The organism is Burkholderia anthina (assembly GCF_902498995.1).
Classification (GTDB): Bacteria; Pseudomonadota; Gammaproteobacteria; order Burkholderiales; family Burkholderiaceae; genus Burkholderia; species Burkholderia anthina.
In genome coordinates this window covers 55,651-111,914 of record NZ_CABVLY010000022.1, presented here as the reverse complement: position 1 = coordinate 111,914, position 56,264 = coordinate 55,651, and the positions used below count along the sequence as shown (strand labels likewise).

The 56,264-nt window shown below is 68.4% G+C and carries 50 protein-coding genes and 1 pseudogene (2 of these 51 only partly in view); 20 read left to right on the top strand and 31 right to left on the bottom strand.

What is annotated here, in order from left to right; translation table 11 throughout:
- The 9 genes from BME24068_RS25570 to BME24068_RS25530 form a co-directional block, all read right to left on the bottom strand.
- Positions 1 to 378, bottom strand: partial view of a GNAT family N-acetyltransferase gene (locus BME24068_RS25570; protein ID WP_174927783.1) — the 5' portion only. 180 nt of this gene lie to the left of the window's left edge; 378 of the gene's 558 nt are visible here — the first part of the coding sequence; it begins with the start codon at positions 376 to 378; its stop codon lies off the left edge, out of view.
- A 220-nt stretch (positions 379 to 598) separates the two neighbouring features.
- Positions 599 to 2,161 (bottom strand): MFS transporter, encoded by a 1,563-nt coding sequence (locus BME24068_RS25565; RefSeq protein WP_174927782.1) that lies wholly within the window; start codon positions 2,159 to 2,161, stop codon positions 599 to 601.
- A 4-nt stretch (positions 2,162 to 2,165) separates the two neighbouring features.
- On the bottom strand, positions 2,166 to 2,705 hold the full coding sequence (locus tag BME24068_RS25560; protein WP_174927781.1) for a GNAT family N-acetyltransferase: 540 nt from the start codon (positions 2,703 to 2,705) through the stop codon (positions 2,166 to 2,168).
- A gap of 67 nt (positions 2,706 to 2,772) precedes the next feature.
- Entirely contained in the window at positions 2,773 to 3,657 is an 885-nt protein-coding gene (locus BME24068_RS25555) for an alpha/beta fold hydrolase (protein WP_174927780.1), read from the bottom strand.
- The gene (locus BME24068_RS25550; RefSeq protein WP_174927779.1) at positions 3,654 to 5,342 is read right to left on the bottom strand and encodes a dipeptide ABC transporter ATP-binding protein; all 1,689 of its coding nucleotides are present in this window, start codon (positions 5,340 to 5,342) and stop codon (positions 3,654 to 3,656) included. Before BME24068_RS25550 ends, BME24068_RS25555 begins: the two co-directional genes overlap by 4 nt.
- Positions 5,339 to 6,172 (bottom strand): ABC transporter permease, encoded by an 834-nt coding sequence (locus BME24068_RS25545; protein ID WP_174927778.1) that lies wholly within the window; start codon positions 6,170 to 6,172, stop codon positions 5,339 to 5,341. Before BME24068_RS25545 ends, BME24068_RS25550 begins: the two co-directional genes overlap by 4 nt.
- Positions 6,169 to 7,170, bottom strand: coding sequence for an ABC transporter permease (locus BME24068_RS25540; RefSeq protein WP_174927777.1), 1,002 nt, complete (start codon positions 7,168 to 7,170; stop codon positions 6,169 to 6,171). The genes BME24068_RS25545 and BME24068_RS25540 overlap by 4 nt, the downstream gene beginning before the upstream one ends.
- A 4-nt stretch (positions 7,171 to 7,174) precedes the next feature.
- A complete protein-coding gene (locus BME24068_RS25535; RefSeq protein ID WP_239008018.1) occupies positions 7,175 to 8,803 on the bottom strand; it encodes an ABC transporter substrate-binding protein in 1,629 nt (542 codons plus the stop codon).
- On the bottom strand, positions 8,803 to 10,044 hold the full coding sequence (locus tag BME24068_RS25530) for an SfnB family sulfur acquisition oxidoreductase (protein ID WP_096506107.1): 1,242 nt from the start codon (positions 10,042 to 10,044) through the stop codon (positions 8,803 to 8,805). The genes BME24068_RS25535 and BME24068_RS25530 overlap by 1 nt, the downstream gene beginning before the upstream one ends.
- Between BME24068_RS25530 and BME24068_RS25525 the strand changes: the two genes are divergently transcribed.
- Genes BME24068_RS25525 through BME24068_RS25495 form a run of 7 tightly spaced genes read left to right on the top strand, consistent with a single transcriptional unit; the run spans position 10,043 to position 18,042 of the window.
- The gene (locus tag BME24068_RS25525) at positions 10,043 to 10,393 is read left to right on the top strand and encodes a hypothetical protein (RefSeq protein WP_143331689.1); all 351 of its coding nucleotides are present in this window, start codon (positions 10,043 to 10,045) and stop codon (positions 10,391 to 10,393) included. The genes BME24068_RS25530 and BME24068_RS25525 overlap by 2 nt on opposite strands.
- 26 nt (positions 10,394 to 10,419) lie before the next feature.
- Complete coding sequence (locus BME24068_RS25520; RefSeq protein ID WP_096505981.1) at positions 10,420 to 12,753, top strand: TonB-dependent receptor; 2,334 nt, start codon at positions 10,420 to 10,422, stop codon at positions 12,751 to 12,753.
- A 13-nt stretch (positions 12,754 to 12,766) separates the two neighbouring features.
- Entirely contained in the window at positions 12,767 to 14,140 is a 1,374-nt protein-coding gene (locus BME24068_RS25515; RefSeq protein ID WP_096505979.1) for an LLM class flavin-dependent oxidoreductase, read from the top strand.
- A complete protein-coding gene (locus BME24068_RS25510) occupies positions 14,137 to 15,159 on the top strand; it encodes an LLM class flavin-dependent oxidoreductase (protein ID WP_174927776.1) in 1,023 nt (340 codons plus the stop codon). Before BME24068_RS25515 ends, BME24068_RS25510 begins: the two co-directional genes overlap by 4 nt.
- Entirely contained in the window at positions 15,156 to 16,211 is a 1,056-nt protein-coding gene (locus BME24068_RS25505) for an LLM class flavin-dependent oxidoreductase (RefSeq protein WP_096505975.1), read from the top strand. The genes BME24068_RS25510 and BME24068_RS25505 overlap by 4 nt, the downstream gene beginning before the upstream one ends.
- Positions 16,208 to 16,936, top strand: a complete 729-nt coding sequence (locus tag BME24068_RS25500) for an LLM class flavin-dependent oxidoreductase (protein WP_096505973.1) — start codon at positions 16,208 to 16,210, stop codon at positions 16,934 to 16,936. The genes BME24068_RS25505 and BME24068_RS25500 overlap by 4 nt, the downstream gene beginning before the upstream one ends.
- Positions 16,933 to 18,042 carry an LLM class flavin-dependent oxidoreductase gene (locus BME24068_RS25495; RefSeq protein WP_096505971.1) on the top strand — a complete coding sequence of 370 codons (1,110 nt, stop codon included), beginning with the start codon at positions 16,933 to 16,935 and terminating at the stop codon, positions 18,040 to 18,042. The genes BME24068_RS25500 and BME24068_RS25495 overlap by 4 nt, the downstream gene beginning before the upstream one ends.
- A 45-nt stretch (positions 18,043 to 18,087) precedes the next feature.
- Here the strand turns inward: BME24068_RS25495 and BME24068_RS25490 are convergent, their stop codons facing one another.
- Positions 18,088 to 19,176 (bottom strand): sigma-54 interaction domain-containing protein, encoded by a 1,089-nt coding sequence (locus tag BME24068_RS25490; protein ID WP_096505969.1) that lies wholly within the window; start codon positions 19,174 to 19,176, stop codon positions 18,088 to 18,090.
- Between the two features lie 260 nt (positions 19,177 to 19,436).
- Positions 19,437 to 20,096 (bottom strand): glutathione S-transferase family protein, encoded by a 660-nt coding sequence (locus tag BME24068_RS25485; RefSeq protein WP_174927775.1) that lies wholly within the window; start codon positions 20,094 to 20,096, stop codon positions 19,437 to 19,439.
- A 332-nt stretch (positions 20,097 to 20,428) separates the two neighbouring features.
- On the opposite strand from BME24068_RS25485, the gene BME24068_RS25480 reads away from it, so the two are divergent.
- Together BME24068_RS25480 and BME24068_RS25475 are read left to right on the top strand one after the other, a co-directional pair.
- On the top strand, positions 20,429 to 21,766 hold the full coding sequence (locus tag BME24068_RS25480; protein ID WP_174927809.1) for a polyhydroxyalkanoate depolymerase: 1,338 nt from the start codon (positions 20,429 to 20,431) through the stop codon (positions 21,764 to 21,766).
- Between the two features lie 48 nt (positions 21,767 to 21,814).
- Positions 21,815 to 22,954: a cupin domain-containing protein gene (locus BME24068_RS25475; RefSeq protein WP_174927774.1), complete on the top strand. Its 1,140-nt coding sequence runs from the start codon at positions 21,815 to 21,817 to the stop codon at positions 22,952 to 22,954.
- A 135-nt stretch (positions 22,955 to 23,089) separates the two neighbouring features.
- Here the strand turns inward: BME24068_RS25475 and hpaI are convergent, their stop codons facing one another.
- The 7 genes from hpaI to BME24068_RS25440 are packed head-to-tail and all read right to left on the bottom strand — an operon-like array spanning position 23,090 to position 29,056.
- A complete protein-coding gene (hpaI, locus tag BME24068_RS25470; protein ID WP_096505959.1) occupies positions 23,090 to 23,896 on the bottom strand; it encodes a 4-hydroxy-2-oxoheptanedioate aldolase in 807 nt (268 codons plus the stop codon).
- 9 nt (positions 23,897 to 23,905) lie between these two features.
- Positions 23,906 to 24,709: a 2-oxo-hept-4-ene-1,7-dioate hydratase gene (hpaH, locus tag BME24068_RS25465; RefSeq protein ID WP_174927773.1), complete on the bottom strand. Its 804-nt coding sequence runs from the start codon at positions 24,707 to 24,709 to the stop codon at positions 23,906 to 23,908.
- Positions 24,710 to 24,729: 20 nt separating this feature from the next.
- On the bottom strand, positions 24,730 to 25,131 hold the full coding sequence (locus BME24068_RS25460) for a 5-carboxymethyl-2-hydroxymuconate Delta-isomerase (protein WP_174927772.1): 402 nt from the start codon (positions 25,129 to 25,131) through the stop codon (positions 24,730 to 24,732).
- A gap of 16 nt (positions 25,132 to 25,147) precedes the next feature.
- On the bottom strand, positions 25,148 to 26,011 hold the full coding sequence (hpaD, locus tag BME24068_RS25455; RefSeq protein ID WP_096505953.1) for a 3,4-dihydroxyphenylacetate 2,3-dioxygenase: 864 nt from the start codon (positions 26,009 to 26,011) through the stop codon (positions 25,148 to 25,150).
- A gap of 48 nt (positions 26,012 to 26,059) precedes the next feature.
- Positions 26,060 to 27,517: a 5-carboxymethyl-2-hydroxymuconate semialdehyde dehydrogenase gene (gene hpaE, locus BME24068_RS25450; protein ID WP_174927771.1), complete on the bottom strand. Its 1,458-nt coding sequence runs from the start codon at positions 27,515 to 27,517 to the stop codon at positions 26,060 to 26,062.
- 16 nt (positions 27,518 to 27,533) lie between these two features.
- Positions 27,534 to 28,292 (bottom strand): fumarylacetoacetate hydrolase family protein, encoded by a 759-nt coding sequence (locus BME24068_RS25445; RefSeq protein WP_174927770.1) that lies wholly within the window; start codon positions 28,290 to 28,292, stop codon positions 27,534 to 27,536.
- On the bottom strand, positions 28,289 to 29,056 hold the full coding sequence (locus tag BME24068_RS25440) for a fumarylacetoacetate hydrolase family protein (protein ID WP_174927769.1): 768 nt from the start codon (positions 29,054 to 29,056) through the stop codon (positions 28,289 to 28,291). Before BME24068_RS25440 ends, BME24068_RS25445 begins: the two co-directional genes overlap by 4 nt.
- A gap of 173 nt (positions 29,057 to 29,229) precedes the next feature.
- Here BME24068_RS25440 and hpaR point away from each other — a divergent pair, with 173 nt between their 5' ends.
- A complete protein-coding gene (hpaR, locus tag BME24068_RS25435) occupies positions 29,230 to 29,631 on the top strand; it encodes a homoprotocatechuate degradation operon regulator HpaR (RefSeq protein ID WP_174927808.1) in 402 nt (133 codons plus the stop codon).
- Between the two features lie 188 nt (positions 29,632 to 29,819).
- Here hpaR and pntB read toward each other — a convergent pair whose 3' ends face one another.
- The 4 genes from pntB to BME24068_RS25415 all read right to left on the bottom strand — a co-directional run bounded on the left by pntB (position 29,820) and on the right by BME24068_RS25415 (position 36,076).
- Positions 29,820 to 31,238 carry a Re/Si-specific NAD(P)(+) transhydrogenase subunit beta gene (pntB, locus tag BME24068_RS25430; RefSeq protein WP_174927768.1) on the bottom strand — a complete coding sequence of 473 codons (1,419 nt, stop codon included), beginning with the start codon at positions 31,236 to 31,238 and terminating at the stop codon, positions 29,820 to 29,822.
- 13 nt (positions 31,239 to 31,251) lie between these two features.
- Entirely contained in the window at positions 31,252 to 32,850 is a 1,599-nt protein-coding gene (locus BME24068_RS25425; RefSeq protein WP_174927767.1) for a Re/Si-specific NAD(P)(+) transhydrogenase subunit alpha, read from the bottom strand.
- A 311-nt stretch (positions 32,851 to 33,161) separates the two neighbouring features.
- A complete protein-coding gene (locus BME24068_RS25420; protein ID WP_174927766.1) occupies positions 33,162 to 33,368 on the bottom strand; it encodes a hypothetical protein in 207 nt (68 codons plus the stop codon).
- Complete coding sequence (locus BME24068_RS25415; protein ID WP_174927765.1) at positions 33,365 to 36,076, bottom strand: GMC family oxidoreductase; 2,712 nt, start codon at positions 36,074 to 36,076, stop codon at positions 33,365 to 33,367. Before BME24068_RS25415 ends, BME24068_RS25420 begins: the two co-directional genes overlap by 4 nt.
- Positions 36,077 to 36,330: 254 nt before the next feature.
- Between BME24068_RS25415 and BME24068_RS35425 the strand changes: the two are divergent.
- Positions 36,331 to 36,387 (top strand): annotated as a pseudogene (locus BME24068_RS35425) (lecithin retinol acyltransferase family protein); the annotation flags it as partial.
- Between the two features lie 169 nt (positions 36,388 to 36,556).
- Here the strand turns inward: BME24068_RS35425 and BME24068_RS25405 are convergent.
- Positions 36,557 to 37,492 carry a 1-phosphofructokinase family hexose kinase gene (locus BME24068_RS25405; RefSeq protein ID WP_174927764.1) on the bottom strand — a complete coding sequence of 312 codons (936 nt, stop codon included), beginning with the start codon at positions 37,490 to 37,492 and terminating at the stop codon, positions 36,557 to 36,559.
- Between the two features lie 233 nt (positions 37,493 to 37,725).
- Between BME24068_RS25405 and BME24068_RS25400 the strand changes: the two genes are divergently transcribed.
- Complete coding sequence (locus BME24068_RS25400; protein ID WP_174927763.1) at positions 37,726 to 39,519, top strand: adenosylcobalamin-dependent ribonucleoside-diphosphate reductase; 1,794 nt, start codon at positions 37,726 to 37,728, stop codon at positions 39,517 to 39,519.
- A gap of 53 nt (positions 39,520 to 39,572) precedes the next feature.
- Here BME24068_RS25400 and ftsH read toward each other — a convergent pair whose 3' ends face one another.
- Both ftsH and BME24068_RS25390 read right to left on the bottom strand, forming a co-directional pair.
- On the bottom strand, positions 39,573 to 41,480 hold the full coding sequence (ftsH, locus tag BME24068_RS25395) for an ATP-dependent zinc metalloprotease FtsH (RefSeq protein ID WP_174927762.1): 1,908 nt from the start codon (positions 41,478 to 41,480) through the stop codon (positions 39,573 to 39,575).
- Positions 41,481 to 41,614: 134 nt separating this feature from the next.
- A complete protein-coding gene (locus BME24068_RS25390) occupies positions 41,615 to 42,262 on the bottom strand; it encodes a BON domain-containing protein (protein WP_096505931.1) in 648 nt (215 codons plus the stop codon).
- A gap of 241 nt (positions 42,263 to 42,503) precedes the next feature.
- Here BME24068_RS25390 and BME24068_RS25385 point away from each other — a divergent pair, with 241 nt between their 5' ends.
- Genes BME24068_RS25385 through BME24068_RS25365 form a run of 5 tightly spaced genes read left to right on the top strand, consistent with a single transcriptional unit; the run spans position 42,504 to position 47,108 of the window.
- The gene (locus BME24068_RS25385; RefSeq protein ID WP_096505929.1) at positions 42,504 to 42,692 is read left to right on the top strand and encodes a DUF2964 family protein; all 189 of its coding nucleotides are present in this window, start codon (positions 42,504 to 42,506) and stop codon (positions 42,690 to 42,692) included.
- 28 nt (positions 42,693 to 42,720) lie between these two features.
- The gene (locus tag BME24068_RS25380) at positions 42,721 to 43,857 is read left to right on the top strand and encodes an ABC transporter permease (protein WP_096505927.1); all 1,137 of its coding nucleotides are present in this window, start codon (positions 42,721 to 42,723) and stop codon (positions 43,855 to 43,857) included.
- Positions 43,854 to 44,558 carry an ABC transporter ATP-binding protein gene (locus tag BME24068_RS25375; RefSeq protein WP_172441909.1) on the top strand — a complete coding sequence of 235 codons (705 nt, stop codon included), beginning with the start codon at positions 43,854 to 43,856 and terminating at the stop codon, positions 44,556 to 44,558. Before BME24068_RS25380 ends, BME24068_RS25375 begins: the two co-directional genes overlap by 4 nt.
- Positions 44,555 to 45,640 carry an HlyD family secretion protein gene (locus BME24068_RS25370; protein ID WP_174927761.1) on the top strand — a complete coding sequence of 362 codons (1,086 nt, stop codon included), beginning with the start codon at positions 44,555 to 44,557 and terminating at the stop codon, positions 45,638 to 45,640. Before BME24068_RS25375 ends, BME24068_RS25370 begins: the two co-directional genes overlap by 4 nt.
- Complete coding sequence (locus BME24068_RS25365; RefSeq protein ID WP_174927760.1) at positions 45,618 to 47,108, top strand: efflux transporter outer membrane subunit; 1,491 nt, start codon at positions 45,618 to 45,620, stop codon at positions 47,106 to 47,108. The genes BME24068_RS25370 and BME24068_RS25365 overlap by 23 nt, the downstream gene beginning before the upstream one ends.
- 156 nt (positions 47,109 to 47,264) lie before the next feature.
- Here BME24068_RS25365 and BME24068_RS25360 read toward each other — a convergent pair whose 3' ends face one another.
- A complete protein-coding gene (locus tag BME24068_RS25360) occupies positions 47,265 to 47,684 on the bottom strand; it encodes a hypothetical protein (RefSeq protein ID WP_096505919.1) in 420 nt (139 codons plus the stop codon).
- A gap of 284 nt (positions 47,685 to 47,968) precedes the next feature.
- Between BME24068_RS25360 and BME24068_RS25355 the strand changes: the two genes are divergently transcribed.
- Positions 47,969 to 49,381, top strand: coding sequence for an MBL fold metallo-hydrolase RNA specificity domain-containing protein (locus BME24068_RS25355; RefSeq protein WP_174927759.1), 1,413 nt, complete (start codon positions 47,969 to 47,971; stop codon positions 49,379 to 49,381).
- Between the two features lie 99 nt (positions 49,382 to 49,480).
- Here BME24068_RS25355 and BME24068_RS25350 read toward each other — a convergent pair whose 3' ends face one another.
- The 5 genes from BME24068_RS25350 to BME24068_RS25330 are packed head-to-tail and all read right to left on the bottom strand — an operon-like array spanning position 49,481 to position 54,638.
- Complete coding sequence (locus BME24068_RS25350) at positions 49,481 to 50,521, bottom strand: zinc-dependent alcohol dehydrogenase family protein (RefSeq protein WP_096505915.1); 1,041 nt, start codon at positions 50,519 to 50,521, stop codon at positions 49,481 to 49,483.
- Complete coding sequence (locus BME24068_RS25345) at positions 50,518 to 51,549, bottom strand: bifunctional enoyl-CoA hydratase/phosphate acetyltransferase (protein ID WP_174927758.1); 1,032 nt, start codon at positions 51,547 to 51,549, stop codon at positions 50,518 to 50,520. Before BME24068_RS25345 ends, BME24068_RS25350 begins: the two co-directional genes overlap by 4 nt.
- The gene (locus BME24068_RS25340; RefSeq protein WP_174927757.1) at positions 51,546 to 53,366 is read right to left on the bottom strand and encodes a PHA/PHB synthase family protein; all 1,821 of its coding nucleotides are present in this window, start codon (positions 53,364 to 53,366) and stop codon (positions 51,546 to 51,548) included. The genes BME24068_RS25345 and BME24068_RS25340 overlap by 4 nt, the downstream gene beginning before the upstream one ends.
- Positions 53,363 to 54,109: a beta-ketoacyl-ACP reductase gene (locus tag BME24068_RS25335; protein ID WP_174927756.1), complete on the bottom strand. Its 747-nt coding sequence runs from the start codon at positions 54,107 to 54,109 to the stop codon at positions 53,363 to 53,365. The genes BME24068_RS25340 and BME24068_RS25335 overlap by 4 nt, the downstream gene beginning before the upstream one ends.
- On the bottom strand, positions 54,099 to 54,638 hold the full coding sequence (locus BME24068_RS25330; RefSeq protein ID WP_096505907.1) for a hypothetical protein: 540 nt from the start codon (positions 54,636 to 54,638) through the stop codon (positions 54,099 to 54,101). Before BME24068_RS25330 ends, BME24068_RS25335 begins: the two co-directional genes overlap by 11 nt.
- A 190-nt stretch (positions 54,639 to 54,828) precedes the next feature.
- Here BME24068_RS25330 and BME24068_RS25325 point away from each other — a divergent pair, with 190 nt between their 5' ends.
- Positions 54,829 to 55,668, top strand: coding sequence for a universal stress protein (locus BME24068_RS25325; protein ID WP_174927807.1), 840 nt, complete (start codon positions 54,829 to 54,831; stop codon positions 55,666 to 55,668).
- A gap of 8 nt (positions 55,669 to 55,676) precedes the next feature.
- Positions 55,677 to 56,264 carry the 5' end (the start) of an acetate/propionate family kinase gene (locus BME24068_RS25320; protein WP_174927755.1) on the top strand. The gene runs 612 nt beyond the window's last position, so the window shows 588 of its 1,200 coding nt (coding positions 1-588); its start codon is at positions 55,677 to 55,679; its stop codon lies beyond the right edge, outside the window.

Below are 56,264 nucleotides of genomic sequence, written 5' to 3'. Positions count from 1 at the left end.
ACGAAATCCGGTCGTGAGATAAACCCGCCGGTATCCCTGCGTCAACGCACGGAATTCGAGCTCGGCCACCACGCGACGCGCGACGCCTTGCCGACGAACGCCGGAATGCGCCCAGATGCGCTTGAGTTCGGCCGTCGTTTCGTCGTAGCGTTGAAATGCCCCGCCGCCCACGACTTCGTCACCTCGTCGAATCAGGACGAAAGCGCCGTCGGGTGGCGCAAACAGCGCCGCCGGATACGTAAGGAGTTCGTCACGCACGACTTCCGCGGACACCGGGCGGAAGTCCTGGTAGCGCGTGGAATATTCGACCGACAACTCGTCGAACATGGGTAGCGCGAGCGGGTCGAGCGGGGATGTGTCGATTACTTCGTCAGTCACGGATACGCCAGATGCTTCGAGTCATCTGCCTCTGATTTGCCAGGATCGGTTGATTCGTTCGACACGTCGATTGCTGCGTATCGCGTCGCACCATATTGCGCGTTAACCATTCACGCGCAAACCAAGCATTTTCGAAATCGTTATGCACACGGATACACATAATCAGGATGACGTATCGTCAAGCCGAGACCGCACGGCAAAACACGACCCGCCATGCAAGTCACGCCGTCGGACGCCGACAATGCTTGCTCATCCAGTCGGCACATGCCGCCGCAAACGCGCCGGCCACCAACAGCAGGATCGGCGTCAACACTTCGACGAACGCACTCCGGTATGCCGTCAACCCGGCCGAAGACGATGCCTGCACCAGGAATACGCCGGTTCCCCACGACATGCCGATCGAGCAAGCGAGCCGCTGCGACAACTGCAGAAACCCCGCGGCCAGCCCGCGCCCTCCGTCCGGGCCGATCTCCGCGAGCGTCATGGCCTGGTTCGGTGCATGGATCAGGCCGCCGGCGAACCCCTGCAGCAAGACGATCGCGGGATACGCGAACACGATCCAGCGAACCTCGAAGTATTCGGTCGCCAGACCCTGCGCGGCGACCGCGAGCGCATAGCACGCGATGGCGCACACCGTCCCGGCGCGGCCGAAGCGCCCGACGAATCGCCAGCTCCACATGCTCGATGCGATCGACGCCAGCGCGGCGGGAATCGACAGCGCGGCAAAAAGCAGCGGATCGAGATGCAGGCCGTCGAGAAAGAACAATGCACTGACCATCCCGAGCGTCACGCCCGCCGCAAACTGGCACATGGCAACGAACGTGCCGAAGACATATCCGCTCGAACCGACAAGGGCGCGGGACAGAATCGGCGTTCCGCCGCGACGCTGATATGCCTTCTCCCAGGCAAGAAACATCAGCAGCCCGGCAATCGAAACCGCGAGACAGACGCGTCGCGGCGGCAGTCCGGCGCTTCCGACCAACGTGGCGAGCATGAGCGCGAGCGTGACCACCGAGAGCAGGATCAAGCCGACCAGATCGATCGAAAACCGGGCATCCGACAACCGGCGGCGCGGCAGATGCCGAAGCGCCAGATAGAACACGACCATGCCGAACGGAGCATTGACGAGGAACAGCAGCCGCCAGCCGAGATCCGGCGAAACCGATGCAAGAATCAGCCCGCCGAGAATCGGGCCGACGAGCCCCGACAAACCGCCAGCCGACGCGTATCGCCCCAGCGCCCTGGCTTGCGCCGCGCCGTTGAACAGATCCTGGATCAAGCCGAATATCTGCGTATTGATCATCCCCGCGCCGAGCCCTTGCAGCACGCGCGCGACGATCACCGTGCGCGCATCATCCGCCAGTCCGCCCAGCACGCTGAAACCTGAAAACATCGCAAGCCCGGCCAGAAACAGCAGGCGGCGCCCGATCACGTCGCCAAGCCGGCCTGCCGGGACGAGCGCGATGCCGAACGCAATGGAATAGACCGACGTGATCAGCTGTATTTCGGCGGTCGACGCATGCAGTTCGCTCCTGAGCGTCGGCACCGCCAGCGTGAAAATCGCCTGATCGAGGAGCGTGGTGAAGCCCATCGCGACGCAGATGCCCAGCACGATGTCCGCACTGGCACTGGCACTGGCACTGGTGCTCGCGCTCGCGTCACTCGAACGGCCGTGGGCATCGCGCCGGCGCACCCGCCCTCCGTCCAGGCCCGAAGGCCGGCCCAGGACGACCGGTTTCTCGAGATCATCGTGCACGGGCGCGTGCGGCTCGTCGCGAATCATCGATTCAATCCGGGCTGCCGGCGCGCCGAACCGGCAACAGATATTTCTCGAACAGGACGCCGGGCGGCGCGTCCTCGCCGAAATCGTGCGACGACAGCAGCGTATAGCCGGAGGACCGGTAAAGGCCCACCGCTTCGGGTTGCCGCGGCCCGGTTCCCAGATGGACGCGCGTATAGCCTTGCCGGGCAGCCTGCGCCTCGAGCTCGACCAGCACGCGCCGCGCGAGCCCCTGACGGCGATGCGCGCGACTGACCCAGATACGCTTGAACTCCGCCGTGGCCGGGGTGTGATGACGCATGAAGGCGCCGCCGGCGATGGCCCGCCCTTCCCTCAGCAGCAGCAGGAACGCGCCTTGAGGCGGCGCAAACGCTTCGACCGGATAGCGCACCAGTTCCCTGCCGAGTTCCTCTTCGGGAATATAGGCCGCGTAGCGGCTGCTGTACTCGTGCGCCAGCTCGTCGAAGAGCGGCCGGGTGAGCGGGTCCGTGGCGGACACGTAGACAAAATGATCACGCTGATCCAGCGAAGATCCGGCTTCGGACATCGACTGCCTCCTCACGAACCGTCGCCCGGATGCCGGGCCGGCTGTTTGATGGTGCTTCGGTGGGCGCTCATCGCACGGGCGCCGCATGAACGGTGCGTTCGAGCAGGGCACGCAATGCGGCACTGACCGCATCCGGCCGCTCGAGCATCAGTTGATGGCCGCAGGCAGGCAGCACGTCGAACGACGCATTCGGCAACGCATCGGCGAGCGCGCGTCCGCCGGCGGGCGGCGTCAGGCCGTCGGTGTCGCCGGCCAGCACGGCGACCGGCAAGTCGAGCGCCGACAGACGAGTCGAATCGGGCCATGGCGCATCGCGCACCACGGCCTGAAACGTCGTCATCCGGTTGCGGCGCGCGATGCGCGATTCGTACGCGACGAGCGCCCGATCGGCCTGCGGATGCCACGCGAGCCGCCGGAAGCGCCGTGCGAACACGGGCTTGATCCATTCGAGCAGCCAGCCCGGCAGCGCCGGCGGCCGCGCCACGGGGCGCGCGAGTTGCGTGCCGAGCAGCAGCGCGCCGCTCGCTTCGCGCAGCCGCCCGAGGGCCGCCAGCCGCGCGAGCAGTTCAAGCGTGCTGCCCGTGCCGAGCGAATGGGCGACGAGCACGTTGTGCGTGCCCTTGAAGCGGTCGAACAGCGCGAGATAATCGCGCAGCGTTTCGCCGCCGTGGTATGCGCCGCTGCCCGCAGACGGCCGCGGACTGTCGCCGTGGCCGAGAAAATCCCATGCCACGAGCCCGTAGCCCGCATCGGCGAACGTTCGCCACTGATCGCGCCACTGGTTCTTGTTGCCGCCGCCGCCGTGCGCGAAGAACAGCACGGTGTCCGCATGCGGCGAATCCGGCGGCGCCGCGCGATGCGCGACGCTCAGCGTGCGCCCCGCGCGCACCTCGACCGGCACGCCGGCCACGACGGCCGACTTGGCGGCCGCGACGTTCGAAACGTGCGTCATGATTGTTCCTCGTTGATTCGATGAGCGCGCCGTGCCGCATCCTGCGTCCCGGCCGCAGGCACGCGCGCCGGCAACACCGGCATCGCGTCAAGCAACGCGCGCGTGTACGGATGGCGCGCCGCGCCGAACACCTGCGCGGTATCGCCCAGTTCGACGATGCGCCCTGCCCGCATCACCGCGATCCGGTCGCAGATCTGCGCGGCCACGCGCAGGTCGTGCGTGATGAATACGATCGCCATCGCGCGCTTCCGCTGCACCGACGCGAGCAGTTCGAGCACCTGTGCCTGCACCGACACGTCGAGCCCCGACACCATTTCGTCGGCCACGAGGATCGACGGGTCGAGCGCGAGCGCTCGCGCCAGGCCGATGCGTTGCCGCTGCCCGCCGGAGAATGCGTGCGGATACCGGTCGAGCGCATCCATCGGCAACCCGACCTGCGCAAGCAGGTCGGCCGCGAGCCGATACGCGGCAGCCCGGCCGACACCCTGCGCGATCGGACCGGTCGCGACGATCTGCGCGATCGTCTGACGTGCGTTCAATGACGCATACGGATCCTGGAACACCATCTGGATGTCGCGGCGCAGCGGCCGCAGCGCCCGTTCGGGCAGGCGCGCGAAATCGTGCTCGCCGTGCAACACGATGCGGCCCGCATCCACCCGCGCGAGCCGCACCAGTGCGCGCGCGAGCGTCGACTTCCCGGAACCCGATTCGCCGACGATGCCGAGCGTCTCGCCGGCATGCAGCGTGAAGCCGACGTCGATCAGCGCATCGACGCCGCCCCGGCCGCGGGCCCGCAGGAACGGCCATGCGCGACGCGGCGCGTGGCGCTTATGCAGCCCCTGCACCGCCAGCAGCGGCACGCCGCTGCGGATGACGACGCGCGGCTCGACGCGGCCGTGCGGCACGGCATCGAGCAGCGCGCGCGTATAGGGATGACGCGGCGCGCGCAGCACATCGGCCGCGCGGCCGCTCTCGACCTGTTCGCCATCGCGCAGCACCACGACGCGATCGGCGACGCGCGCGACCACGCCGAAGTCGTGCGTGATCAGCAGCACGCCGGACCGCTTCGTACGGGCCGCTTGCTCGAGCAGCGCCAGAATGCGCGCCTGCGTGGTGACATCGAGCGCGGTGGTCGGTTCGTCCGCGATCAGTAGCGCCGGTTCGAGCGCGAGCGCCATCGCGATCAGCACACGCTGGCGCTGGCCGCCCGACAGCGCGTCGGGATACGCATGGCGCAGCCGATCCGGCTCCGGCAGGCCGACGTCGCGCAACAGCGCCGTCACGCGCGCCGCCCTCTCGCGATGCCCGCCCGGCGCGCGATGGACACGCAGCACCTCGTCGACCTGCGCGCCGACCGTCATCAGCGGATTCAGCGCGGCGAGCGGCTCCTGGAAGATCATCGATACGTCGCGCCCGCGAACCGCACGCCACTCGGCGTCGCTGCAATGCGCGAGGTCCCGGCCGCGCAGCGCGATGCGTCCGCCCGCGTGCCGCACGCCGCGCGGCAGCAGGCCGGCGATCGCGGCCGCGAGCAGCGACTTGCCCGACCCGGACGCGCCGACCACGCACAGCACCTCGCCGGGCGCGATCGTCAGCGACACGTCGCGCACCGCGTCGCGACGCTCGGCGCCGGCCGGCAACGCAAGCGTGAGTCCCTCGATCGACAGCAGCGGCACGCCGCTCATCGCACCCGCTCCGCAATCGCCGATGCGTGGCGCAACCCTTCGCCGACGCGATTGATCGCGAGCGCGGTGACGACGATCGCGAGCCCCGGCCAGATGCTCAGCCACCACGCGTCGCGCATCACGTTGCGCGCCGCGCCGATCATGAAACCCCAGCTCATCTGGGACGGATCGCCGAGCCCGAGAAACGACAGCGCCGACTCGGTGAGGATCGCGGTTGCGACCATCAGCGCGGCCAGCACGGCGAGCGGCGGCCACACGTGCGGCAGGATCTGACGCCACACGAGCGCGGCCGGCGACTCGCCGGCGAGCCGCGCCGCCAGCACGAACTCCCGGCGCGCCAGCCCGATGAACTCGCCGCGCACGAGCCGCGCGATCGCCGGCCACGACACGGCGGCGATCGCGACGATCGTCGATTCGAGCGACGCGCCGAGCACCGCCGCGATCGTGACGGCGACCGCGAATTGCGGCACGGTCTGGAACAGCGTCGTGAGCGCCATCAGCGCCCTGTCGATCCAGCCGCCGCACCAGCCCGCGAGCGCGCCGACCGACACGCCGAGCGCGAAGGTCGCGGCGGTCGCCGCGAGCCCCACGAACAGCGACACGCGCGCGCTCCACAGCAGTCCCACCAGCACGTCGCGCCCGAGCATGTCGGTGCCGAGCGGGTGGCCGGCGTGCAGCAGCGGCCGCAGCAACGGCTCGGCCGCCATGCGCCATGGCGACGGCAGCCATACGGGCGCGGTGAGCGCCACGAGCGCGACGACCACGAGAAAAAGCGAACCGGCGGCGGCACCGGGCGTGCGCGCGAAACCCCGCAGGAAGCGCCCCGTCATCGCACCTCCCGCCCTGCGACGCGCGGATCGACGATGCCGTACAGCAGATCCGTCAACGCATTGAACATCACCACGAGCGCCGCGACCACGGCCAGCAGCCCGAGCAGCACCGGATAGTCGCGTTGCAGCAGCGCGTCGTACATCAGCCCGCCGAGCCCCGGCCACGCGAACACGATCTCGGTGACGAGCGCGCCGCCCGCGAGCTGCCCGAGCTGCAGCCCGCCGAGCGTGACGACCGGCAACAGCGCATTGCGCAGCACGTGGCGGATCATGACGCGCGGCTCGGACGCGCCTTTCGCCCGTGCGGTTCGCACGAATTCGCGTTCGATCACTTCCAGCATCGCGGCGCGCGTGAGCTGCACGTAGATCGCGCCGTACACGAGCCCGAGCGTCGCGGCCGGCAGCACCAGGTGCGCGGCCACGTCGAGCGCGTGACGCCACCCCGTATAGCCGGCGCCGACGCTCTCCATGCCGAAGGACGGCAGCCAGCCGAGCACCACCGAAAATGCGATCACGCTCATCAGCGACAGCCAGAACAGCGGCGTCGCATAGACGATCACCGCCAGCGCGCCGATCGCGCGCGCCACGCGGCGCGCCCACGCGCCGCCGCGTGACTCGCCGTACGCGGCCACCGCGCCCGCCGTCACGCCGGCGACGACGGACACGACGAACGCCGCGGCCATCAGCAGCAGCGTCGCGGGCAGACGCTCGGCGACGAGCTGCAGCACCGGCAGCTGGTTGCGGTACGAGAAGCCGAAATCGACGTGCGCGAGATCGCGCAGATACAGCGCGAACTGCTCGACGAGCGGCCGGCTCAACCCGAGCTGCGCGCGCAGCCGCTCGACGTACGCGGCGTCGCCCGAGCCCGCGTCGCCGGCGAGCATGAGCGCGGGGTCTCCCGGCGCGAGCCGGACCAGGAAGAAGTTGACGACCAGCACGCCGAGCACGACCGCAAGGCCCCGGAGCACCGTCGACGTCAAGCGCAGCGCCATGTTCATCGCATCATCCGATCCATGTGTCCTCGAGGCTGTCGTTCACGCTGGTGGCCGTGCGCAGCAGGTTGTGGACGTTGCGCCGGTACACCGTCGGGTTGACCATCTCGAAGATGTTGGCGATCGCCGCGTCGTTCGCGAGCAGGGTCTGGAGCTGCGCATAGCGCGCGCGGCGCGCGGCCGGATCGGTGTCGAGCGCAGCCGCGTCCCACAGCGCGTCGGCCTTCGGGTTGCGGTAGCCCTCGACGTTGCCGAACGGCGAACCCTTCGAGATGCCGTCGATCCGGTACAGCGGCGCGACGCCGAAATCCGGGTCCGCGTTCTGGAACAGGAAGTTGTAGCTCAGGTCGAAATCCCAGTTCGCGACGCGCGCATACCAGCCGGCCGCATCGGTCGTCTGCACGCGCAGCCGGAAGCCGGCCTGGCCGAGCGCCTGCTGCGTGTATTCGGCGACGCGCTCCCACGCACCGCCCTTCTCGCCGTTGATCAGCACGAGCGGAAACCGGCCGACGTCGACACCCGATTGCCGGATCAGCGCGCGCGCCCGCTCCGGGTCGTACGCGAAGCGCGGCACGTTCGGATCGTAGAACGGCGACGACGACACGAACGGCCCGTTCGCGACCTTGCCGTAGCCGAAGAAGATCCGGTCGACGATGAACTGGCGATCGAGCGCATGCAGCACCGCCTGCCGCACGAGCACGTTGTCGAACGGCGGCTTGCGCTGGTTCAGCTCGAGAAAGGCCATCCCCGTGAACAGTTCCCAGCCCTGCGTCGTGAGGGCGACGCCCGGCAGCTTCGCGAGCCGCGCGATGTCCGAGTAGTCGACGTCGCCCGCACGCAGCGCATGGATCTGTCCGCGTTCGAACGCGATCGAGCGCGCCGCCGCGTCGGGCACGATGTTGAATACGATCCCGTCGAGATGCGGCAAGCCCTTTTTCCAGTAATCCGGGTTGCGCGCGAGGCGGATATACGCGCCGCGTTTCCATTCGCCGAACACGAACGGCCCGGTGCCGACCGGATGCTGGTTCGCCGGATTGTTCCGCGGGTCCTTGCCCTGGTACAGGTGCGCCGGCAGGATCGGCAGCAGCCCGCTGCCGAGCAGGTTGATCAGCCCCGCATACGGCTTCTTCAGGCGGATCGTCACCTGCAGCGGGCCGCTCGCCTCGATCGACGCGACGTACTTGTCGAACGTCACCTTCGTGCGCGGCAGCGCCTGCGGCGCGATTTCGCTCAGCGTGACGACCACGTCGCGCGCGCCGAACGGCTGCCCATCGTGCCAGCGCACGCCCGGCTGCAGCTCGAACGTGTAGTTCAGCCCGTCGGCCGACGCATGCCAGCTGCGCGCGAGCACCGGCACCACGCGCAGTTGCGGGTCGAAGCCGAGCAGCCCCTGAAAGATCTTGCCGCCGACGTATTGCGACGCGACGTGCGGCGTCAGCGCGTTGACGAGCGACGGCGGCTCCGGCTGCGCGAACAGCGACAGCGTGCCGCCGCGCACCGGCGCCGCGGCGGCGTCCGCCGCGAAAGCGCGGGCCGCGCTGCCGAATCCGGCAGCCACCCAGGCGGCGGCGAGCGCATAGCGGCGCCGCGCCGGGTCCTTCGGCGCGACCGGCGAAGGATGCGAAAGCGTGTCGTTCATCACAGATAGCCGTGGCGTGGCGGATTGACGTGATTGAGCACGTAGTTGCCGATCGCGTGATATTTCCAGCGCACCGGGTCGTGCAGCGTGTGGGTGCGCGCATTGCGCCAGTGGCGATCGAGGTTGTATTCGCTCAGCACCGAGCGCGTGCCCGACAGTTCGAACAGCTTGTTGGTCGCGAGGATCGCCAGCTCGGTGCTCAGCACTTTCGCGGCCGCGACCTGCACCGAAGCGTGCGCCACCTGCGCATCGTCGAGTTCGACCGGCAGCGCGTCGAGCGTCGCGGCCGCGCGTTCGAGCAGCGCTTCGGTCGCGAGCAGGCGAATCTGCACGTCCGCGACGTCGCGGATCACGTACGGATCGTCCGACGCGCGCGCGATGCCGCTGTCGGCCCACGGCCGGCTGCGCGTGCGCACGAACTCGAGCGTGTCGGCCAGCGCCGCGCGCGCGATGCCGACGTCGATGTTCGCGTGCAGGTATTGCGACACGGGCCCGGCGAGGGTCGGCCGCTCGAACGCGGCCTGGATCGACACCACGTCCTGCTCGTCGACCTCGACACCCGACAGCGTCAGCGTGCCGCTCGCCGTCGTGCGCTGCCCGAAGCCGCTCCAGTCGTCGACGATCTCGAGCCCCGGCCGGTCGCGCTCGACCAGCGCCTGCACGTAGCGGCCGTCGTCGTCGAGCGCGAGCACCGCGATCCAGTCGGCAAACAGCGCGCCGGTCGAATAGAACTTCTGGCCGTCGAGCACGAGCCGCCCGCCGCGCCGCGAGAGCCGCGTGCCGATCTCGAGCGCGTTCTTCGTGCCGCGCTCGGACGCCGCATGGCCGATCCGTGCACCGTCGAGCACGAGATCGAAGAACTTGCGGCGTTGTGCGTCGTTGCCGGTCAGCCGGATCACGTCGAGCGCATGGAAGTGATTCTTCGGCAACTGGCCGATCGACGGATCCGCCTGCGCGATGGTCCGCACCACCTCGCCGAGCGTCGCCAGCGACACATCCGCGCCGCCGAACGCGCGCGGCACCGTGATGCCCCACAGCCCGCTGCCCGAGAACAGGTCGAGCTCCGCGAACGGCAGGCGGCGCTCGCGGTCGCGCAGCGCCGCGTCGCGCGACAGTTCGTCGGCGAGACGGCGCGCGATTTCGAGCGCATGCGCGTCGTCGGCGATGCGGCTCGCGGGCGGCCGGGAGGAAAGCGGGGACGACGCGCGGGCGGACGTGTCGGCGGACGTGAAAGCGTTCATGAAGATCCTCGTGGACAGATGCATGGCCTCCGTCGAGAGCAAGCACCATGCCATCGCCGTCCTGCCGGCCTGTGCGCCCATGACGCCGCGCGCGGCGTGCTGGATTTCCAGCGAGATGGAGCAAAAGCAGCACACCGCGCGCCGCGCGACGACGCTGCTGTATTTCCAGCAAAACGACTGCTACGCGTGCACGCGCCCCGGCTCATTCGGCCGCCGCATTCGGCGCAAACCGTTGCGGGGCGGGCCCGGGCGCCCATTGGCACGCCTGTTGCGAAGCACCGGCTCACGCACTGCCGATCCGCGGCGCCATCGACCGGATGCGCGGCGCCGCGCCGGACCACACGCATAACAACGCTTCGCTTTGGGGATATACGGATGAAATACACGATGTTGAGCGCCACCATCGGCGCGTCGGCACTACTGGCCGCCGCGCCGGCGCTGCATGCGCAGCAACAGCCGGCCGCGAGCGCGGCACCGGTCGCCGCGTCGGCGTCCGCGGCTGCGCCGGCCGCGTCGGCCACCCCGCCGTCCGGCGCGGCGCAGGCGAACGCCGGCGCGCCGGTCGCGGAAGCCCAGCTCAAGGACGTCATCGTCACGGCCCAGCGGCGGCGGCAATCCGCCCAGCGCGTCGGCACGTCGGTGTCGGTTCTCTCGGGCAGCGACCTGAAGACGCTGAACGTCGGGACCGTCAACGACCTGCAGCACGCGACCGCGAGCGTCGAGGTGGAGCCCGCGTTCGGCGGCGGCCAGCCGCAGTTCCGGATTCGCGGGGTCGGCTTCAACGACTACACGTCGAACAACGCATCGACGGTCGGCATCAACGTGGACGACGTCGCGTACGCGCTGCCGATCCAGACCCAGGGGCAACTGTTCGACATCGCGCGCGTCGAGGTGCTGCGCGGCCCGCAGGGCACGCTGTACGGCCGCAACACGACGGGCGGCACGGTGAACTTCATCACGAACCAGCCGACCCGCGACTTCGAGGCCGGCGCGAGCGTCGAATACGGCTCGCACAACCTGCTGACGACCGAGGGCTATGTGTCGGGACCGCTGAGCGACCGCGTGCGCGGCCGCTTCGCGTTCACGACGCAGGACTTCGGCGCGTGGCAGAACGACCGCGCGACCAACCAGACGCTCGGCAACCACGACAGCGCCGCCGCGCGCGGGCAGCTCGACTGGGACGTCACGCGCGACTTCAAGCTGCATGTCGGCGCGCACGGCGGTTTCGACAAGTCCGACAACACGGGGCTCTACCTGTTTACGCCGTACACGTCGGCCAAGACCGGCGAGGTGATCCCGGCCGATGCCGATCACACGAAGACCGGCTGGGGCGTGAGCCCCGCGTTTTCGCGCGTGACGGGCCTGTCGACCGACGCGAAGCCGGGACGGAACAACGTGAACGGCGGCGTGGACCTGACCGCGACGTGGAATCTCGGCCCGGTCGAACTGAAGAGCATTACCGCGTACAACTACCTGCACCGCCGCGAATATTCGGACTGGGACGCGACGCAATACCACGACTCCGACGAGTACTTCGACGACACCGTCAACGAAGTCACGCAGGAACTGCGCGCGTCGTCGCGCGGCGACACGCGGCTGCGCTGGGTCACCGGCCTGTTCTACTCGCACGACGATCTCGACGAGAAGTTCTATTCCGACTTCAGCGACCGGCTCGGCTTCATCGCGCTGACGCGCTACCGGCAGTCGGTCGATACGCTCGGCGTCTACGGCCAGGCGACCTACGACATCACGAAACGCCTGCGCGGCATCGTCGGCGTGCGCCAGGAACACGAGAAGCGCGAGCTGCGCGGCTTCGCGTCGGGCATGCTGACGCCGTCGTTCACGCCGTTCGCGGGCTTCCAGGGCGGCGACGCGAACCAGTCGCTGACGTCCAACGGCACATCCGGCAAGGTCGGACTCGAGTTCGACCTCGCGCCTGCGACGATGCTGTATACGACCGTGAGCCGCGGCTACAAGTCGGGCGGGTTCACCGCGCACAACACCGGCAATTCGAATGCGCTCGCGCCGTTCAAGCCCGAATCGCTGACCGCGTACGAAGTGGGCTTCAAGAGCGACCTCACGCGCTCGCTGCGCTGGAACGTATCGGCGTTCCATTACGACTACCGCGACCAGCAGGTGCTGTCGGCCACCTTCGACCCGAACTCCCAATCGCTGATCGGCACGTTCGTGAATGCGCCGAAATCGCGCATCGACGGCTTCGAGACCGACCTGAAATGGCAGCCGGTGCGCGGGCTCGAGATTTCGCAGTACGTGGGCTACAAGAGCGGCAAGTACACGTCGCCGTTCGTCACGTACAACACGCAGGCGTCGGCGGCCAGCGGCCACAACGTGTTCACCGACTACAACGGCACCGCGCTCAGCTTCCCGCGCCTGAGCTATGGCGGACAGGTCGCGTACAGCTGGCTCGCGGGCGGCTACCGGCTGCGCGCGGAGACGAACTACAGCTACCGCGACGCGTATTCGCAATTGCTGCTGCTCGGCCCGGACTACACGGTCGACAGTTACTGGCTCGTCAACGCGAGCCTGACCGTCACGTCGCCCGACCGGCATTGGGACGTCGCGCTGTGGGCGCGCAACCTGTTCAACCGCCAGTACGACCTGACGAAGAACTTCTTCCTGCCCGGCACGAACGTCGCCGCCGCGGGGCAGCCGCGCACCGTCGGCGTGCGCGTGACCTACACGTACTGAGGAGGCTCGCCGGATGACGCGCCGCACCGACACCCTGAAACTCAACGCGATGCTGAACGGCGGCGGCAGCCATGTCGTCGGCTGGCGCCATCCGCTCGCGCAGCCGAACGGCAACCGCGACTTCGCGCATTTTCGCCGGATGGCGCAGACGGCCGAGCGCGGCAAGCTCGATGCGCTGTTCGTCGCGGACGTGGTCGCGACGCAGGGCAGCCACGTCGACTCGCTGCGCCGCAGCGCGCGCGCCGATACGTTCGAGCCGCTCACGCTGCTCGCCGCGCTGGCGGCCGTCACGCACCGCATCGGCCTGATCGCGACCGCGACGACGACCTACAACGCGCCTTACCACATCGCCCGCAAGTTCGCGTCGCTCGACCACCTGAGCGGCGGCCGCGCGGGGTGGAATCTCGTCACGTCGGTCGTGCCCGACGAAGCGGCGAACTTCGGCGCGACGCCGCACCTCGCGCACGCCGATCGCTACGCGCGCGCCGACGAGTTCCAGCGCGTCGTGGCGGGGCTCTGGGACAGCTGGGAAGACGACGCGTTCATCGAGGACAAGGCCGCCGGCCTGCATTTCGATCACCGCAAGCTGCACGTGCTCGATCATCGCGGGCCGCACTTCAGCGTGCGCGGTCCGCTGAACGTCGCGCGCGCGCCGCAGGGCCATCCGGTGCTCGTGCAGGCCGGCTCGTCGGAAGCCGGCCGCGAACTCGCGGCACGCTGCGCGGAGGTGATCTTCACGGCGCAGCACCGGCTCGACGACGCGCAAGCGTTCTATGCGGACGTCAAGGGCCGCGTCGCGCGTTACGGCCGCCGGCCGGAGCACCTGAAGATCCTGCCCGGCGTGATGCCGATCGTCGGCGCGACCGAGGCCGAGGCGCGCGACAAGCTGCGTGCGTTGCAGGACCTGATCGATCCGGTGCTCGGGCTGCGGCTGCTCGCCGACAACGCGGGGGACTTCGACCTGTCCGGCTATCCGCTGGACGGACCGTTGCCCGATCTGCCGCCGAGCAATCGCAGCAAGAGCCGGCAGCAGCTGATCGTCGATCTCGCGCGCCGCGAGAACCTGACGATCCGCCAGCTCTACGAGCGCTTTGCCAGCGCCGGCGTCGTCACCGGCACGCCGAAGACCATCGCCGACCGCTTCGAGGAATGGTTCCTGTCGTATGGCGCCGACGGGTTCAACGTCGCGTTCGCGTGGGTGCCCGGCGGTCTCGACGACTTCGTCGATCTCGTCGTGCCCGAACTGCAGCGCCGCCGGCTGTTCCGCACCGAGTACGAAGGCCCGACGCTGCGCGATCAGCTCGGCCTGCCGCGCCCGCCCTTCTTTCGGCGCCCGTCGTCGCTGCGCGGCGATACGGTCGCACCGGTCGGCGGAGGTGCCGCATGACGCGCCCGTTCCGTCTCGGCGTGCTGACGCGCGTCTATGCACCCGATTCGTCGCCGCGCGTGCTGCACGACACGCTTGCGCTGATTGAAGCGGCGGAAGCGCTCGGCTTCGACAGCGCCTGGGTGGCGCAGCACCATTTCGGCAGCGAAACGGGCCGGCTGCCGTCGCCGCTCGTGCTGCTGGCCGCCGCCGCGCGCCGCACGCGGCGCATCGCGCTCGGCACCGGCGTGATCGTGCTGCCGCTCGAATCGGCGTTGCGCGTCGCGGAGGATGCGGCCGTGCTCGACACGCTCGCGGATGGCCGCCTTCAGCTCGGTGTCGGCGCCGGCTTCGAGGCGGACGTGTTCGCCGCGTTCGGCCGCGATTTCGGTGCGCGCGCGGCGTTGCAGGCCGATGCGCTCGCGGCGTTGCGCCAGGCGCTGGATGGCGCGCCGGTCGGCCCCGCCGGGGCGACGCTGCAACCGCCCGCGCCCACGCTGGCCGCGCGTCTCTGGCAAGCGACCGGCGATGCCGAGGCGGTCGCGCGCAACGGTCACGGGCTGATCGTCGCGCGCACGCGTCCGGAACAGGACGGCGAAGCCGCGCTCACGGCGCGCTATCGCCGCGCATGGGCCCATCCGGGCGCGCCCCGTGTCGCGCTCGTGCGGGCGGTCGTGCCGGGCGCGGACGCGGCCAGCGTCGAAGCCGCGCTCGGTCCCGACATCCTGCGGTACGCCGCGCGGCTTGCCGCGGCCGGCGGCGCGCCGGCGCCCGCGCCAGCCGACCTCCCCGCGCTGCTCGATCGCTTCGGTGTGCTACGCGGCACGCCCGCCGACATCGCGGCCGCGCTACAGACCGATCCCGCGCTGGCCGACGCGACCGAACTGGTCGTGCAGGTGCAGACGGCGGGCACCTCGCATCGCGACGCGCTGCGGCGGCTCGAAGCCGTCGCCCGCGAGATCGCGCCGGCGCTCGGCTGGACGCCGGCCGCCGCCGGCACCGAAGCCGCTTCGCTCACCTCCGATCCGATCCCGACATGACTCAATCGTCCTCTCCCGCACCGGCCGGGCGCCGGCCGTTCAAGCTCGGCTTCCTCACGCACGTCCACGGTAGCGGCGACGCGCGCCGCGTCTACGCGGATCTCGACACGCTGTTCGTCGCGGCCGAACAGCTCGGCTTCGACGGCGGATTCGTCGCGCAGCACCATTTCCGCGCGGAATACGGCCGGCTGCCGTCGCCGCTCGTGCTGCTGGCCGCCGTCGCGCAACGCACACGCCGCATCGAACTCGGCACGGGAATCGTCACGCTGTCGCTCGAGGACCCGCTGCGGCTCGCCGAAGATGCGGCGGTACTCGACTCGCTGGCCGGCGGGCGCCTGCAACTCGGCCTGGGCAGCGGCGGCGCGAATCTCGATGCGTTCGCCGCGTTCGGGCTCGACGTCGACACGCGTCAGGCGCGCTTCGCGGCCGCGCTCGAACGCCTGCAGGATGCGCTCGCGGGCCACCCGCTCGCGCGCGCCGCCGCCGATGCGCCACCGCTCGTCCTGCAGCCGGCGGCGCCGGGCGTACGCACCCGCCTGTGGCATTCGCATGCGTCGCCTGACGGCGCGCGGTTCGCGGCACGGCACGGCAATGGCCTGCTGCTCGGGACCGCCGTGCACGATCCGCGAACCGTGCAATTGCCGCTCGCGCGCGCCTATCTCGACGCGTGGCGCGAACGCGCGCACGCCGACGCGCCGGCGCCGCGCATCGGCGTGGTGCGCGCGGTATTTCCCGCGCGCGACCGGCGCGCCGCGCTCGCCGCGCTTGCGCCCGACGTCGTGCGGCATATCCCGTGGCTCGCGGCAAGCGGCCATCCCGACGTGACCGATCCCGAGCAGATCCTGCGGCTGCTGAACGTGCATTACGGGCATCCGGACGACGTGATCGACAGCCTGCGCGGCGACCCGGCGCTGTTCCCGTTCGCCGATTATTTTCTGCCGGTCGTGCAATCGGAAAGCACGTCGCTCGACGACGCGCTGGCGCGGCTGCGCACGCTTGCGGAAACGATTGCGCCGGCGCTCGGCTGGCGGCCGGCCCACGCCGCCGCATGAACGCGCCGCGTCTGCTGCTGCGGCTCGACACCCGCTGCGACGACACGCGCCCCGACCCGGCCGCCGACTGGATCGCGATCGCCGAGGCCGGCATGTCGGCCGGCTGCGACGCCGTGCTGCTGCCCGCGCATTCCGCCGGCCCCGATCCGTGGATGGCGGCCGCAGCGCTGGTCGATGCGCTGCCGGCGCTGCGCGTGATGGTGACGCTTCAGGCCGGCGCGATGCTGCCCGTCGCAGCCGCGCATCTCGCGCAAAGCCTGCAGTCGTTGAGCCGCGGGCGCGCGCTGCTCGCGTGCGAAGCCGACGCGCCGGACATCGGCGCGACCGACCGGGCCATGCATCTGAACCGCGACCAGCGGCTCGCGCGCAGCGCCGAATTCCTGTCGGTGCTGCGCGCGCTGTGGGCTGCCGACTCCGCCCTGCAGTATCGCGGCACCTACTATCGCGCCGAGCACGCCCGTTTGCCGGATCTCGCATCGCAGCGGCCGCCCGTCTACTGGTCGGTCACGGAGCGGCGCGAGATCGCGTTCGCGGCGCCGTGGTGCGACGGGTTGCTGGTGCCCGCCAGCGCGCCGCCGCTGGCGGCGGCCGTCGCACACGCGTATCGTGCGCGCGGCCTCGCGCCGCCGCCGGCCGGCGCGCTGCTCCGGCGCACGGTCGGGCTCGACGACGTGCGCCGCGCACGCGTCGCGCATCGGGCCAACCGCCGGCGAGGCGGCGCATGAGCGTCGATTTCGCGTGGTTCCTGCCGACCAACGGCGACGGTCCGCATCTCGCCAACAGCGGCCTGCCCCGCCCGCCGACCTTCCTGCAGGACTATCGGCCGGCCACGCCCGAATACCTGCGCGGCGTCGCCCGGGCGGCCGAGACCGCCGGCTTCGACAGCCTGCTGCTGCCGATGGCCGCGGGCTTCGAGGATCCGTGGCTCGTCAGCGCGCAGCTCGCGCGCGCAACGCAGCGCATCGCGTTGATCGTGACGTTCCGGCCAGGACTCGAGCAGCCCGAACAGATCGCGCGCAAGGCGGCCACCCTGCAGCGCATGAGCGGCGCCCGCCTGCGCCTGTTCGCGGTGAACGGGTCGAGCGCTTACGAGCAGCGCGCGCTCGGCGATTTTCTCGAGCACGACGCGCGCTACCAGCGCACGTCCGAGTACCTGCGGGTCCTGCGGCGCCTGTGGCAGGGCGCCGGCCATTCGGTCGCCGGGCATTACTACATGCTGAACCCCGCGCACGCCGGCGTGCCGCTCGCGAACCCGCCCGCGATTTATCTCGGCGGCGCGTCGACGCTCGCCGAGCAGGTGGCCGCGAGCCAGGCCGATACGTACCTGCTATGGGGCGAGCCACCCGACGCCGTGCGCGAGCGCGTCGCGCGACTGCGCGCACTGACGGCGATGCATGGCCGCCGGATCCGCTTCGGGCTGCGCGTGCACGTGATCGCCCGCCCGACCGAACGCGCCGCGTGGGCGCGCGCCGACGAGTTGCTGAGCGAGATTTCCGACCAGACCTATGTCGACGCGCAGCGCAAGCTCGCCACGTACGAATCGGTCGGACAGCAGCGTCAGACAGCGCTGAGCCGCAGCGCACTGCGCTCGTTGCGCGAGCTGGAGGTGTATCCCAACCTGTGGGCCGGCGTCGGCCTGATTCGCGGCGGCGCGGGCACCGCGATCGTCGGCAGCTACGACCAGGTCGCCGCGCGCGTCCACGAATACCGGACGCTCGGCATCGAAACCTTCCTGCTGTCGTCCTACCCGAACCTGGAGGAAGCCGCGCGCGTGGGCGAACACGTATTGCCGCGCGTGCGCACGCTGCTGGCAGGCGCCAGCCTGCCGTGACGTGCCGGTCGGCGAGCGGGCAACGCCGCCGATCCCCGCGGCAGGTCAGTCGTCGAACGCGGATTCCGGGCGCGGATCGCTGAGCAGCCCGTGGCGCGCGAGCAATGTCCGCATCGTGTTGCGCGTGACGCCGAGCAGCGCGGCCGTGCGCACCTGGCTGAACCGGCAATGCTCGAACGCCTCGCAGACGACCAGCTCCTCGATGTCGCGCAGCAGGCTTTCGCCGGGCGCGCGAAACAGGCGGCGCACGCCCGCGCGGATGTCGTCCTGCGGCAGCGTCGTCGCGGCGGCGTCGGCTCGCGCATAGCCGGCGAGCGCCTCGGAGAACTTCAGGTGCTCCGGGCGAATCAGGTTGCCGTTCGACACGAGCAGCGCGAGATGCATGACGTTTTCCAGCTCGCGGATATTGCCGGGCCACGGATACGCGTGCAGCGCCTGGACCGTGCCCTCGGACAGCATCGGCTGCGGCCGCTTCAGCTGCGCGCAATAGCGCCCGCGGAAATGCTCGGCGAGCGGCAGGATGTCTTGCGGCCGCTCGCGCAGCGGCGGCAGCCGCACGCGGGCGAGATTGATCCGGTAGAACAGGTCCATCCGGAAATTGCCGGCCAGCACGGCCTGCTCGAGATCGACGTTGGTTGCCGCGACGACGCGGACGTCGACCGGCCGCGCGCGCGTCGCGCCCACGCGCGTCACCTCGCCTTCCTGCAGCACGCGCAGCAGCTTCGCCTGCAGCGGCGGCGCAAGATCGCCGATTTCGTCGAGAAAGATCGTGCCGCCGTGCGCTTCCTCGAAATAGCCGGCGCGACGCCCCTGCGCACCGGTGAACGCACCGGCCTCGTGGCCGAACAGTTCGCTCTCCGCGAGCTGCTGGCTGATCGCGCCGCAGTTGACCGCGATGAACGCGCCGGCGCGCCCGCTGACATGGTGGATATGGCGCGCGACCAGCTCCTTGCCGGTGCCCGTCTCGCCGAGAATCAGCGCGGGCGCGACGCTAGGCCCGATCTGCTCGACGAAGCGCAGTACGGCCCGCGACGCGGGATCGGCAAACACGAGCGCCTTCGCGCGCACCGAAAGAGGGCGATGCTCGCTTTCCGGCAGCGCAATGAGCGGAGGGGAATCTGTGCGGTTGTCCATGGTCCGGGCACGGGCGGACCGGTTGACGATACTGGCATCCGCCCGAGGGTTTGATCTTAGTCAACCTCGGCCGCACGCAAAATACCGATTGCTGTGATGCTTCGTTGCCGCGCGCGAATAACGAATCCCGCGCGGGTCGCGCCGGGCAACGGCATAGTGTCCGGCGCGACCGGAAGCCGCCGACCGCCGCTCGCCCGGTTCATCGAGCAGCAGATCGTCGGCAGCGGCCTTGACCCGCGACGCCGAAGCCTGCATGGCACTCAGAATTCCATATCCAGCTCGTCGATCTCTTCGGTCTCGGTCTTTGCCGCCACGATCCATTCGGCCACGTAAGGTTGCTTGAGCACGCGCATGCAGTATTCGGCGATATCCGGATCGATCGGCACGTCATAGGTCAGCAAGCGCGTGACCACGGGCGCATACATCGCATCGGCCGCGCCGATTTCGCCGAACAGCCAGAGGCCGCCGTATTTTTTCAGGCAGTCGCGCCAGATGGCCACGATGCGTTCGATGTCGTACTGCGCACGCGACCAGAGCCGGAAATCGGGGAAATGTCCGCGCAGATTCATCGGCAACGCGGAGCGCAGGGCGCTGAAGCCCGAATGCATTTCTCCGCAGACCGAGCGGCAATGCGCGCGGGCCTTGGGATCGGCAGGCAACAGATGCGCATCCGGCCGAATCTCGTTCAGATATTCGCAGATGGCCAGCGTGTCCCAGACTTCATTGCCGTCATGACGAAGGCAGGGCACGAGAATCGATGGCGAAAGCAGGAGCAATTCGGCGCGCGCGGTGGCATCGTCGAGCGGCACGACCACCGTGTCAAATTCGAGTCCGGCGAGTTTGGCCAGCAGCCATCCGCGCATGGACCACGACGAATAATTTCGACTGCTGATGGTCATAGTGACGAGTGTCTGGCTCATGCGCGGCTCCTGAAAAGTGGCGCGGCGATCCATTACGGATTGCGCGAACCCCGAAAGGCAAGCATTCGGACGCGCACCAGCGAAGTGCGTGTCCTGAAGTGCGCACCACGAATCATGGCGTTTCGCACGATTTTGCAGCGCGCGAAACGACGCGCCCTGTTGCGGTGCTCAACCGCTGCGCTGTCGAAATGCCGGGTTCGCACGGCACACGGCGCGTGCGCGTGCCGCGCGTCGCGGTGCCCCCCTGCGACGCGCAAGCGTCATGCCAGGCGCGCACCTGGTACGCTGTTTGCGTGTTTGTTGAGGCGTCCACCCCGATCGGAGCCGCGCCCATGAATTTGCTTGCCTATCCGGCCTATCAGGCCGCCGCGGACTGGATGCGCCCCTGGCGTACCGCTGCCTCCCTGGCGCGTTATGCGGCGAATACCTGGCCCATGCTGGCGTTCGGACTCGACGCGCGCTTTCTGGATGCCTGGTGGGAGTCGATCGAACTCACGGGACTCACGCATAGCCGGCCGCCCTTCGATATCGATTGGGTGGACGTGGATGGCGTGCGCACGCCGGTCACCGAGGAAGTCGTCAAGCGCACGCCGTTCGGCTCGCTGCTGCATTTCCGCAAGGACACGGCAGTCGCGCAGCCGCGCGTGCTGCTCGTCGCGCCGATGTCGGGGCATTTCGCAACGTTGCTGCGCGGCACCTTGCTGACCATGCTCGCCGATCACGACGTCTATATCACCGATTGGCACAATCCCCGGGATATTCCGCTGGCTGCGGGCCGCTTCGGCCTCAGCGAGTACGTCGAGCATCTGATATCGTTCATTCGCCGGATCGGCCCCGATTCGCATCTGGTGGCCATATGTCAGCCGACCGTCGCGGCGCTCGCGGCCGTGTCATTGATGGCAGCCGACGACGACCCGGCGCAACCCGCGACCATGACGCTGATGGCCGGCCCGATCGATTGCCGCGTGAATCCCACCAAGGTCAATGATCTCGCCAACAGCAAGCCGATCGAATGGTTCGAGAACAATCTCGTGGGCGTCGTGCCCAGCGGTTTTGCGGGCGCGCAGCGCCGTGTCTATCCGGGGTTCATGCAAATCGGCGCCTTCATGTCGATGAACATGTCGCGCCATATCGCCTCGTTCGACGAGATGCGATTCGAGCGCGCCAAGGGCGACCCTGCCAAGGCCGATGCGATCCGCACGTTCTACCAGGAATACTTCGCCACGACCGATCTGACCGCGGAGTTCTATCTCGAGACCGTCAGCGCGGTGTTCCAGGAATATGCGTTGCCGCTCGGCAAGCTCAAGATCGGCGACCGCTGCGTGGAGCCGCATGCGATACGGCGTACCGCGCTGCTCACGGTCGAAGGCGAAAAGGACGACATCTGCTCGGTCGGCCAGACCGTGGTTGCCCAGGAACTCTGCTCGGGCTTGCGTCCTTACATGAAGACGCATCATGTGCAGACCGGCGTGGGCCATTACGGCGTATTCAACGGCCGCCGCTGGAACTCGCATATCTATCCGCTCGTGCGTTCGACCATCCACGACCACGAACCGCGCGCCCGGTGCATGGCGTCTCCAGGCGAGGCCGGGCACGGCAATCGGGTGACCTTGCGCGCGCTGCTCGACACGGGCGCCACCCATCACACCCGTGCGCAGGCAGCGGCGTAGCGGGTCGACAGGCAGGCATTCTCAATCGATAGAGTCACGGGGGTTGCGATGAATCAGCGCGTCGATATTCTTCAGTCCTCTCCGGGTCTCGTGCATCCGGGCGGCCACCCCATCCGTCTCAACCATCGCGATTTCGTCGCCGTCGATCGCCGTCAGGCAGCCAGGTACGAAGCGACCTACCGCCCGCAGGCACTCTATAGCCGTGCCAACGAAGGCTTTCATGCGAACAACGAAGCCTTCCTGCTTCACGAAGTTGCGACCAATCTGCCGGTGTACCGGGAAAATACGGGGCCGACCGATTTCCACCTGCATCTGCCACCGGGCGGCTTCCAGTTCGTGCTGGTCACGTCGGGCGTCTTTACGTTCGACTACGACGGCCGGCTGCACTACGTCGGCCCCGGCTCGGTGATCTTGCAAAGCGCGATCGTGCATCGGCAGCTCTTCTACACGTGGTCGGGCATGTCCACGGAAGAAAATCTGCAAACCACGCAGACGGTCGTGCCCGACGCGATGTCCATGGGGTGCTCGGCCAAATTCCTCGAGGCATTCATCACCGATCCGACGACCTTCCCGAATCCGACGATCGTGCCGACGGCGCAGATCAACGAAGCCGAAACGCCACGTATCGCCTGGAGTCATCCATTGCACGACCGTGCCGAAGGGGCGAACTTCTGGTTACAGGATCCGCTCGAGTTGAGTGCGCTCTACCGGCCGTTGACCGACGGCTCGATCAAATCGGCCGGGTCTGTCCTTGTGCGCGATCTGGGCATCGAGGCGCCGAGCGGTCGGCTCGTGACCGGCCACATCCTCGCGACCGATCCCGCGGATCAGTCGCTCCTGCCGAAGAGCATCGCGAGCGGTGTCGACGCAGCTTCATTTGCGAAGGGCGAGGTGGTGATCTATCGCGTCATTCGCGGCACGGCCGAATTCAAGGAACGTGCCGGCACGGTGCTCGAACTGCAGACCGGCGATGGGGTGACGGCGGGTCGGCATTCGATCGCGCTGGTCGGGATGGGCGAGAACACGCAGATTCTCCGGCTCGGCCTGCTGAAGAACTTCGAGAACCTGCGCAGCTGGACGCCGACGCAGCGCGACGAGATCGACGGCCTGGCGGGGGACATCATTGCCCGGACCGAAGTGCGCCCGCAGCGGACCGAAGGCAGGCCGGTCGGGTATCTCTACGAATAGGCGCGGGCACGCCCGCTGCGCGGACGCGTTGAATGGCCCACGGAGCGGGCCTGCGTGACGCCGTGGAGAAGATGCCGACCCAACGGGGCATCGGGCAACGGGAAGCCGCCGATATCCCGGCGGCCTCCCCCGACTTCAGTACCCGCCGCGTTCGGCGGCCGGTCGCGAGGCGCGTTCGCCCGTGTAGCTCGTTGCAAGCTGGGCGGCCGCCGTGCTCAGCAATCCCGTATCCGTGCCGACCGCAACGAAGGTCGCGCCGGCGTCCAGATACTCGTTTGCAAACGCGCGGTCCGGCGCGAGCACGCCCGCCGCTTTCCCCGCCCGGCGCACGGTGCGGATGCCGTCGCGAATGGCCGCGCGCACCGATTCCTCGCCCGGCTTGCCGAGGAAACCCATCGACGCGCTCAGATCCGCCGGCCCGAAGAACACGCCGTCGACACCGTCGACGTTCGCGATCGCATCGAGACTGGCGAGCCCCGTGACGGTCTCGACCTGCACCAGCACGCATAGCGCGTCGCTCGCGCGGGCCAGATAGTCCGGCACCCGGTTCCAGCGCGAGGCCCGCGCCAGCGCACTGCCGACACCCCGCACGCCGTCGGGCGGATAGCGCGTCGCGGCGACGGCTTCACGCGCCTGCTCGACGGTATCGATCATCGGCAGCAGCAAGGTCTGCGCGCCGATATCGAGGAACTGCTTGATCAGCGCCGTATCGCTCTTCACCGGGCGCACGATCGGATGCGTCGGGTACGCGGCCATCGCCTGCAATTGCGCGAGCGTGCTGCGCACGTCGTTGGGCGCATGCTCGTTGTCGATCAGCAGCCAGTCGAAGCCGGCCGTTGCCAGCAACTCGACCACGTACGGATCCGCGAGCGCGGCCCACAGGCCGAACTGCGGCCGGCCTTCGGCCAGCGCCTGCTTGAACGGGTTCCTGATTCGGTCCATGCCTGCTCCTTATACGAACTTGAACGCGATCCCGCCGAGCGGGCCGTAGTCGACGTGGAACGTATCGCCCGCGCGCGCCGGAATCGGGCTCGTGAACGAGCCGCTGAGAATCACGTCGCCCGCGTTCAGGCGCTCGTCGTACGGCGCGATCTTGTTCGCGAGCCACGCCACGCCCGTCGCGGGATGGTTGAGCACCGCTGCCGCGAGCCCGCTCTCCTCCACCGCGCCGTTCTTGTACAGCAGCGCCCCGACCCAGCGAAGGTCGACGTCCATGGGACGCACCGGCCGGCCGCCCAGCACGATCCCGGCATTGGCCGCGAAGTCGGAGATCGTGTCGAACACCTTGCGCGGCGCCTTGGTGTCGCGATCGAACTGCTCGATGCGCGCGTCGATGATCTCGACGGCGGGCGTCACATAGGCGGTCGCATCCAGCACGTCGAACAGCGTCACGTTCGGGCCCGTCAGCGGCTTGTCGAGAATGAATGCGAGCTCCACCTCGACGCGCGGCGCGATGAAGCGGTCCGCCGGAATGTCCTGGCCGCTTTCGATGAACATGCTGTCGAGCAGCGGTGCGTAATCCGGCTCGGTGATCTGCGACGAACGCTGCATCGCGCGCGAGGTCAGGCCGATCTTGCGGCCCTTGATCACGTGCCCGGCATCCAGCTTCATCTTCACCCACTCCCGCTGGATCGCGTAGCCGTCCTCGATCGTCATCCCGGGATAGGCCGCGGAAAAGTGGCGCAATTGCGTGCGCGTCTTTTCGGCGTGTTCCAGTTTCTCCGCGAGTTCGCGGATCGTCGTTTGGTCCAACATGATGAACGTGCCCTTCGCGCTCAGGCCTTCAGCCGCGCATGCAGATTGTTGTGCTTCCAGGTGCCGGCTTCGCTGAATTCGTTGATCTCCAGCGACAACGCGAGCCCGTGCCGCTCGAACGCGTCGGCGAAGTGCTGCCTGATGATGTCGAACAGCGCATCGCCGGTTGCCTGCTTCGCGGCCTCCGAGCGTCCGGCGCCGATCTTCAGGTTCCCGTGCAGGAACGCGGCGTCCTCGATCCGGCCGTCGGCGATGCAGAATGCGTCGCAGCGCAGCGCCCGGACGCGGATCCCGCCCAGCGGGAATACCCGCTGGTCGCCCTCGCGCTGCGCGTCGAGGCTGTGCGCGAGCTTGCGGCACAGCAGCGCGATGCTGTCCTCGTCCGCCAGGTTGTTGCTGTATTCGAGTGTGAGATGTGGCATCTGCTGCTCCCAATGATCAGACGGGCAACGGCGTGACCGGCAGGATCGCGTTGATCTGGCCGGTGCCCGAACTGCCGAAGTACGGCGTCACCACCTCGGCCTTGCCTTCGTAGCGATCCCAGCCGAGCGCGCCGAGCAGCATCGCCGTGTCGTGCATGCCGCCCTCGCCCCAGCACTTTTCGTTGTAGAGCGGCAGCATGCCGCAGAACGTCTTCCAGTCGCCCTTTTCCCACAGCGACACCACGTGCCGGTCGGTTTCCTCGAGGAACGGATCCCACACCTTGTGCATGAACTGCTCGGCCGTGCCGTTGCTCGCGAAGCGGTGGCTGAGCGAGCCGCTCGCGAGAATGGCGACGGTGCCGTCGTAGCGCTCCTCGATGGCCTTGCGCACCGCCAGGCCGAAACGGACGCTCGTCGGCAGGTCGTGCCACATGCACCAGCCGGAAATCGACACGGTCTTGAAGTGCTGGTCCGCATTCATGTATCGCATCGGAACCAGCGTGCCGTATTCGAGATCCAGCGACGTTTCGCTATGCGCGCGCGTCTTCACGCCCATCTCGTTCGCCACGTCGGCGATCGCGTTCCCGAGCGCCGTGTTGCCCGGGTACGCATAGCGCATGTTGTTGATGAAGTGCGGCAGTTCGTTACTCGTGTAGATGCCTTCGAACTTCGACGCGCAGTTGATGTGGTATTCGCTGTTGACGAGCCAGTGAACGTCGAACACCACGATCGTGTCGACGCCGAGTTCGCGGCAGCGCCGGCCGATTTCATGATGGCCGTCGATCGCGGCCTGGCGACAGCCCTTGTGCGGGCCGTCGAGCTCCGACAAATACAGCGACGGCACGTGCGTGACTTTCGCGGCGAGGGCGAGCTTTCCCAATTTCTGTCTCCTGATGACGCGGTGTGCGGATGCAGCCGGCGAATCGGCTTACGCGCCCCAGCGCGGAATGTGATGCGAACCGAGCGACACGCAGACGTTCTTCGGCTCCAGGAACACTTCATAGCTCCACGTGCCGCCTTCGCGGCCGACGCCCGACGCCTTCGTCCCGCCGAACGGCTGACGCAGGTCGCGCACGTTCTGGCTGTTCACGAAGCACATGCCCGCTTCGATCGCCGCCGCCACGCGGTGCGCGCGGCCGGTGTTCTCGGTCCACACGTAGCTCGACAGCCCGTACGCGATGTCGTTCGAGAGGCGAATCGCGTCCGCCTCGTCGTCGAACGGAATCAGGCAGGCCACCGGGCCGAAGATCTCTTCCTGCGCGATGCGCATGCGGTTGTCGACGTCGACGAACACGGTCGGCGTGACGAAGTTGCCGTGCTTCATCGCGTCCGGCAGCGTCGGCGCATCGAGGCCGCCGCAGGCGAGCGTCGCGCCTTCCTTCGCGCCCAGCTCGATGTAGCTGCGGACTTTCGCGAGGTGCCCCTGGCTGATCATCGGCCCGACGATGGTGCTCTCGCCGAGCGGGTCGCCCACGGTCAGCCGCTTCGCGCGCTCGATGAAGCGTTCGGCGAACTTCGCGTAGATCGACTTCTGCACGAGAATGCGCGAGCCGGCCGTGCAACGCTCGCCGTTGTTCGAGAAGATCATGAACACGGCGGCGTCCAGCGCGCGTTCGAAGTCGGCATCGTCGAAGATCACGAACGGCGATTTGCCGCCGAGCTCCATCGAGAACTTCTTCAGGCCCGCGGCCTGGACGATGCGGTTGCCCGTCGCCGTGGAGCCCGTAAACGAAATCGCATGAACGTCGGGATGCGCGACGAGCGGCTCGCCGGTTTCCTTGCCGTAGCCGTGCACGACGTTCAGCACGCCGGCGGGAATGCCCGCCTCGAGCGCGAGATCGCCCAGCATCGACGCGGTGAGCGGCGACAGCTCGCTCATCTTCAGCACCGCCGTGTTGCCGAATGCGAGGCACGGCGCGACTTTCCACGTCGCCGTCATGAACGGCACGTTCCACGGCGAGATCAGCGCGCAGACGCCGACCGGGTGGAACAGCGTGTAGTTCAGGTGCGTGCCGGTCGGGTAGGTGTGCCCGTCGACGCGCGTGCACATTTCCGCGAAATACGTGAAGTTGTCCGCCGCCCGCGGCACGAGCTGCTTGCCCGTCTGCGAGATCGTCTGCCCCGTGTCGCGCGTCTCGGTGTTCGCGAGTTCCGGCACGTGCTTCGTGATCAGCTCGCCCAGCTTGCGCAGCAGCTTCGCGCGCTCGGTGGCCGGCGTGCCGGCCCACGCGGGGAACGCCTCCTTCGCCGCGCGCACGGCGGCATCGATGTCCTGCGCGGTGCCGCTCGCGACTTCGGCGAGCACTTCCTGCGTGGCCGGGTTGACGGTCTCGAAGTAGCTGCTGCCGGCCGCAGACTTCCCGTTGATCAGATGGTCGATTCGCATAGGTAATCCTAATCAGTCAGTTGCGGCCAAATTCCGCGTCGGATGCAATCACGTTGACAAGACGGCCGAGACCGTCGATTTCGCAAACGACTTCGTCGCCTGCCTTCACATCGACGATCCCTTCCGGCGTGCCCGTCAGGATGATGTCGCCGGGGGCGAGCGACATGAAGCCGCTCAAATACTCGATGAGCGCGGGAATGTCGGTCACGAGATCCCGCGTATTGCCCTTCTGCTCGAGCTTGCCGTTCACGAACGTGCGCAATTCGAGGTTCGTGACGTCGGCGACGTCTTGCGCGTCGACGAACCACGGGCCCAGCACGGTGCCGCCGTCGCGGTTCTTCACGCGCAGGTTCGGGCGGTAGTAGTTCTCGAGATAGTCGCGGATCGCGTAGTCGTTCGCGATCATGTAACCCGCGACGTATTGCATCGCGTCTTCGCGCCTGACCGCCCTGGCCGGCTTGCCGATCACGACCGCCAGTTCGCACTCGTAGTGCATGAACGTCACGTCGGCAGGACGGCGCGTCACCCCGCGGTGGCCGATGACGGACCCGGGCCCCTTCAGGAACACGAGCGGCTCGTCCTGCTTCGAGAACTGCAGTTCCTTCGCGTGCTCCGCGTAGTTCAATCCCAGCGCGAAGATCGTCCCCGGCTCGATGGGCGCCAGCCACACGACCTCGCTCTCGCGACACACGCGCCCGTCGGCGAGCCGGACGCCCGCTTCGTGCGGGTATGCCTCGTGAATGGCACCCGAATATGCAACACGGCCCCGCATCATTGCTTGCCTCCTGCTGCTTCGCTCGTCATCGAAAACGTGAGGGCCGGCCATGCGCCGATCGATACTGTCACGACGTCTCCGGCCTGGGCCACGGGTGCACCGTGCGGAACGCCCAGCGTAAGCACGTCTCCGGCCGTGAGCGTCATGAAATCGGTGACGTCGGCGATCAGTTGCGCGACATGCCGGATCGACGTCGCCGTGTTGGCGTGGAACGTCTGCCGGCCGTCGATGCTCACCGAGATCGGCAGCGCGTCGGGGTCCGCGACCAGGCGGCGCGCGACGACGGCCGGCCCCATGACGCAGAAGCCGTCCCGCGCGCGGAACCGGACCGACGGGCGATACACGCTTTCGTGCGGCACGCACAGATCGGCCACGATCGTGTATCCGGCGACATGGTCGAGCGCGTCGGCAACGCTGACATGCGAAGCGGTGCGCCCGATGACGATCCCCAGCGAGCCGCCGATCTGGACGCCGCTCGTGCCGCCCGGCACGACGACCTTCGCGCCGTGCCCCGCCCGCGTATTGCGCGGTTTGACGTACAGCACCGGGGCCTTGGGCGGCGCCTTGTAGGGGGCGGCATGGACCGCGTCTCCCAGCGCGTCGAGCGCCGCGCGGTCGTTCAGCAACGTCCCATAAACGGCGCCCTCGACGGGAGGCCGGCATTTGGCGCCGCTGGACAGGAGCGACGCCGCGGTGCGCGCATCGACGTCACGCGCAAGCGGCTCTCCCTCCAGGCGAAGCACATGGTCGACAGGTGCAAGCATCACGATTCGTCCCTCTGCATTTCACTCACATGTTAGTATTATTTCGCCTGATATCATCGGGCGTCAAGAGAGAACATGCAGCCCAAGGGAATTCCCCGCTGCAACGAAGCTGAAGCGCAATCAACGGTATGGATGTCAAAGACAAGCACGACGCGCCTCATCGCAATCTTCCGATGATGCTTCTGCGCGCGCGGGAAAAGATCATGGAGCGCTTCCGGCCGCTCCTGACCGCGCACGGGCTCACCGAGCAGCAATGGCGCATCATCCGCGCGGTGCACGAGCAGGGGCCGATGGAGCCTCGGCAGCTTTCGGATCTCTGCACGATCTCGAGCCCGAGCATGGTGGGCGTGCTGGCGCGGATGGAGGCGCTGGAACTGATTACGAAGGCGCGGTTCGCGGAGGATCAGCGCCGCGTTCTGGTTTCCCTGACGCCGACGAGCATCGACCTGGTTCGCACGCTGACGCAGGATCTGGAACAGCGATACGCCGACCTGGAGCGAGAGGTCGGCAAGGATGTCGTGGCACGGGTCTACAAAGCGGTCGACGACCTGCTCGCGGGGCTGGAAGAAAACTGATCGCTTGCCTGCGTGCCGCCGGAGGAGCCGCGAACCCGGAAACGGGGCCGAAGCACGCCGCCCGCATTCGGTCACGCCTGACGAACATCGGCCCGCAACGCACTGACGATGCGTTGCGGGCCGACGATACCTCGAAGCCGCGCGCGGCCGGCCCGGACCCGCGGTCCTGGCCGGCCGCGCGGCCATCCTCAGGCTTTCAGCGCACCGAAGATCTCGTTCAACATCGACTTCGCGTCGCCGAACAACATGCGGTTGTTGTCCTTGTAGAACAGCGGATTGTCGACGCCCGCATAGCCCGAAGCCATGCTGCGCTTCATCACGATCGACGTCTTCGCCTTCCACACTTCCAGCACCGGCATCCCCGCGATCGGGCTCGTCGGATCGTCCTGCGCGGCGGGGTTCACGATGTCGTTCGCGCCGATCACCATCGACACGTCGGCCTCGGGGAAGTCCTCGTTGATCTCGTCCATCTCCATCACGATGTCGTACGGCACCTTCGCTTCGGCCAGCAGCACGTTCATGTGGCCCGGCATGCGGCCCGCGACCGGGTGAATCGCGAAACGCACGTCGACGCCCTTCTCGCGCAGCAGCTTCGTGAGCTCGTACACCGTGTGCTGGGCCTGCGCCACGGCCATCCCGTAGCCCGGCACGATGATCACGCGCTTCGCTTCGCGCAGCAGCTCGGCCGTTTCCACCGCGCTCACCGCCACCGCCTCGCCGGCCGGTTGCGCGCCGGCGCCGGCACCGCCGCCCGCCGCAGCAGGCGCGCCGCCGCCGAAGCCGCCCGCGATCACGCTGATGAAGTTGCGGTTCATCGCGCGGCACATGATGTACGACAGGATCGCGCCCGACGAGCCGACCAGCGCGCCGATCACGATCAGCAGGTCGTTGCCGAGCATGAAGCCGGTGGCCGCCGCCGCCCACCCCGAGTAGCTGTTGAGCATCGACACCACGACGGGCATGTCCGCGCCGCCGATCGCCATCACCATGTGCACGCCGAACAGCAGCGAGATCGCCGTCATCACGATCAACGGCAGCATCCCGTCCTGGATGGTTTCCGCATGCAGGAACGCGCGGCCGAAGTAGAGCACGATCAGCAGCCCGGCCAGGTTCAGCCAGTGCCGCGCCGGCAGCGTCAGCGGCTTGCCGCCGATCTTGCCCGACAGCTTGCCGAACGCGATGATCGAGCCCGCGAAGGTGACCGCACCGATCAGGATGCCGACATAAATCTCCACTTCGTGGATGGCCTTCTCGGCGCCCGTGAACTGCACCGACGTGTCGATATAGCTCGCGAAACCGACCAGGCAGGCCGCGAGGCCGACCAGGCTGTGCATCAGCGCGACCAGTTCCGGCATCTGCGTCATCTGCACTTTCTTCGCGGCGTACAGGCCGACCGCGCCGCCGACGACGAGCGCCGCGATCACGTACGGAATGCCCGCAGCCGACACGCGCGGGCCGAGCACGGTGGCCAGCACCGCGATCAGCATGCCGATCATCCCGAGCAGGTTGCCGCGGCGCGCGGTCTCGGGATTGGCCAGCCCGCCGAGGCTGAGGATGAACAGGATCGCAGCGCCGATATAAGAGACGGTGGTCAGGTTTGAAGTCATTATTGTCGTCCCCTTATTTGCGGAACATCGCCAGCATGCGTCGCGTCACCGCGAAGCCGCCGAACATGTTGACGGCCGTGAGCGTCAGCGCGCCCACCGCCAGGCCCAGGATCAGCCCGGACGGACGGTCGCCGGCATTGGCCAGCTCACCCAGCGGCGGCGCGACCTGCACGAGCGCGCCGATCGCGATGATCGACGAGATCGCGTTGGTCACGCTCATCAGCGGGGTGTGCAGCGACGGCGTGACGTTCCAGATCACCATGTAGCCGACGAAGCACGCGAGCACGAACACCGTGAAATGCGACAGGAAGCTGGCCGGCGCGAACTGGCCGACCAGCAGGAACGCCACCGCGCCGATCGCGAATACGATCGCGAGCGCCTTGGCCGACATCGGCTCGCCGCTGTGGCCGTGGCCCTTCGACTTCGCGGGTGCGGCGGCGGGCGCGGCCACCGCCGGCTTCGGTGCGACGACCGCCTGCTTGATCGGCGGCGGCGGCCACGTGACGTTGCCTTCCTTGATCACGGTGAGCCCGCGGATCGCATCGTCGTCGAAGTCGACGTTGATCGTGCCGTCCTTGCCCTTGCACAGCTCCTCGACCACGCGCAGCAGGTTGGTCCCGTACAGCGTCGACGACTGCCGCGACAGGCGCGATGCGAGATCGGTATAGCCGACGATCGTCACGCCGTGGCGCACCACGGCCTCGCCGGGCACCGTCAGTTCGCAGTTGCCGCCCTGCTCGGCGGCCATGTCGACGATCACGCTGCCGGGCTTCATCGACTGCACCATCTCGGCCGTGATGAGCTTCGGCGCCGGCTTGCCGGGGATCAGCGCGGTGGTGACGATGATGTCGGCGTCCCTGGCCTGCTGCGCATACATCGCGCGCTGCGCCTGCTGGAAGCCTTCGCTCATCACTTTCGCGTAACCGCCGCCGCCCGAGCCTTCTTCTTCGTAGTCGACCTTGACGAACTCGCCGCCCAGCGACTTGACCTGATCGGCCACTTCGGCGCGCGTGTCGTTCGCGCGCACGATCGCGCCGAGGCTGGCCGCGGTGCCGATCGCGGCCAGACCAGCCACGCCGGCGCCGGCGATGAACACCTTCGCCGGCGGAATCTTGCCGGCCGCCGTGACCTGGCCGTTCAGGAAACGGCCGAACGCATGCGCGGCCTCGATCACCGCGCGATAGCCGCTGATGCCGGCCATCGACGTGAGCGCGTCCATCTTCTGCGCGCGCGACAGCGTGCGCGGCAGCGAATCGATCGCCAGCACCGTGGCGCGCTTCGCGGCCAGTTGCGCCATCAGTTCGGGGTTTTGCGCCGGCCACACGAAGCCGATCAGCGTGCCGCCCTCGCGCATCGACGCGACTTCTTCCGTGCTCGGCGGGCGCACCTTGAACACGATATCGCTGCCCGCCCAGAGCTCGGCCGCCGTGGCGGCAATACGCGCGCCGGCCGCGCGGTACGCGTCGTCGTCGAAATTCGCCCCCTCCCCGGCACCGCTTTGCACGGCCACCGAGAACCCCAGCTTGATCAGTTTCTCAACCACCTCGGGCACGGTCGCTACGCGCCGTTCGCCGGTGGCTATCTCCAGAGGAATCCCAATCTGTAGTGTCATATTATGAAAGTTGGGTAATGGCCATCGCGAAGCGCTCGGGCCGGTGCGTCAAGTTACCAGAATCATGTGAATTCGCGTCAATGATCGAACGACCGTTCGCTAAACACGATCACGCCCGTCCGGCCGCGATGCCCGCGTCAGTGCAGGCGAAGCGCGTGCGTGCGCCGCGCACGCATTCCATCGTACTGTTGTGTTTTATCCACGTACACGAAAGATTGCGTCGGCCGAACGGATGACTGGCCGCGACGACGGCCTGCGCCAAGGCATCCGCCGGCCCGTTTCGCCGACCGACCGGTCGATATGCGAAAGGCTCATGCGGAACCGCAGCGACCCGTGCCCGCAATGCCACGCACCCGCTCGCCCGTCTCATTGCCCGGCGGCGCGTCGACCTTGCCGGCGATGTCGTTTGCGCGAGCGCCGATCGTGTCGAAATCCTCGCGTTCATCGACCGCGCGACCAACCCGGCCCCCCTGCGAAACCACGGGGCCACGTAGCGCGCAGCCGAACGGCGCGCTCAATCCTGGCGATCGAGCACGAAACCCGTCGACCGCAGCTTGCTGTCGTCGAGACGATAGAAGCCCATCGGATAGCGCTTTTTCACGGTCTTGCCGACGGCCAGACTTTTCGCGACATCCGCGAGCAACGGCACGTGGACGATCGGCTTGCGTCCCGCGCGCCGATAGACTTCCTCGTACGTCGGCGAATGCGTGTCGGCGATATTGAACGCGTCGATCCCGTCACGCTTCGCGCTGTCGATCGAGCGCCGCAGCAGATGCACGATCGCCCTGGCGACGTTGTGCGGCGAAATATAGTGACTGTTGCGGTACAGCGCAAAAAGCCGCTTCGTCCTGCTCCAGTGCAGCGATGCCTCGAGATAGCCCGGCTGCTGCGCGAGTGCGATCCGATACAGATCGACATGCATGCGCGCCGAGCATCGGGACAGGATGTCCTCTCCGATGCGTTTGCTGCGCGCGTAGTCGCGCATCTCCGGCGCCTCGAAATACTGCTTTTCGATCGGGCGGGTCACGTCGAGCAACGGCGCCGTTTCATCCACGAGCCGATGTCGCGGCGAGCCGTAGACCACCATCGAACTCGCGTGTCCGAAATAGCCGACGCCGCGGCGGATGCACGCCTGGGCAAAGCGCTCCAGATTGGCGACGTTGATCGTTTCCAGATCCGGCGTGCCCGGCAAACCGGCCGCCAGATGGACGACGGCCGTCACGCCATCGACCAGTTCGTCCAGGGCGGCATCCGCGAGCTCGCGGTCGGAGAAATCGACCGCGACCCATTCGACCCGCGCATCGGCCGGCACCTTGCGGTGAAACTGCCCGCGCACCCGATAGCCTTGCAGAATCAGCTGATCGACGACATGTGCGCCCAGGTTGCCGGTCGCCCCCGTCACCAGGACGAGCGGCCTCGTGTCGTCGTTTGCCGCGGCAGGCCGCGTCAACGCCGCGATCCGTCGCGCGACCAGCTGCGATTTCAGATGGTCGGCGAGCCTGATCGCGAGCGCCATGATCACCATGGTCGGATTGGCATGCCCGCTCGTCGGGAAAACCGACGCGCCCGCGATATGGAGGCCGCGAACGTCGTGCACGCGGCAGTCCGCGTCGACGACGCTCGTTGCCGGGTCCTGTCCCATTCGCGTCGTGCCGGCGGTGTGCGCCATGTCGTGCAGCGCGATGGCCGACACGTCGCCCGCCGCGATTTCCGGCCGCAGCGCGAAGCCCCGGATGCCGGCGTCGCGAAGGTCGCCGTCGAGCAGGCGCGCGAACGTGACCACGGCCTGTTTCATCGCGCTTCCCGACTCCCACGTGACGCTCGCCACGGGCAATCCGAGCCGGTCGCATCGGCGCGACAGCGTCACGCGGTTCTCGCGCATCGGCGGCTGTTCGCAAATGACGTCGAGCGTCACCTTCTCGATTTTTCTGCCGGTGCCTTTCGCCACGTAGTCACGCGCGACGAAATTCGCATCGAGCCGGATGACCGCGTCGACGATCAGACGGCGCACGCGCCGCGGCAGGATCGAACTACCGAGTATCCGCCGCCCGACGAAACTCACGACCACGCCGGAGCGCTGCAACACGAGGATCAGATCGGCCAGCGGGCGTTCGCTTTGCCGCTTTGCCAGCCGTTTCAACGCGACCACCGGATCGTCGTTCGAGATGCGGGCGTTCGCATACGCCGCCATATTGGGCAGACGCTGTGCCTGCTGCACGTCGGGGCGGATCGCCAGCCCATGCGAATACATGAACGCGCGATAGTCCTGCTGCAACGAGAAGAATCCGAGCAACGCGGCGGCCGACGCCTGGCTGTCCGGCGAAAACTCGCCGATCGACATGCATGGGTGATCCGTCAGATAACGGCCGACGACGCCACGCGCATTCCCCAGCGCATTGCCGGCCTCATCCCGCGACAGGAGCAGCAGCCTGGCGTTTTCGATGGCGCCGGCCGCCAGCACCACATGGCTCGACAGCAACGTGCGGCGTCGCTTGCCCGACAGCGAAGACACGATCTCGACGCCCGTCACGCCGGTGCGGTCCGTCTGGATCGCGCGCACCGTCGCGTTGAACACGGTCGTCACGTCGCGATGCGATTCGCTTCTGAAGTCGGGCCCGAAACGCATCACGTCCGTCAGATTGCGATGAGAACGCGCAAGCTGCCAGAAGAACGACGACACATGCTTCATGCGCGCCATTTCGGCCGGCTCGCGCAATTTCGCTGCCGGCCAGAATGCGGGGCCGCCGAGGATCGGGCCGACATCGAGGTGCCGCGCGGCACGCTGAATGTATGGCGCGAGATCCGACGCGGTGATCGGCCATCCGGAGTCGGCGATCCACTCGCGCGCGGCAAAATCGAGCGCATCGAACGGCGCGACCTTTCCGGCCCATCCCGCGGTCGAGCCGCCGAGCACGCGACACCGGACGCCGAACTTCTGCGTTTGCGTGGTCCAGAATTTCAATTGAAACGCATGCGATGCGTGGCGGGACCGCTGCAGTTCGGCGTCTTGCAGCGATCCTTCGACGTCGACGTCGTTGAGCGCTTCGTGGTCGGCGGATTCTTCGAGTCCGCCGCTTTCCAGCAGCAGGATGTTCAGGCCCAGGCCGGACAGCTCGCGAACGATCGTCAGGCCCGCGGCGCCCCCACCGACGACGACGAGGTCGAACGATGCCGACAACGGATCGCCGGGCAACTCGTCTGCTTCGAAGTCAAAATATTGCGTCATCTCTCGATATCCGTGACTCGCTTCCACACCGGCAGGTTTGACGCAGCGGCACGAGCGGGATGCTGTCCAACAGGTTGTCCCGGTGCGGGAATGTCGGCGAGTACGGTGGCCGCGTTGCAATGCCGCATTGCCCCGTCGTCGCTCTGAAAATCCGACACGGCTTCGGCCGAAACGACAACATACCGACACCGCCGGAAAGCAGTGTGCTCCATCTCACATAAACGGCATCCACCGGAAGGTCGAAATGCCGGCCCGGCTACATGCATCACGGGATCTACATCGGCGACGGCAACGTGATTCACTACGCGGGATGGTCGCACCATCCGAGCGGCGGCCCGGTCGAAGTCGTCACCGTCGACGGCTTCCGCGCCGGCTTCGAGCTCACGGTCATTCGCCGCGCGCGCATGCTGTCCGACGGCACGGCAGCCGCGCGGCATCGCGCATCGGCGAAATGCGCGCACGCGTCGGGCTACCCGCACGTCAGCCTGCCTGCGCAACCAGTTCGGCATGAATCCGCTCGACATCGTCGCGCGTGCACAGCGCCGTGCCGGGATGCTCGACCGACGCAGCCGATGCGGCCAGCGCGTAGCGGCACGCATCGTCGAGCGGCACGCCGCGGGCCAGCGCCCAGACCATGCCGCCGACGAAACTGTCGCCGGCGCCGACCGTGCTGCGGACCGCGGCCGGCCTGCCGGGCAGGCGCAGCGTGCGATCGCGCGTGACGACCCATGCGCCGTGCGCACCCAGCGTCAACGCGACGATATCGGCCCGCCCCTGTTCCACGAGCTCACGCGCCTTCCGGCATGCCGCCGTCTCGTCGAGGGTTGCTCCGGCCAGCCCGCCCAGTTCGCCGAGACTGGGCTTCACGAGATAGACGCCGGCCTCGAGGGCCGCTTGCAGCGCACGGCCGGCCGCATCGACGACCACCCGGCTGCCCCTTGCCCGGGCTTCCCGGGCAAGCGTTGCATAAAGGTCTTCCGGCACGCCGGGCGGCAGGCTGCCGCTCAACACGAGATAGCGCGGCACCGGCTGCATCGCCTCGATGCGGGCCGCGCAGTCGCGCCACTCGGCCTCCGCGACCAGCGGCCCCGGCATCAGGAAACGGTATTCGCGCCCGGTCGAGGTCTCGGTCACGCAGACGTTCTCGCGCGTCTCGCCGGCGATCCGGATTCGCATGCCCGGCAGGTGCTCGGCCTCGAGCAGCAGCGTCAGGACGTCTCCGGTCGGCCCGCCGGCCAGGTACAGCGCGACGCAGTCGCCCCCGAGCCGGTGAATGGTCCGGGCGACGTTGATTCCACCGCCGCCCGGATCGCGCCGCGGCCGTGCGCAGCGCAGCTTGTGCGTGTCGACCATGTGCTCGACCGACGTCGCGACGTCGACGGCGGGATTCAATGTGACGGTGACGATATCGGTCATGGCGTGTGGCTCTCGGTCGACGGCAGGCGCGATCGGCCGGCTTGCGCGGCAGACGCCGGCACGGCGATTCCCGCTAACCAGTGCGTGCCGGCCGTGCCCTCACGTTACGGTCGATGCGGGTTGCAGCCTTGACGCCCGTCAAGCGATGCCGCCGCGTCGCCCGATTGCGCTCGATCAACGCCCCGTCCGGGCAGGCTCCTACAGTGAATCATCCGTCGTTGCCGGACCCCGCCATGGACGAGCAGCCGCTTTGCACCACTGTGTTCGCCGAACGCTATGCGCAGCCCGGCGAGACGTCGCACGCGGCGGTATTCCATCGCGTCGCCCGTGCGCTGTCGCTCGCCGAGCCGCCGGACCTGCGCGCGCAGTGCGAGCGTGCATTCTTCCGGAACCTGCGGCGCGGCGCGATCGGCGCGGGCCGCATCCTCGCGAACGCCGGCGCGGATACCGGCGGGACGATGATCAACTGCTTCGTCCATCCGCTCGCGGTGCCGGCCGGTGCAGCCGTGCCGGCCGTCGACGCGGCGCTCGCGCACGCGCTCGACGACGCACGGCTCACGTTGTCGATGGGCGGCGGAATCGGCTATGACTTCTCGCCGGTGCCGCCTGCGGACGCGTACGAGCGGCGCGCGTCATCCGAACGCGGCGCATGCGCCGCGATCGACCGCTTCGATGCGATGTGCCGGGCGCTGCCGTTCACCGGCCCGCGCCGGGGCGCGCAAATGGCCGTGCTGCGCTGCGACCATCCCGACCTCGCCGCATTCGTCGCGGCCAAGCGCGGCCGCGCGCGCTGGCCGACGTTCAATCTGTCGGTCGGCATCACGGACGCGTTCATGGAGGCGGTCGAGCGCGACCGGCCGTGGGCGCTCGTCCATCACGCGCCGCGCCGTTCCGGTTCCGCCACCGCGCCCCGGCAGCCGGATGGACGCTATCTTTACGCGACGCTTCCGGCACGCACGCTGTGGCGCGAGATCGTCAGCGCCGCACGCGACAGTGCCGAACCGGGGCTGCTGTTCCTCGACACGATCCTCGATACAAATCCGCTACGCGAGCACGAGCGGATCGACGCGACGAACCCGTGCGGCGAGCAGCCGCTGCCGCCGTACGGCAGCTGCGTGCTCGGGCCGATCGACCTGTCGCGGTTCGTTCTCCACCCGTTCGGCGTCGACGGCACACCGCACTTCGACTTCGCGACGCTCGCCGACGCGGTCCGTATCCAGGTGCGCATGCTCGACAACGTGCTCGATCTGACCGCGTGGCCGCTCGCCACGCACGAGCACGAAGCGCGGCGCACGCGCCGCATCGGGGTCGGCGTAACCGGGCTGGGCGACGCGCTGACGATGCTGAGGCTGCGCTACGACAGCGTCGAAGCCCGCGCGGTTGCGCGCGGGATCGTGCTGACGATGCGCGAGCATGCGTTTGCCGCGTCGGCCGCGCTTGCCGGCGAGCGCGGCGTGTTCCCGGCCTACGATCCGGCCGCGTACCTGAGCGGCCCCGCATACCGCATGCGCCTGCCGCTGAAGGTGCATCACGCGATCGCACGGCACGGGCTGCGCAACAGCCATCTGCTGTCGTTCGCGCCGGCCGGCAGCGTGAGCCTCGCGTTCTGCGACAACTGCTCGAACGGGATCGAGCCGGCCGTCGGCTGGACGCAGCGCCGCATGGTGCGCACCGCCGACGGCCGGGTCCGGCCGTTTCGTGTCGAGAATCACGCGTACCGGCTGTTTCGCGAACTACATGGCGACAGCGTCAAACTGCCGGACTATTTCGTCACGGCGGCGGATATCGCGCCGGCCGACCATGTCGCGATGCTTGCGGCGTTGCAGCCGTGCGTCGACGCCGGCATCTCGAAGACCGTGACGATGCCCGGCCAGTGTTCGCTTGCGCAGGTCGACGCGTTGCTCTTCCAGGCGTGGCGCGCCGGTCTCAAGGGCATCACGGTGTTCCGGCCCGATCCGCGGCTCGCGGCGGTCGTCACCGACGATGCGGCACAACCTTGCGACGGCGCCGTCTGCATCCGCTGTTGAACGACGCGATGGGCGCCAGCGGGCGCCCGGCGCGATGGCGTGCGATCGCGCTTTCAGGCGGAAGCGCCCGTGATCGCTTCCGTGTCGTCTTGCGCCGGCGCGGGCGTCTCGCCGGCATCGTCCGGCGGCGCGATGAGCGCCACCAGCATGTCGTGGTCGATCGATTCATGCTGCAGCAAGCTGCGCGCGATCCGCCCGAGCGCATCGCGGTGCTCGCCGAGCGTCGCCGCGACCCGCGCGTGGGCGTCCTCGAGCAGCGCGCGCACCTCTTCGTCGATCAGTTGCGCCGTGTGTTCGCTGCAGCGACCGTCGCCCGGCGTCCACACGCCCGGCGTCCCGCCCTGGAGCGCGCCGTCGTCGAGCGTCGCGAGGCCGACCTTTTCGCTCATCCCGTATTGCATGACCATGTGGCGCGCCAATGCGGTCGCCCGTTCGAGATCGTTCTGCGCGCCCGTCGACACGTCGCCGAACGCGATTTCCTCGGCCACCCTTCCGCCGAGCAACACGTCGAGCCGGTCGAGCAGTTCGCTTCGGCGCAGCACGTAGCGGTCCTCCGTCGGCACCTGCTGCGTGTAACCGAGCGCCGCGATCCCGCGCGGGATGATCGACACCTTCTTCACCGGGTCGCAGTGCGCGCGGCTTTGCGCCACCAGCGCGTGACCCGATTCGTGGTACGCGATGGTCCGCTTCTCCTGTTCGTTCATCACGCGGCTCTTGCGCTCCATGCCGGTCATCGCGCGATCGATGGCTTCGTCGAAATCCTCCATCCCGATCGCCGGCTTGCCGAGTTCGGCCGCATGCAGCGCGGCCTCGTTGACGACGTTCGCGAGATCGGCACCGACGAATCCCGGCGTCCGCTGCGCCAGCTCGGCCAGGTCCACGTCCGGCGCGAGCTTCACGCGCTTCGTATGCACGGCCAGGATCTGCTTGCGGCCGGTCAGGTCCGGCCGGTCGATCGCGATGTGCCGGTCGAACCGTCCGGGGCGCAAGAGCGCGGGATCCAGGATCTCCGGCCGGTTGGTCGCGGCCATGATGATGACGCCCGAATTGGCCTGAAAACCGTCCATCTCGACGAGCAGCTGGTTGAGCGTCTGCTCGCGTTCGTCGTTGCCCGACATCAGGCCGACGCCGCGCGCCTTGCCGAGCGCATCGAGCTCGTCGATGAACACGATGCACGGCGCGCACTGCTGGGCCTGCTCGAACAGGTCGCGCACGCGCGCCGCGCCGACGCCGACGAACATCTCGACGAACGCCGAGCCGCTGATCGTGAAGAACGGCACCGCGGCCTCGCCGGCGACCGCGCGGGCCAGCAGCGTCTTGCCGGTACCGGGCGCGCCGACGATCAGCACCCCCTTCGGAATCTTGCCGCCGAGTCGCTGATAACGTTCCGGATTGCGAAGAAATGCGACGATCTGCTGCAACTCGGCCTTCGCTTCGTCAATGCCCGCGATGTCGTCGAACGTGATGCCGGTTTCCTTCTGCATATACACGCGGGCCCGGCTCTTGCCCATGCCGCTCAGATCCCTCATGCCGCCCGGCCGCCGCATCATGAAACTCCAGATCGCGACGAAACCGATCAACGGCAACGCCCATGTCGCGAGCGTCCCGATCCAGCCCGTATCCGCCGCGCCGCGGTAGCGAATCCCCGCCGTCGTCAGCGACGGGACCAGGCTGTCGTCGCTCACGCGGTTCGTCGTGAAGCGCCACGGCGCGCCAGTCTTCTTCACCGCGGCCGCGTCGGAAGCAGGCAGCGCCGCGCCGGCTTCCGGCATGCGCAGCGTGCCCGAGATCGACGACGGGCCAATTTCCAGATCGTCGACGAGCCGTGCGTCCACCAGCCGGTGAAAGTCGCTGTACGAGATCGACGTCGTGGCCGGCTGATCCATCAGGAGCTGCACCGCGACCAGCGCCGCGAACGCAATCGGGATCAACAGCCCGGCGTAATCGAATGATTTTTTCATGGAGTAGGGTCCGCCCGGCCGGCAACCGTGCGCTCACGCATCGTCGCGCGTCCAGTGCGCCCGCAGCTCGGCCGGCCGGTATGCGAACGGTTCATGGCGGCTTCTCCTGGCAGTAGACGGCCTGTGCAAGCCGCTCAGGCAACGGTCAGCCGGTCGACGACCTCCCGGACGCCCCTCACCGATCCCGCCGCACCGCACGCGGCACGCCGTTCGGCCAGCGAGGCGACCGTGCCCGTCAACGTGACGATGCCGTCGGCCGCTTCGATCGAAATTCCCGCGGATTCGCGCTGCGCGCGACGCGCGAGCGCTTCGGCGATCCGGGTGCCGACGTCCGGCACCGTGCGGTCGGCACGCACCTGGATGCGGTTCGCCACGCCGACGACGCCGATCATCCGGCTCACCATGGCTTCCGCCGCGCGGCTCTGGAACGCATGATCGACCTCGCCGTCGAGCGTCACGCAGCCGTGATCGACCTCGACGCGGATCGCGTGATCGCGCAACGCCTCCTGCCAGCCGAGCGCGAACGTGATGGCGACCGCCAGTTCCTGGTCCGCGCAGGCGTTCTCGGGCGGGGTCACGCTCAGTTCGAGCACCAGTGCGCGCGCGTCCGCGACGTGCAGCGCCGTTTTCTGCGCCTCGAGCTTCTGTGCCCAGCTGTCGACCGTGCCGCGCAACGTCACGATCCGGTCGCGGACATCGACGTCGATCCGACGCGCGTCGACCGCCGGATTCCAGAACAGCGCCTGCTCGACGTCCTGCTTGAGTGCTGCATCGGACTTCATGTCGGTCTCCCGGCGGCCGGTGCCGGTCGCGAAGCTTGCGATCGGATGCGTGCCGCACTGCAGCCAGCATCGCGCACGGCGACGTCGGCGGCTTGACGAGGATCAATCAACGGCGTGCCGGCACGAGGCATGTCGACCGTGCCGCGGCCGATTTTGCCCGTTGATACAGATCAACGGCGCGTCCGCGCGCAACGCGATCATGACGACAGGCGGAGCGACAACCCCGCCCCGGGAGACCGTCATGATCCGCAAACAGTATCGAATCGTTCTGGCGACGCTCAGCGTGTTCATCGCGATTGCATCGCTGGTCGGCATCGTGCACGGGATGCTGTTCGACGAGCGGGTGTTCAGGTACGCGATCGTCACGCTGATCTCGAGCATCCTCGCGTTCGTCGTGCTGCTGAATCCCGGCGCGGGCGACCGCCCGTGACACGCGCGACACCGCCGCCCTCGCCACCATGAACGGCATCCTGAGACTCGCGTTCAAGCTGCTCGTCAACGACAGCGCGAAATTCACCGCGCTGACCGTCGGCATCACGTTCTCGGTACTGCTGATGATCGAGATGACGTCGCTGTTCGCCGGCATCCTGAACAAGTCGTCGGCGTCGGTCATCAATATCGGCGCGAAGGTCTGGGTGATGGACCCGGCCGTGAAGACGATCGCGAACAGCATCGGCATGCCCGACTACGTGCTCGATGCGGTGCGCAGCATCGACGGCGTCAAGTACGCGGTGCCGCTCTACTCCGGCGCCGCGCTCGTGAAGCTGCGCTCCGGCACCTACCAGGCCGTGACGGTGGTCGGCCTCGACGACGCGAGCCTGCTCGGCCGCCCGACGATGCTGCAGGGCCGCATCGAGGACATCTACGCGGAGAACGGCTTCATCGCGATCCAGGATCCCGAGTTTCCGAAGCTCGAGAATCCGGCCGTCGGCACCGATTTCGAGCTGAACGATCATCGCGGCGTGATCGTCGGCATCGCGAAGGTCGCCGCGAGCGGCCTGTTCGGCACACCGACGCTCTACACCACGTACGCCCGCGCGATCCGGTACATCCCGTCGCCGCGCTTCACGACGTCTTACATCCTCGTCGAGCCGAAGTCGGATGCGGACATCGCACACATCCAGGCAGTGGTGAATGCGCTCGGCTATCGCGCGTACACGCGCGACGAATTCATCGCGCAGATCTCGCGCTTCTACAAGTACGAGACCGGGCTCGGCACCAACATCATGCTGATGACGATCATCAGCTTCATCATCGGGCTGTCGATCTCGGGCCAGACGTTCTACGCGTTCATCCTCGAGAACCTGGACAAGTTCGGCGCGCTGAAGGCGATCGGCGCGAAGCGCCACGAGCTGGTCGCGATGATCCTGTTCCAGGCGACCTTCACCGCGCTGACGGGCTACGGCATCGGCGTCGGGCTGTGCGTGCTGATGATCAGTCTCGCGAAACTGCAGATTCCCGACTACGCGGCGCTCATCACGTTCGGCAACCTGTCCCTCGCGTTCGGCATGGTGGTCGTGATCGCGACGATCTCGAGCTATCTCGGCGTGCGGCGCGTGCTGCGCATCGAGCCGTTCGACATCTTCCGGGGATGACGATGGCCGGCATCGCGATCGACGCCCGCGGCGTCAGCAAATGGTTCGGCGAAGGCGATGCGCGCACGCAGGCATTGCGCGACGTGTCGATGCAGGCGAACTTCGGCGAGATGCTGCTGATCGTCGGGCCGTCCGGCAGCGGCAAGACGACGCTGCTCAGCGTGATCTCGGGCATCCTGCGCCCGGAATCCGGCTCGGTGGCGATCGACGGCGTCGACCTGTGGGCGCAGCCGAACGACGCGATCGCCGACTTCCGGCTGAACCGGATCGGCTTCGTGTTCCAGGACTATCACCTGTTCCCGCGGCTCACGACCGCGGAGAACGTCGCGATCCCGCTGATCCTGAAGCGCCGGCCGTGGGATGACGCGATGAAGGAGGCGCTCGTCTATCTCGACGTCGTCGGGCTCAAGAACCGCGCGCAACTGCCGCCCGTCAAGCTGTCCGGCGGCGAACAGCAGCGCGTCGCGATCGCGCGCGCGATCGTCAGCCAGCCCGACCTGCTGATCCTCGACGAGCCGACCGCGTCGCTCGACGGCGACACGGGCCGCATGATCATCGACTTCGTCAAGCACAAGGTGCTGAACGACACGCGCTGCATCGTGATCGTCACGCACGACGCGCGGATCTTCGAATACGCGGACCGCATCCTGCGCATGGAAGACGGCCAGCTCAACGGAATCGAGCGCGGAGGTGCGCGATGAAACACCGGCTCGTGTTCGTGGCGGCCCTGCTCGGCTTCCTGGCAAGCCTCGTGGCCGCCTGGGTTTACAGTCGTCAGGAACCGCCGCAGCCGCCGGTATTCAAGCCGGCCGCCAATCCGTACGCGCGCGGCGTCTATGCGAACGGGATCGTGGAGAGCGAGCAGCCGGCCGGCGCGAACGTGAACGTCTATCCGGACGTGTCGGGCGCGGTGACGCGCATTCTCGTGCACGACGGCGACCCGGTGAAGGCCGGCGACGCGCTGCTGGCGATCGACGACTCGGTGCAGCGCGCCACCGCCGCCCAGCTCGCGGCACAGGCGGACGCGGCAGACGCGCTGCTCGACGAACTGAAGGCGCAGCCGCGTCGCGAGGTGCTCGACGTGGCCAGCGCGCAGACGACGGCCGCGCAGGCGAGCCTGAAGCTCGCGCAGGATCAGTACGACAAGCAGCGGCACGCGTACGACATCGATCCGAAAGCCGTCAGCCGCGACGCGCTCGACACGGCCGCGAACGCGGTGCGCGTCGCGGCGGCCAACCTGGACGTCGTGACGCGGCAGTATCGTCTGACCAAAGCCGGCGCATGGCGCTACGACGTGCGCAACCAGGAAGCGCAGGCCATCGCGCTGCGGCGCGCGGCCGACGCGGCGGCCGCGCTGCTGGCCCGCTACACGCTGCGCGCGCCCGCCGACGGCACGGTCCTGGCGATGAATGCAGCCGTCGGGTCCTACCTGACCTCGCAGGGGCTGTACGACACCTACACGCAGGGCAACGCGCCCGTCGCGGTGCTCGGCACGCCGGTCGACCGCCTGCAGGTGCGCTGCTACATCGACGAAATCCTGATCCATCAGTTGCCCGACCTCCATGCGCTGAAGGCGCACATGTTCGTGCGCGGCACGTCGGTCGAGGCCGATCTCCAGTTCGTCCGCGTGCAGCCGTACGTCACGCCGAAGATCGAGCTGTCCGACCAGCGCACCGAGCGTGTCGACGTGCGCGTGCTGCCGGTCATTTTCCGTATCGTGCCGAACAGGAATGTGCGGCTGTTTCCCGGGCAGATCGTCGATGTGTACGTCGCAGGCAAATAACGGCATCCATCGCGCGCATGCGCCGCGCCGCCGGGCGGGTGCGCTGGTCATCGCCGCGCTGCTCGCGGGATGCACGGTCGGGCCGGACTTCGTCCCGCCGCCCGCGCCGCGCGTCGCCCGCTTCGTGCCGCCCGGCGATCCGCGCGCGGCGGCCGGCCCCTGGCGCGGCGACGGCCGGACGCAGGCATTGTCGGCGGATACGGCGCTCACGCGCGACTGGTGGACGCGCTTCGGCAGCCGCGCGATCGACGCGACCGTCGACGAAGCCCTGACCGGCAGCCCGACGCTCGATCTCGCCGAAGCGACGCTGCGGCGCAGCGAACACGCACTGCGGGCCGGCCAGGGCATCTTCTTCCCGCAGATGGATGCGCAGGCCGGCGCGGCGCGCCAGCGTGATGCGCCGCTGCGCACGGGCCAGGCATTGCCGGCATCGATCTTCAACCTGTTCACGCTGTCCGCGACGGTCAGCTATACGCTCGATCTGTGGGGCGGCGAACGGCGCCAGGTCGAAGCGCTGGCGGCCGGCGTCGATGCGCAGCGCCAGGCGCTGGCGGGCGCCTACCTGATGCTGACCGCCAACGTCGTCAACACGATGGTCGCGCGCGCCGCCTATCGCGACGAGACCGCGGCCACGCGCGAAATGATTACCCTGCTCGACGAGCAGATTCGTCTGACGCACGCGCAGGTGACGGCCGGCGCAGCGGCCTACGTCGCGGTGCTGACGCTGGAATCGCAGCGGGCGTCGCTCGAGGCGGCCCTGCCCGCGCTCGACCAGAAGCGCACGCAGGCCGACGACCTGCTTGCGCTATTGGCCGGCCGCTACCCGGTCGACTGGCAGACACCGGACCTGTCGCTCGATGGCATCGCGCTGCCCGCCAGCCTGCCCGATACGGCGCCGTCGTCGCTGGTGCGCCGCCGGCCCGACATCCTGCAGGCGCAAGCCCAGTTGCACGTGGCCGGCGCGCAGGTCGGCGTCGCGACGGCCGCGCTCTACCCGAACCTCACGCTGTCCGCATCGGGCGGATTCGACAGCATCGTCGCCGGCCAGCTGTTCGCGCCGGCCGGCCGCGCGTGGAGTGCCGGCGCCGGGCTGACCGCGCCGCTGTTTCACGGCGGCACGCTGCTGAACCAGCGGCGCGCCGCGCAAGATGCGTACGACGAAGCCGATGCGAGCTACCGGCAGGTCGTCCTGTCGGCGTTCTCGCAGGTAGCCGACACGTTGCGCGCGCTCGCCAACGACGCGACGGCGCTCGACGCGCAGGCCCGCGCGATGGCCGCCGCCCGCGATGCGCTGAAGCTGACGCAGGCCGGCTACGACGCGGGCATCGCGGGCTACGTCCAGTTGCTGGTCGCCGACGTGCAATACCATCAGGCGCGGATTGCGTGGCTGCAGGCCGTCGCGCAGCGCCTGCAGGACACGGTCGCGTTCTACGTCGCGCTCGGCGGCGGCTGGGGCGACGCGAGCTGACGTGCGAGCTGACGACCGGGCTGACGACCGGGCTGACGACCGGGCTGACGACCGGGCTGACAAACAGGCTGACAAATAGACTGACAAACGGGCCGACAAGCGCGCCGCGCGGGCATTCCGCCGCGTTCAGCCCGTTTGCGCGACGATGCCGGGCCGCTACCAGGGCGGCAGTTCCGCCCAGCCGAGCGGGCCGTAGACGGTGCCGCCGGCGGCCTCGATCTTCTCGACGAACGCGGCAAGCGTCGTCCCGGCCGGAACGGTCAGCGTCATCGCGTCGACGAAATCCTCGCTGCGCAGCCACGGCACCGCACCGCGGTTGATCTGCTGGACGCTCCATGCCTGCCCGTGCCGCCCGGCCTCGGGCGGCAACAGGCGCGGCGCATCGAACGCAACCCGGAGCAACTGCGCGCGCGAATCGCCGTACGGCGGTTTCGCGGCGTTCTGGTACGGCACGTCCGCCCAGCGCTCGCCGCATTGCTCGTCGAGCGGCAAGCAGGTAAACCACGCCCACGGCGAGCGGACGAAACACAGCCGGTAGAGCGGCCCGGCCCCATCCAGATTGGCGATCAACGTCATGATGAGTGCATCCCGAAAGGCCCGTGAAACCGATACGCATCGCGTGCGCGGCATGCGCGGATAACGGGGTCACGACACGACACCGCAGATACCGCAGGCGCGCACGCCATCACTATTCTGCCACCGCCGGGGCCGAAGGTTGATCGTCGTCAAGCCGTGTGCCCGTCCGCGCATCTTGCCCGGCGCGCAGGGATATCCCGCAATTCCTGATTTCGGTCAACCGCCGCGCGCGCATTCGGGATGTAATCGATTCACTGCTCCCTCGACTCCCGGTGAGGCGATCCATGAAACTGACTTTTCTCGGTGCGACCGAAACCGTGACCGGCTCGAAGTATCTGGTCGAGCATGGCGGCCGGCGCGTCCTTGTCGACTGCGGCCTGTTCCAGGGCACGAAGAACCTGCGGCTGCGCAACTGGCGTCCGCTGCCGCTCGCGCCCGACACGCTGGACGCGGTCGTGCTCACGCACGCGCATATCGATCACACCGGCTATCTCCCGTTGCTCGTGCGCGAAGGGTATCGCGGCCCGGTGTACTGCACGGCGGCCACGGCCGAGCTCTGCGACATCATGCTGCGCGACAGCGCGCGGCTGCAGGAAGAGGAAGCCGACTTCGCGAACCGGCACGGCTATTCGAAGCACCATCCCGCGCAGCCGCTTTACACGCTGGACGACGCGCAGCGCGCGCTGCACCTGCTGAAGCCCGTCGCGTTCGACGAATGCACCGCGCTGGGTGGCGGGCTGGCGTTTCGCCTGCTGCCGGCCGGGCACATTCTGGGCGCGGCGAGCGTCGTGATGCACTGGGATCACAAGGTGCTCGCGTTCTCCGGCGACCTCGGCCGCTATCACGACCCGATCCTGCAGCCGCCGCAGCCGCCCGCGCATGCGGATTACCTGGTGGTCGAATCGACGTACGGCGACCGCCTGCATCCGGTGTCGGATCCCGAGAACGAACTGGCCGCGCTGTTCGACAAGACCTTCGCGCGCGGCGGGGTCGTCGTGATGCCCTGCTTCACCGTCGGCCGCGCACAGGAAATCCTGCACTACATCGCGCGGCTGAAGGCATCCGGCCGCATGGCGCGCGTCCCGGTATTCCTCGACAGCCCGATGGCGACGGACGTGACCGAGATCTATCGCCACCATATCCTCGAACACCGGCTGACCGTGTCCGAAGCGAACGCGCTCGGCCACGCGGCGACGATGATCCGGTCGGTCGAGCAGTCGAAAGCGATCGCCGAACATCATGGCCCGATGGTCATCATCGCCGGCAGCGGGATGGCGACCGGCGGGCGCGTGCTGCATCACCTCAGCCGCTACGCGCCCGATGCGCGCAACACGGTCGCGCTGGTCGGCTATCAGGCCGCCGGCACGCGCGGGGCGGCGCTTGCCGCACACGAGCCGACGCTGAAAATTCACGGCGAGTACGTCCGCGTGCGCGCGCAGGTCGAATCGATCACGGCGCTGTCGGCCCATGCCGACTACGAAGAGATTCTCAAGTGGCTCGGCACGATGCAGTGCGCGCCCGTGCGGACCTTCATCACGCATGGCGAACCCGCCGCCGCGGATGCATTGCGCCGGCGTATTTCGGAGACCCTGCATTGGCCGTGCGAGGTGCCGACTTACGAGCAGTGCGTCGATCTGGACGCAGTCGAAGCCGGCGGCACGCAGGCGCCTGCCGCGCTGTCGTCCCGGCTGGCCTGACGACCCTGACGGACCTGGCGGCGCTGCCGGCGAAAACACAGGCCGCGCGTGACGACGGGCAGCAGACGATCCCGATTCCCGTCACGCGCGGCCGCGCAATCAGCCGACTTCGATGATCACCTTCAACGCATGGGTCTGCGCGGCGCGCCCGAACGTGTCGTACGCGCCTTCCACGTCGTCGAGCGAGAACCGGTGCGTGATCAGGCGCGTCGGATCGATGCGCCCGGCGCGCACGGTCTTCAGCAGCATCGGCGTGCTGACCGTGTCGACGAGCCGCGTCGTGATCGAGATGTTGCGATCCCACAGTTTTTCGAGGTGCAGGTCGGCCTTGACGCCATGTACGCCGACGTTCGCAACCACGCCGCCCGGTGCGACGAGCGACGTGCACATCTCGAACGTCGCCGGAATGCCGACCGCCTCGATCGCGCAATCCACGCCGACGCCGTCGGTCAGCTTCATCACTTCCGCCACCGGGTCGCCGTCGCGGCCGTCGAAGCAGTCGGTGGCGCCGAAGTGCCGGGCGATCTCGAGCCGGTTGCTGTCCGGGTCGATCATGATGATCCGCGCGGGCGAGTAGAACTGCGCGGTCAGCAACGCGGCCAGCCCGATCGGCCCCGCTCCGACGATCGCGACCGAGCACCCCGGCTGCACCTTGCCGTTCAGCACGCCGCATTCGAATCCGGTCGGCAGGATGTCGGACAGCATCACGAGCGCGTCCTCGTCCGCGTCTGGCGGAATCCGATACAGGCTGGTCTGCGCATGCGGGATGCGCACGTACTCGGCTTGCGTGCCGTCGATCCGGTTGCCGAGAATCCAGCCGCCGGTCGTGCAATGCGAATACAGCCCGCGGCGGCAGTACTCGCAGCGGCCGCACGACGAAATGCACGAAATCAGCACGGGATCGCCCGGCTTCAGCGAGTCGACCGCGGCGCCGACCTGCTCGACGATGCCCACGCCTTCATGGCCGAGAATGCGGCCGGGTTCGCACGTCGGCACGTCGCCCTTGAGGATGTGCAGGTCGGTGCCGCAGATCGTCGTGCGCGTCACCCTGACGATCGCGTCGGTGGGCGACTGCAGTTCCGGTTTGGGCCGCTGTTCGAGCGCCTTGCGCCCGGGGCCGTGGTAAACGAGTGCTTTCATCGCTGCTCCTCCATCGAAAGGATGGCCTGTTGGTTGGTCAACGCCGGCGCATGCCGAGCCTGCACCAGCAATGCTGCGAGCGCGCAGGACGCGACCCGGACGGCAACGCCGTCGGCGCGGCTCGTCAACACGATCGGCACGCGCGCCCCCACGACGATACCCGCGTTCGCGGCACCGCCCAGGTATTCGAGTTGCTTCGCGAGCATGTTGCCCGCTTCGATATCGGGAACGACCAGGATGTCGGCGCGGCCGGCCACCGGCGAATCGATCCCCTTGTCGCGCGCGGCCCGCTGCGATATCGCGTTGTCGAACGCGAGCGGGCCGTCGACGACCGCCCCGGTGAGCTGCGCGCGCTCGGCCATCTTCGCGAGGGCCGCCGCGTCGAGCGTCGAACGCATCGCCGGATTGACCGTCTCGACCGCGCACAGCACCGCCACGCGCGGGCAGCCAACGCCCAGCGCATGCGCGACGTCGATCGCGTTCTGCGTGATGGCCGCCTTCTGCGCAAGATCCGGCGCGATGTTCACGGCCGCGTCGGTCAGGATGAACGGCCGCGGATACGCCGGCGACTCGATCAGGAAACAGTGGGACATGCGCTTGTCCGTGCGCAGGCCCGATCCGGCGGCGACGACCGCGCCCATCAGCTCGTCCGTATGCAGGCTGCCCTTCATCAGCGCGCCGGCGCGGCCGGACGCCGCGAGCGCCACCGCGCGCGCCGCCGCCGCGTGACTGTGCGGCACGTCGTCGATCGTCCACTTCGCCAGATCGACGCCCGCCTCACCCGCCACGCGCAGCACCTTCGCGCGCGGCGCGACGATCAGCGGCTCGATCGATGCGCCCAGCGGCGACGCGGCGATGGCGGCCAGCGCGACGAGGCTGGCCGCATCGCACGGATGCACGACGGCGACGGTGAGCGGCGGCGCGCTGCGTGCACGCGCGATCAGCTCGGGCGGTGTGCCGTCCGCCCGCGGCAACAGCCCGGGCAGCCGCGCGCCGTCCGGCGTATCTCGATGCAGGTCGCCGTTCATGTTTCGAGCACGTAGGTGCCGGGCGCCGCGCCGAAACCGGCGGCCGGCACACGGGCCGGCACGTCGCCCGACGAATGCGCGTGCAACCAGTCGCGCCAGCAGGTCCACCACGATCCGTCGACCACGGGCGTGTCGCTCACGAAGTCATGCCGGCTCCGGTAAGGCGCGCCGGGCTCGCGCGTCGCGCAGCGATAGTGGCGTCCCGGATGCCCGGGTTCGGACACGATGCCGGCATTGTGGCCGCCGGACGTCAGCACGAACGTCAGCGCGTGGTGCGTGAGCAGATGGAGCTTGTAGACGGAACGCCAGGGCGACACGTGATCGCGCTCGGTGCCGACCACGAACGTCGGCACGTCGATATCCGACAGCGCGACCGGCCGCCCGTCGACGCAATAGCGGCCCGCCGCGAGATCGTTGTCGAGAAAGAGCCGCGTCAGGTACTCCGTATGCATCCGGTACGGCATGCGCGTGGTGTCCGCATTCCACGACATCAGGTCGTTCGGCTTCGTGCGCTTGCCGAGCAGGTATTCGCTCATCATCCGCGACCAGATCAGGTCGCGCGCGTTCAGCAGTTCGAATGCGGCGGACATCTGCGCGCCGTCCAGGTAGCCCTGCCGCCACATCAGCGCATCGAGCGCGGACAGTTCGCTGGCGTCGATGAAGAGACCCAGTTCGCCGGGTTCGCTGAAATCGGTCTGGGCGGCCAGCAGCGTGACGGAGCGCAATGCGTCGTGCTGGCGGCCGTCGCGCGCGAGCGCCGCCGCGCCGATCGCCAGCAGCGTGCCGCCGAGGCAATAGCCGACCGCATGAACGGCTTCGCCGCAGATCGACCGGGCCGCGTCGAGCGCCGCCATGCAGCCGTCACGCAGATAATCGTCGAGGCCGAGCGCGCGCGCCTCCGCGCCCGGATTGCGCCACGACACGGCAAACACCGTGTAGCCGGCATCGACCAGGAAGCGGATCAGCGAATCGTGCGGCTGCAGATCCAGGATGTAGTACTTCATGATCCACGACGGCACGATCAGGATCGGCTCGCGTGCCACGTCGGCCGTCGTCGGATCGTATTGCAGCAGCTCGCACAACGCGTTGCGCCATACGACGCGGCCCGGCGTGATCGCCACGTCGCGCCCCGGCAGATAGGTGCGCGCATCGCGGGCCCGCGCGCCGTTCGCGCGCTCGAGCCACGCGGTCGCATCGTCCTGCCAGTGCCGCAAGCCCGCCGCGAGATTCGCGCCGCCGCTGCGCATCGTCGCGTCGAGCACGACCGGGTTGGTCGCCAGGAAATTGCCCGGCGAGCATGCGTCGAGCCACTGTCGCGCGGCGAATCCGACCAGTTCCTCGTGGTGCCGTTCGACACCCGGCACGCCGCGCGTCGCGTCGCGCCACCAGCGCTGGATCGACAGGAAGCCGTCGCGATACGCTCGATACGGCCATCCGGCCCAAACGGGCGCGGCGAAGCGCGGATCGGCCTGTCCCGCGTGCACGGCCAGGCCGCTCGTGTCCGCGGCGCCGGCCTCGCCGTCGCCCTGGTTTGCCGCCGGTACAAAAGCAGCCAGCCACGCCTGCGTCGCGAGCTCGAAGCATTTTCCCGGCGACACCGCCAGATGCGCGCCCCAGTCGAGCATGGCCAGTGCAAGCGATACGGGTGACAGCCCGAAGGTCATCGCGGCTACGTTCGCGTGCGCCGCGCGGTTCCATTGCTCGGCGGGTGTCGTATCGGCTTGCGCACATTCGATCGCGCCCGACGCCGGTTCTCCGGTATCCGGCAGCCGTATCGATTCGCGCCCGACCGGCGCGCGCATGGCAGGTGCGTTCATCTCATGTGCATCCCGCCGTTGACGTCGAATTCCGCACCGGTCGCGAAAGCCCCCGCGTCGGAGCACAGAAACGCGACGAGCGCGGCGATTTCGTCGGGATCGCCCAGCCGGCCGACCGGAATCTGCGGCAGGATCTTCGTATCGAGCACCGTCTTCGGCACCGACTCGAGCATCGCGGTGGCCAGGTAGCCGGGCGCGACCGTGTTGACCGTCACGCCGTGGCGCGCGAGTTCGAGCGCCAGCACCTTCGTGAAGCCATGGATGCCGGCTTTCGCCGCCGCATAGTTCGCCTGCCCGTATGCGCCGCGCGAACCGTTCACCGAGCCGATGTTCACGATCCGCCCGAAGCCGGCTTCGATCATTCCCGGCACGAACGGCTTCGTCATGTTGAACATGCCGTCGAGATTGGTGCGCAATACCGCATCCCACATGCTCTTGGTCATCTTCACGAAGGTGGCGTCGTGCGTGATGCCGGCATTGTTGACGAGCACGTCGACGCGCCCGAACTCGGCCAGCACGCGCGCCGCGCAATGCTCGCACGAATCGAAGTCGGCAACGTCGACCTCGAACGCATGGAAGGTCCGCCCCGCCTCGCGTTCGCGCGTGAGCCACGTCGCGACGTGGTCGTTGCGTTCCGTATGCGACACCGCCACCGTCATGCCGGCATCGTGCAGGCGGCGGCTGATCGCGGCGCCGAGCCCGCCCATTCCGCCGGTGACGAACGCGACACGCTCAGCGCACATGATCGCTCTCCCGTACGCCGGCGATGCCGTTCAAGGGCCGGGCGGAAACCGGCGATGCGTCATGCGCGCCGGCCGCGTCCTCGATCCCGCGCTCCAGTGCCGCCATCCACTCGGCCCACGGCATGCTGGCCTCGTTGACCACGGCCAGTCGTCCCAGATCGGGCAGCCAGTCGGTCTGATAACGCGACAGCGCACCCGCGCCGTATTCGCGCAACCAGCTACGCCACGTGCCGGCGCTCTCGTATTGCGCCCGCATGCACATCTCGGTGGCATCCTGCCAGATCGCGAGGCTCGCGATCGCATGGTCGCGCATCACCTGCTGCGTTGCCTCGCCGAAGGCCGTCCACGCTTGCGTTTGCGCAAGCGACTGCTGCAGCCGGCGCACCGTGTCGCGGTCCTGCTCGATGCGCCGCCCGGCCAGTGCATGCCATTCATGCTGCCAGTCGCGGTTCAGCGCGACCATGCGCAACGCGAGATCGCAGCCCGCGCGGCAAACGTCGTTCGGTGTCGTCAAAGCGTACGTGCTCATCGGCTTCCCTCTTTCGATCCGGTCAATGGGTTGACATCCCGCGTCGTGCCGCATGCCCCGCATCGGCATCGCGACCGTTTCACTGTGCGGCCACGGCGCACGCGGGCCGTTGATCTGGGTCAAGCGCGCGGAAAGCCTGCTTCGTAGACTGGATTGCACTGGCGGATCACCCGTCGATGGAGCGATTCCGATGAGCTACAAAAGCATGGTCGTGCACCTCGATACGAGCGCCCGCGCGCATTCGCGACTCGAGTTCGCGTTGCGTCTCGCCCGGCGCTTCGGTGCCCATCTGACGGGCCTCTTCGCGGTCTACACGCCGGAACCGAATTCGTTCTACGTGATGGCCGGGTCCGCCGATTATTTCCGCGCGCACCGCGAACAGCGCGACGAACGGATGGCCGCGCTGGAACGCCTGTTCCATGCGGAAACCACTCGCGCGAAAGTGCCCGCCACGTGGGTTCACGCGGACGAGCGCGCCAATGCGGCCGTGCTGCGCGCCGCACGTCTTGCCGACCTGGTGATCGCCGGGCAAAGCGACCCGAACGATCCCGAGACCTATATCGACGACCAGTTTCCGGAGAGCCTCGTGTTGTCCGCCGGCCGCCCGGTGCTGTTCCTGCCGTACACGGGGGAATTCCCGTCGGTCGGCGAACGGGTGTTCGTCGCGTGGGACGGCAGCCGGGAGGCCACGCGCGCCGCGCACGATGCGATTCCCTTTCTCGAACATGCGAAGCGCACGACGGTCGCCGCCGTGGTCGACGGCGATTCGCAAGCGGCGACCCTGCGCATTCCGGCCGCCGATGCCGCGTTGATGCTGGCGCGCCATGCACACGACGTGGCCGTGCTCGACATCGATACCGGCACCGGCCCGGCGGTCGGCGACACGTTGCTGTCACGCGCCTATGAAACGGGTTCCGACCTGCTCGTGATGGGCGCCTACGGCCATCCGCGCTGGCGCGAGCTGGTGATGGGCGGCGCCACGCGCACGGTGCTGGCGTCGATGACGATGCCGGTGCTGATGTCGCACTGAGCCGGCCGATGCGTACGCTCGCGCTCCTCGTCGTCAACGCCGGTTCGTCGAGCGTCAAGTTCGCGGTCTTCGCGTACCCGCCGCACGGCGATCCCGAGCGGCGGCCGCTGCACGAAGGCGAAGCGGTCGAGACCGGCAACGGCGTGACGATCCGCTTCGATGCGGAACCGGACGGCGTGCTGCCGAGGGTTGCCGGCGATCCGTACCGTGCCGTGCTCGCACGGATCGCGACGTGGATCCGCGAGCAGTTGCCGCACATCGCGCTGGGCGCGATCGCGCATCGCGTCGTGCACGGCGGCGCGCGGTACGTGGAACCGGTGGTCGTCGACGATGCCGTGCTGGATGCGCTGCGCACGTTGACGCCGCTGGCGCCGCTGCATCAGCCGCACAGCCTGGACGCGATCGACGCGCTGCGCGACGCGTTCCCCGACGTCCCGCAAATCGCCGTGTTCGACACGGCGTTTCATCGCACGCTGCCGCGTGTCGAGCAACTGCTGCCGTTGCCGCATGCCTGGTTCGACCGGGGCGTGCGTCGCTACGGGTTCCATGGCCTGTCGTACGAATACCTCGCCGTCGCGCTCGACGAGTCGTTCGGC

Excerpts from the sequence above, each read along its gene's own strand:
- BME24068_RS25565 (WP_174927782.1), bottom strand. The coding sequence starts at position 2,161 with ATGATTCGCGACGAGCCGCACGCGCCCGTGCACGATGATCTCGAGAAA.
- BME24068_RS25560 (WP_174927781.1), bottom strand. The coding sequence starts at position 2,705 with ATGTCCGAAGCCGGATCTTCGCTGGATCAGCGTGATCATTTTGTCTAC.
- BME24068_RS25555 (WP_174927780.1), bottom strand. The coding sequence starts at position 3,657 with ATGACGCACGTTTCGAACGTCGCGGCCGCCAAGTCGGCCGTCGTGGCC.
- BME24068_RS25550 (WP_174927779.1), bottom strand. The coding sequence starts at position 5,342 with ATGAGCGGCGTGCCGCTGCTGTCGATCGAGGGACTCACGCTTGCGTTG.
- BME24068_RS25545 (WP_174927778.1), bottom strand. The coding sequence starts at position 6,172 with ATGACGGGGCGCTTCCTGCGGGGTTTCGCGCGCACGCCCGGTGCCGCC.
- BME24068_RS25540 (WP_174927777.1), bottom strand. The coding sequence starts at position 7,170 with ATGAACATGGCGCTGCGCTTGACGTCGACGGTGCTCCGGGGCCTTGCG.
- BME24068_RS25535 (WP_239008018.1), bottom strand. The coding sequence starts at position 8,803 with ATGAACGACACGCTTTCGCATCCTTCGCCGGTCGCGCCGAAGGACCCG.
- BME24068_RS25525 (WP_143331689.1), top strand. The coding sequence starts at position 10,043 with ATGAAGATCCTCGTGGACAGATGCATGGCCTCCGTCGAGAGCAAGCAC.
- BME24068_RS25530 (WP_096506107.1), bottom strand. The coding sequence starts at position 10,044 with ATGAACGCTTTCACGTCCGCCGACACGTCCGCCCGCGCGTCGTCCCCG.
- BME24068_RS25520 (WP_096505981.1), top strand. The coding sequence starts at position 10,420 with ATGAAATACACGATGTTGAGCGCCACCATCGGCGCGTCGGCACTACTG.
- BME24068_RS25515 (WP_096505979.1), top strand. The coding sequence starts at position 12,767 with ATGACGCGCCGCACCGACACCCTGAAACTCAACGCGATGCTGAACGGC.
- BME24068_RS25510 (WP_174927776.1), top strand. The coding sequence starts at position 14,137 with ATGACGCGCCCGTTCCGTCTCGGCGTGCTGACGCGCGTCTATGCACCC.
- BME24068_RS25505 (WP_096505975.1), top strand. The coding sequence starts at position 15,156 with ATGACTCAATCGTCCTCTCCCGCACCGGCCGGGCGCCGGCCGTTCAAG.
- BME24068_RS25500 (WP_096505973.1), top strand. The coding sequence starts at position 16,208 with ATGAACGCGCCGCGTCTGCTGCTGCGGCTCGACACCCGCTGCGACGAC.
- BME24068_RS25495 (WP_096505971.1), top strand. The coding sequence starts at position 16,933 with ATGAGCGTCGATTTCGCGTGGTTCCTGCCGACCAACGGCGACGGTCCG.
- BME24068_RS25490 (WP_096505969.1), bottom strand. The coding sequence starts at position 19,176 with ATGGACAACCGCACAGATTCCCCTCCGCTCATTGCGCTGCCGGAAAGC.
- BME24068_RS25485 (WP_174927775.1), bottom strand. The coding sequence starts at position 20,096 with ATGAGCCAGACACTCGTCACTATGACCATCAGCAGTCGAAATTATTCG.
- BME24068_RS25480 (WP_174927809.1), top strand. The coding sequence starts at position 20,429 with ATGAATTTGCTTGCCTATCCGGCCTATCAGGCCGCCGCGGACTGGATG.
- BME24068_RS25475 (WP_174927774.1), top strand. The coding sequence starts at position 21,815 with ATGAATCAGCGCGTCGATATTCTTCAGTCCTCTCCGGGTCTCGTGCAT.
- hpaI (WP_096505959.1), bottom strand. The coding sequence starts at position 23,896 with ATGGACCGAATCAGGAACCCGTTCAAGCAGGCGCTGGCCGAAGGCCGG.
- hpaH (WP_174927773.1), bottom strand. The coding sequence starts at position 24,709 with ATGTTGGACCAAACGACGATCCGCGAACTCGCGGAGAAACTGGAACAC.
- BME24068_RS25460 (WP_174927772.1), bottom strand. The coding sequence starts at position 25,131 with ATGCCACATCTCACACTCGAATACAGCAACAACCTGGCGGACGAGGAC.
- hpaE (WP_174927771.1), bottom strand. The coding sequence starts at position 27,517 with ATGCGAATCGACCATCTGATCAACGGGAAGTCTGCGGCCGGCAGCAGC.
- BME24068_RS25445 (WP_174927770.1), bottom strand. The coding sequence starts at position 28,292 with ATGATGCGGGGCCGTGTTGCATATTCGGGTGCCATTCACGAGGCATAC.
- BME24068_RS25440 (WP_174927769.1), bottom strand. The coding sequence starts at position 29,056 with ATGCTTGCACCTGTCGACCATGTGCTTCGCCTGGAGGGAGAGCCGCTT.
- hpaR (WP_174927808.1), top strand. The coding sequence starts at position 29,230 with ATGATGCTTCTGCGCGCGCGGGAAAAGATCATGGAGCGCTTCCGGCCG.
- pntB (WP_174927768.1), bottom strand. The coding sequence starts at position 31,238 with ATGACTTCAAACCTGACCACCGTCTCTTATATCGGCGCTGCGATCCTG.
- BME24068_RS25425 (WP_174927767.1), bottom strand. The coding sequence starts at position 32,850 with ATGACACTACAGATTGGGATTCCTCTGGAGATAGCCACCGGCGAACGG.
- BME24068_RS25415 (WP_174927765.1), bottom strand. The coding sequence starts at position 36,076 with ATGACGCAATATTTTGACTTCGAAGCAGACGAGTTGCCCGGCGATCCG.
- BME24068_RS25405 (WP_174927764.1), bottom strand. The coding sequence starts at position 37,492 with ATGACCGATATCGTCACCGTCACATTGAATCCCGCCGTCGACGTCGCG.
- BME24068_RS25400 (WP_174927763.1), top strand. The coding sequence starts at position 37,726 with ATGGACGAGCAGCCGCTTTGCACCACTGTGTTCGCCGAACGCTATGCG.
- ftsH (WP_174927762.1), bottom strand. The coding sequence starts at position 41,480 with ATGAAAAAATCATTCGATTACGCCGGGCTGTTGATCCCGATTGCGTTC.
- BME24068_RS25390 (WP_096505931.1), bottom strand. The coding sequence starts at position 42,262 with ATGAAGTCCGATGCAGCACTCAAGCAGGACGTCGAGCAGGCGCTGTTC.
- BME24068_RS25385 (WP_096505929.1), top strand. The coding sequence starts at position 42,504 with ATGATCCGCAAACAGTATCGAATCGTTCTGGCGACGCTCAGCGTGTTC.
- BME24068_RS25380 (WP_096505927.1), top strand. The coding sequence starts at position 42,721 with ATGAACGGCATCCTGAGACTCGCGTTCAAGCTGCTCGTCAACGACAGC.
- BME24068_RS25375 (WP_172441909.1), top strand. The coding sequence starts at position 43,854 with ATGACGATGGCCGGCATCGCGATCGACGCCCGCGGCGTCAGCAAATGG.
- BME24068_RS25370 (WP_174927761.1), top strand. The coding sequence starts at position 44,555 with ATGAAACACCGGCTCGTGTTCGTGGCGGCCCTGCTCGGCTTCCTGGCA.
- BME24068_RS25365 (WP_174927760.1), top strand. The coding sequence starts at position 45,618 with ATGTGTACGTCGCAGGCAAATAACGGCATCCATCGCGCGCATGCGCCG.
- BME24068_RS25360 (WP_096505919.1), bottom strand. The coding sequence starts at position 47,684 with ATGACGTTGATCGCCAATCTGGATGGGGCCGGGCCGCTCTACCGGCTG.
- BME24068_RS25355 (WP_174927759.1), top strand. The coding sequence starts at position 47,969 with ATGAAACTGACTTTTCTCGGTGCGACCGAAACCGTGACCGGCTCGAAG.
- BME24068_RS25350 (WP_096505915.1), bottom strand. The coding sequence starts at position 50,521 with ATGAAAGCACTCGTTTACCACGGCCCCGGGCGCAAGGCGCTCGAACAG.
- BME24068_RS25345 (WP_174927758.1), bottom strand. The coding sequence starts at position 51,549 with ATGAACGGCGACCTGCATCGAGATACGCCGGACGGCGCGCGGCTGCCC.
- BME24068_RS25340 (WP_174927757.1), bottom strand. The coding sequence starts at position 53,366 with ATGAACGCACCTGCCATGCGCGCGCCGGTCGGGCGCGAATCGATACGG.
- BME24068_RS25335 (WP_174927756.1), bottom strand. The coding sequence starts at position 54,109 with ATGTGCGCTGAGCGTGTCGCGTTCGTCACCGGCGGAATGGGCGGGCTC.
- BME24068_RS25330 (WP_096505907.1), bottom strand. The coding sequence starts at position 54,638 with ATGAGCACGTACGCTTTGACGACACCGAACGACGTTTGCCGCGCGGGC.
- BME24068_RS25325 (WP_174927807.1), top strand. The coding sequence starts at position 54,829 with ATGAGCTACAAAAGCATGGTCGTGCACCTCGATACGAGCGCCCGCGCG.